Source organism: Streptomyces sp. NPDC046862 (genome assembly GCF_040704615.1).
Lineage (GTDB): Bacteria > Actinomycetota > Actinomycetes > Streptomycetales > Streptomycetaceae > Streptomyces.
In genome coordinates this window covers 1-53,456 of the sequence record NZ_JBEYXP010000072.1, presented here as the reverse complement: position 1 = coordinate 53,456, position 53,456 = coordinate 1, and the positions used below count along the sequence as shown (strand labels likewise).

Genomic DNA, 53,456 nt, shown 5'->3' with positions numbered 1-53,456 from the left:
GGTTGGGGGGGGCCGGCGGGGGGGTGGGGGTGGGGGGGGGGGGGGTGCAACACCCCCCCCCCCCCCCACCCCCCCCGCCCCGCCCCCGCAGCCCCGCGGCAGCGCCCCGCACCCCTCACCAACCCGGCCGGAACCGAAACGCAACACGGAACCCCATTGACCTCCGATGAATTCTGGTCCACCTTTTCATCAATCGGAGTCGAAGTTGGTGAATTGAACCAGCAACGAGTGCAGCAACCTGGCCGCAGGAGGGCAACAACAATGCGCGCAAGAAGACTCACCGGATCCCTGACCTGTCTGGTCGTCCTGTCACTGACGGCCGCGGGCTGCGGCCTGTCGGGCGGCGGCGGCTCCGGAGACGGGGACGCCACCGTCGGCAACTGCAAGGTCGACAAGGGCAACGTCGGCTCCGGCAAGCTCTCCGGCGACATCAAGGGCAAGATCACCTTCCAGACCACGAACCTGAAGAAAGACTTCGGGGGCTTCTTCAACGGAGTGATCAAGGACTTCGAGAAGGCCAACCCCGGCACCTCGGTCAAGTGGATCGACGACCCGGGCGACAACACGTTCACCCAGCGCAACGTCGCCGACGCCCAGGCCTGCACCCTCCCGGACGTGATCAACCTCAACGCCCCGACCGCGACACCCCTCACCAAGTCCGGCTTCCTCCTCAACCTGGGCGCCAAGGACCCCTCCGCAGCCAAGCCCTTCGTCAAGACGTTCTGGGATGCCAGCGCGATGAAGGACGCCAAGGGCGCGTCGGTGCACACCGTCTTCCCCTGGTACACCGGCGGCGTCCTGCTGACGTACAACACCAGCATGCTGAAGAAGGCCGGCATCGACCCCGCGAAGCCGCCGACAACCCTCTTCGGGCTGTTCGCCGACTACGAGAAGGTCGCCAAAGCGGGCAAGGGCAAGTTCTACGCGACGATGGCCAACCCAGTCTGGCGGATCCCGGCCGACTGGGACCAGATGAACATCAAGACGCTGTCCGCCGACGGCAAGACGGCCACCTTCGCCGACGACCCGAGGACCACCGAGTGGGTCGCCTGGATGGCGAAGCTGTACAAGGAAGGGGCCATGCCGAAGGACTCGCTGTCCTCCAACAACGACCCCTCCACGCCGTACAGCCAGGGCCAGGTCGCCTACGGCTCGACGAACCCGAGCTTCGTGCGCTTCGTGAAGCAGAACAGCCCCTCGGTCTATGCCAAGACCGGCGTCGGCCAGCAGCCCTACGACGCGCTCGGCCACGCCAGCACCGGTGCCCCGCAGTACATCGGGGTCGCCTCGACCAGCAAGAACGCCCCCACGGCGCTCGCGTTCGCCAAGTTCCTCACCAACGCCCAGAACCAGACGGCCTGGTGCAAGGACCCGAACGTCGTGATCTTCCCGACGACCTCGGCCTCGCTGAACGACCCGTTCTTCCAGAACGCCACCGGTGACGACCCGTTCGCGCAGTCCCGCAAGCTCGTCGCCGAGCAGCTCAAGACCGCCAATCCCAACCAGACCAACCTCTCCCCGGCGGTGCAGAACGCGATCGTCTCCCAGGTGCAGCTGGCCATGCAGGGCAAGAAGAGCCCCGAGCAGGCGGTGAAGGACGCCCAGGCCAAGGCGAACGAGCTGCTGAAGCAGGGCAGCTGACTGTGGTGACCGACACCGCGAAGCCGGTGTCCGTGCCCGGCGCGGGGCGCACAGCCTCCGCGCCGGGCACGGCCCCGTCCCGCATACGCCGACTCGGCCGGGCCCTGCGCCCCGGCCCCGCCCCCGGCGCCAACGGCGCCGCGCTGTACCGCCGCTGGTGGCTGCCCTGGCTGTGGACCGCGCCCGCCGTCGTCTGCGCGGCCGTGTTCGGCGTGTTCCCCTTCCTCAACACGCTCCTGCTGTCGTTCACCGACGCCAAGCCGCTCGGCGGCGCCGCGGGCTTCGTCGGCTGGTCGAACTACACGCGGATGCTGGACGACCCCGACTTCTGGCTGGCGACCCGCAACAGCCTGCTGTACGCGGTGATCGTGGTGCCGCTGATGGTGCTGCTGCCGCTGATGCTCGCCGTCCTGGTGGAGAAGAAGCTGCCCGGCATCGGGTTCTTCCGTTCGGCCTTCTACACCCCGGTGCTCGCCTCCAGCGTGGTCGTGGGTCTGAGCTGGCAGTGGCTGCTGGCCGACGAGGGCCTGATCAACACCTGGCTGGAGAAGGCCCATCTGATCAAGGACGCCATCCCGTTCCTGTCCGACTCGTGGCTGATCCTGTTCTCCGCGATGGGCCTGACGCTGTGGAAGGGGCTCGGCTGGTACATGATCTTCTACCTGGCCGCCCTGGGGAACGTCCCGCAGGAGCTGCACGAGGCGGCGTCCATGGACGGAGCCGGCGCGATCCGGCGCTTCTGGCACATCACGGTGCCGGGCGTGCGGCAGGCCATGATGCTGGTCGGCACGCTCACCGGCATCGGCTCCCTGCGGGTGTTCACCGAGATCTACATGCTCGGCAGCTACACCGGAGGCCCCGGCGGAGCCGACCGCACCCTGCCCTTCTACATCCGCGACGTCGGCCTTGACCCGATGACCGGCAACGCCGGTTACGGCTCGGCGGTCAGCGTGGCCCTGTTCCTGCTGACGCTGGGGCTGACCCTGCTGGCGCAGCGCCTGACGAAGGAGGACGAGTCATGACGACCGTCGCCATGACGAAGCGCCGGCGCCTGATGCCCCGCTGGCGGGACTACGGCCGCCCCCGGGAACTGGTCGTCCGCTACCTCCTGCTCCTCTTCGTGCTCGCCATCACCGTCGGCCCTCTGGTCTGGCAGTTCCTGGCGTCGCTGAAGGGCACCAACGAGGACGTGTTCGGGGCGAACGCCTCGCTCCTGCCCCACGACCCGACCCTGCGGGCCTACCGGGCCGTCTTCGAACAGGTGCCGGTGGCCACATACATCCGGAACAGCGTGATCGTGGTGATCCTGTCGGTCACCAGTCAGCTGCTGTTCTCCACGACGGCGGGCTACATGCTCTCCAAGCCGGCCTGGAAGGGCCGCAGGACGGTCTGGGTCCTGCTGGCCGCCTCCATGATGTTCCCCTTCGAGTCGATCATGGTGTCGCTGTTCCTGAGCATCCGTGACCTCGGCCTGGTCGACAACCTGGTGGGCGTGTGGCTGCCCGGGTTCGTCGGCGCCATCAACGTCCTGCTGATGCGCGGCGCGTTCCTCGCGGTGCCGCGCGAGATCGAGGACTCGGCGATGATCGACGGCGCGAACGAGTGGCAGCGCTTCCGCCACCTCTATCTGCCGTCCGCGTGGGGCGCGATCATGGTGGTGGTCATCAACACGTTCATCAGCGCCTGGGACGACTTCCTCTGGCCGCTGATCGTGCTGCGCTCCGAGAACCAGATGACGCTGACGCTGGGCCTCTCACGGCTGCAGAGCTCGTCGTTCGGCTACGACCAGCGGATCGTCATGGCCGGGTCGGTGATCTCCGTCGTACCGGTGCTGGTGCTGTTCGTCATCACGCAGCGCTGGTTCTACAAGGGTGTCTCCGCCGGTGCCGTGAAGTTCTGACCATCGGCCCTCAGCACCAGGGCTACGGCGGTCAGGGCCGCCCGCGACGACTCGGCGACCCGGATCTCCAGGGTCCCCGGCAGCACGGCCGTCTCCAGGCCGGCGCCGACCTGCGCGAGCTGGTCGGCGCCGAGGGGGAGGGCGACCGTACGGCACTCCCCCGGGGCCAGCTCGACACCGAGGAAGGCCCGCAGTTCGAGGACGCGCGGCCACACCGGCGTCAGCAGACGGCGTATGTAGAGCTGGGCGACGCTGCGGCCACGGCGCCGCCCCGTGTTGGTGATGTCGACCTCCACGGTCTGCCCGGCGAGGCGCGGCGGGCCGTACGCGAAGGCCGTGTACGTCAGCCCGTGACCGAAGGAGTAGAGCGGCTCGGCACTCTCGTCGACGTACCCCCGGTACTCGGTGTCCTTGTGGTTGTAGTGGACGGGCAGCTGGCTGACCGAGCGCGGCACGGAGACGGGGAGCCGTCCGCCGGGTTCCGCGTGCCCGAGCAGCACCTCGGCGATCGCGTCGCCGCCCCAGGGGCCGGGGTACCAGGCGGTGAGCAGGGCCGCCGCGCGGTCCGCCGCCTCGGGGACGGCGTGCGGGCGCCCCTGGACCAGGACGACCACGGTGGGCGTGCCGGTGGCGGTGACGGCGTCCAGCAGCGCGTGCTGGGCCCGTCCGAGCCGTAGCCGCGCGAGGTCCACGCCCTCTCCGCAGGTCATCTCGGAGACCGCCGAGCGCGCGGCCCCGTTGGCGGCGAAGTCCGTGTCCGGCGTACGGGCGCTGCTGCCGCCGAGCACGAGGACGGCCAGGTCGGCGGCGCTCGCCGCGGCGACGGCCTCGGGGATGCCCGAGAGATCGTCGCCGGTGAGGGCGCAGCCGCGGGCGTGACGGATCGCGAGGCCGGGCGGGGCGAGGCGGCGCAGTCCGTCGAGGACGCTGCTGCCCGTGCCGGGGCGCTGCGGGGCGGTGTAGTCCCCGAGTTGGTGGACGGTCGTGTCGGCGTGCGGGCCGAGCACGGCGATGCGCGCGACCTCGGGCCGAACCGGCAGCACCTGGCCGTCGTCGTGGAGGAGGGTGACCGCGCCGCGGGCGAGAGCGGTGCTCAGGGCGCGACCACGACCGGGAGAGGGCGCGGGCGCCGGCCGGTCGGCGGTGTACGGCCGGTCGAAGAGCCCGAGGCGGAACTTCAGGCTCAGCACGCGGGCGACGGCGGCGTCCAGGACGTCCTCGCCGACGAGACCGCACTCGACCGCCTCCTGAAGGCGGGTGAAGCCCTCGTCCCACAGGCTCAGGTCGACGCCCGCGGTCAGGGCGAGGGCACCGGCGGACACCGCGTCGCCCGTTATCCGCGCCAGCCGGTCCACGGCGAGCCCGTCGGCCATGACGAGGCCCTCGAACCCCCAGCGTTCGCGGAGCAGTCCGTGGAGCAGGGCGCGGTTGCCGGAGCAGGGCATGCCGTCGACCTCGTTGTACGCGGCCATGACGGCGGCGGCGCCGGCCCGGACTCCGGCGCGGGCGGCCGGGAGGTGGATCTCGTGCAGTTCCCGGAGTCCGAGTTCCGACTCGGCGGAGTTGCGGCCGCCGACCGTGGCGCCCTGTCCGGCGAAGTGCTTGAGCACGACGGGGGCCTTGTCGTCGGCGAAGAGGCCGTCCCGCGTGGCCCCGGCCTCCCCCTGCATGCCCCGCACCAGCGCCTCGGTGAGCCGGGCGGCCAGGTACGGGTCCTCCGCGAAGCACTCCTCGGTACGGCCCCAGCGGGGGTCGCGGGCGATGTCCAGCGCGGAGACGAGGGCCACGTGGCCGCCGCGGGCGCGCAGTTCGGCGGCGGCGTGGGCGGCGGCGCGCTCGTACAGCTCGGGGTCCCAGGTGGCGCCCACGGCCAGGTTGACGGGGAGGACGGTGCCGTCGAGGGCCATGTGTCCGTGCGGGACCTCCTCGACGAGCAGGGCCGGGATGCCGAGGCGGCTGGAGGCCACGACGTGACGCTGCACCAGGTCGGCGAGGGCCGGGCCGTGCGCCGCGCCCGCTCCGGTGGCGTGGTCGACTCCGGACCAGGCGTCGGCCCGGAAGAGCCCGTACAGGGCGCCGAGCCCCGCGAAGCGCTCGGTCTCCGCGTACAGGGCCTCGGTGAGCTCGAACTCGCCGTCGGGCGTGCGGCGGTAGGCGTCCCAGCCGTACATGCGCTGGTTGAGCTGGCCGGCCTTCTCGCGCAGGGTCATACGGGAGAGGAGGTCGCGGACGCGGGTGTCGACGGGAGCCGTGGGGTCGCGGTAGACCGGGCGAGCGGCCTGCTGGGGGTCGTGCCGGGTGTCGCTCATCAGCCGCGACCGCCGTGCGCGAGCCGGGCGAGGGCCACGGCCCCCCGGCAGCCGTCCGCCACCCGGTCGAGCGTCAGGCCGAGGGCCTGGAGCCTGCCGGTCAGGGGTGCCGTCAGAGGGCCGTCGGGGCCGAGCAGGCCGCCGGTGGCGACGATCCGTTCGCCGGGCCGGGGTTCCAGCGCGCGGACGGTTTCCGTCAGTCGCTCCGCCGCCCGGTCGAGGATGGCCCCTGCGACGGCGTCCTGGCGGCCGGCCGCTTCGGCCACCAGGGGCGCGAGCCCGGCCAGCCGGATCGGCGGTTGCGCCATCACGGTGGGCAGCAGGTGCATGCGGAAGGCCTCGCGCCGCTCTCGGGACCACTCGTGCGCGGCGGCGCCTTCCGTGTCGTACGACGCCTTCCCCGGCTCGTACGGCAGGACCTCCTCCGGCAGCCCCAGCGCGCGTCCGACAGCGGCGGCCAGCAGCGTGGGCCGGCCGCGTCCGTCCGCCATGCGCAGGGCGGCCCGTGCCGCGCCTCGGCCGATCCAGAAGCCGCTCCCGTCGTCGCCGAGGAGCCAGCCGTCGCCGTCGACGGTGGCGGCGCAGTGGCGACCGGCGATCCGGGCCGCGACCGCGCCCGTGCCCGCCACCAGGGCGAGGCCGTCGGCGGGGGCGCCGGGCGCGGAGGCGAACGCGGCCTCGATGTCGCTGCAGACCTCGACCGGCTCGGTGCCGATGCCCAGGCCGCCCAGCGCCGCGGTCAGGGCGGCCAGCGCGTTGAGCCGCCCGGGCTCGTCCGGGGAGGCTCCCGTGGCGCCCGCGAAGCCGCCGGCCACGGCCACGACCCTGCCGCGCGCCCCCTCCGGCACCGCCCGGCCGACGGCCTCGGCGAGGTGCTCGGTGAGTTGCGGCACGGGGACGGTCAGGGCGTTGCCCGGACCGGCCACGCCCTCGCCCAGCGGGCGTCCGTCCCCGGCGGTCGCCAGGACGGCGCGGGTGCGGGTGCCGCCCGCGTCCAGACCGACCACGAGATCCTGGTTCAATTCATTGTTCATCGGCGACTATGGTGGTTGATACATTCGCCGAGGACAAGACCCGATCACCCGTTCGGGGCACGCCATGCATACCGCGCATGCATCGAGGAGGACCCCATCAGTACTCCCCCCGCGCCCGCACCGTCCCCCGACCGGCCTCTCCGGTTCGGCGTCAACTACACCCCGCGCCGCGGCTGGTTCCACTCCTGGCAGGACTTCGACGAGGCGCACGCCCGCGAGGACCTGGCGCAGATAGCCGGGCTGGGCCTGGACCACGTCCGGGTGTTCCACCTCTGGCCGCTCCTGCAGCCCAACCGCACACTGATCCGCGCCGCGGCCGTCGACCAGCTGGTCCGGCTCGTCGATCTGGCGGGCGAGGCGGGCCTCGACGTCATGGTGGACGGCGTGCAGGGCCACCTGTCGAGCTTCGACTTCTATCCGGAGTGGACCCGCAGCTGGCACCACCGCAACGTGTTCACCGACCCCGACGCCGTCGAGGCCCAGGCACGGCTGCTGAAGGTGCTCGGCGGAGCCCTCGCCGGCCGCACCAACCTCATCGGCCTCCAGCTCGGCAACGAACTCAACAACCTGGTCGAGCACAACCCGGTGACGCCCGAGCAGGTGGACCACTACCTCGACACGCTCCTGGCCGCCGCCCGGGACGGTCTCGCCGGTGACGCGCCCGGGCGCCTGGTCACGCACTCCGCGTACGACGCGGCCTGGTACGGCGACGACCACCCGTTCACCCCGGAGGCCTCCGCCCGCAAGGGCGACCTGACCACGGTCCACCCCTGGGTCTTCTCCGCGAACTGCGCCGGCCGCTACGGGCCTCGTTCCCCGCAGGTCCACCACCTCGCCGAGTACGGCGTGGAGCTCGCCAAGGCGTACGCCGTGGACGTCGACCGGCCGGTCTGGGTCCAGGAGACGGGCGCGCCCGAGCCGCACATCCCCGCGGCCGACGCCCCGGAGTTCGCCCGCGCGACCGTGCTCAACGCGGCCGGGTGCACCGGACTGTGGGGCGTGACGTGGTGGTGCTCCCACGACGTGGACCGCTCCCTGGCCGACTACCCGGAACTGGAGTACACCCTCGGCCTGTTCGACTCCTCCGGCCGGACCAAGCCGATCGCCACGGCCCTCGCCGACACGGTCGCCGAACTGCGCGCCAAGGCGCCCGCTCCCGAGCCCCGCGCCATCGCCCTGGTCCTGGACTGCGCACCGGGTACGCGCTCCGTCTCGGGTCCGGGCGGCGCGTACTTCGAGACGTGGATGCGGCTGCGCACCGAGGGCACCCGCCCGGCCGTGGTCCTCGCCGAGCGCGCGGACGACTCCGGGTACCTCGCGGCCAGGGGGATCACGGAGCTCGTACGGATCGAAGGGGCCGCGGGAGGATGAAACCCCGGGAGCGGGAGGGTGGATACGGGAAGGGGAACGAGCGTGGGCGGGGGCGCACCGGGCGTTCTCACGCGCCCGTGAGCGCCTCCGCCACCGCCCGAAGGTTCACGCGCCCCCGCCCGTAGGAGCACAGGCCGACTGCCTCGCCTTCAGTGTCTCCCGGGTCCGGCAACCCCGTCGCCACCCGCACCGCGTCCGGCCGCCCGGCCAGCAGCGCGTCACGGAGCCGGAGCTGCCAGGGGTGCAGCCCGGCGTCGTACGTGGCGACCACCAGCGGCGATCCCTCGGCACCCCGCAGCACCTCGGCGATGAGTCCGGCCGGGTCCGCGGGATCCTCGGTGACGGCCGTTCCCGTGGCCGTGGGGTCCAGGGCGCGCACCTCGGTGAGCAGGTCCTCACCGCCCCAGTTGAGGGCGGGGTGCGGTGGCGGGAAGAGGTCGACGACATGGGCGCCCCGCATGGGCCCCGGCAGGCCCTGGCCGCTTACGGCCCGGCGTGCCGCCGCCAGCCCCGCGTCGGCGTCCCACGGGCCGGTTTCGGCAGGGGCGGTGTACCGCTCGGCCAGCCGCCGGACCCGGCCCGCGGCCTCCAGCACGCGTTCGGCCGGCAGTTCGCCGTCCCGCAACGCCTGGAGCACCGCGTCCCGGCAGGCGAGGGTGACGTCCAGGTCCGCGACCGCGACGATGACCTGGTCGGCCCCGGCGGCGAGGGCGAGTCGCGCTCCGGCCGCCTCGCCGTAGCGGTCGGAGATCGCCTTCATCTCCAGGGCGTCGCTGACAAGGACGCCGTCGAACCCGAGGTCCCCGCGGAGCAGTTCACCCAGGATGCGCGGGCTCAGGGTGGCGGGCCGTTCGGGGTCCAGCTCCGGGTAGACCACGTGGGCGCTCATGAGCATGGGCACGCCCGCGGCGACGGCCGCCCGGAACGGCTCGATGTCCTGGGCGAGTTCGTCGTACGGGCGCGGGTCGACGGCCATGTCGTGGTGGCTGTCGGTCTCGGTTCCGCCGTGCCCGGGGAAGTGCTTGGCGCAGGAGGCGATGCCGCGCGCCTCGGTGGCGGTGATCCAGGCGCGCAGCTGACGGGAGACGAGCGCGGGGTCGGCCCCGAAGGAGCGGGTGCGCACGATGGGGTTGCGCGACTGGTGCTGGAGGTCGGCGACGGGGGCGTACGAGGCGGTGATGCCGAGGGAGGCCAGGTGCCCGGCGAGCGCGTCGGCGCAGCGTGCGGTCAACTCGGTGTCGTCGACCACGCCGAGCGCGAAGTTGCCGGGGACGTCGGGTGCGCCGGCGCCGACCAGGTGCCCGATGCCGCCGCCCTCGTTGTCGATGGCCACGAGCAGGTCGGGGCGCAGTGCCCGCAGTCGCTCGGTGAGGCCGCGGAGCTGGTCGGCGTCGCGCACGTTGCGGGTGAAGAGGATGACTCCGCCGAGTCCGCGGTCGATGAGCCGCTTCAGGGGGTCGGGGACGGCCGTGGCGCCCCCGAACCCGGCGACCAGGCATCGGTGGGCGGCCTCGTCCAGGTCGGCCGGCAGGTCCGGACGGTCGTGCACGTGCTCGGGGTGGGCCACCTCAGGAGTCCTCTGGTCGCTGCGGCACTGAACTCGGATGATACGAGTCACCAATTACACCGCACAAGGTGAATCATTCAACCGAAACGAGAGTCCCCCCTTCCCCCTCTCTACCCTTTCCACCCTTGACTCCGCAGCACCCCCGACACGTCCGGCGCCCGATAGTGGTCTCCCTTGAGGACCTTGCCGTCCGCGCGGCGGGCGACGCTGCCGTCCGGGCCCAGCTTGGTCATGTTGGAGCGGTGGATCTCGGCGATCACCGCGTCGAGGTCGATCCCGTGGACGAGGGCGGTGCCGTACGCCACGTACACGACGTCCGCGAGTTCGTGCGCCAGCCGGTCGAGCGGGCCCGCCACGGCCACTTCGTCGACCTCGGCGGCCTCCTCGGCGAGCAACCGGCCCCGGTGGGCGGCGAGTTCCGGCGCCACCTCCGTCGGCTCGCTGCGGGTGTCGAGCCCGAAGGCGCGATGGAACTCACGGACGAGGTCGGCTGGAGAGCGGTGCATCCGGCGACCCTACCGGTGCGCGACCAGGGGCCCGCCCTGCGCGGATTTCCCAACTCACCAGTAGCAGGGGGTCGGTGTGTGGCAAGGTGACCCGCCCCCCTTACTCTCCCTTGAGTCTTCAAGCTCGGCCGGCGCGCATCCCCGGCCCGCTCCGCCCTGCCGTCACGGCCGGGCGATCGCCCGCGCCCGCCAGTCGTCCCCACGGCCAGGACAAGCACGACAAGAAACGTTGAGGACCCCACCGTGACAACTCCCCCCACTCCCGCCACTCCCCCCACCTCCCCATCGCACCGGGCGAAGTCCAAGGTGACCCGGCGCTCCATGATCGGCGCCGCGGGCGCGATCACGGCCGCGGCCGTGATCACACCGACCGTGATGGCCACGACCAACGACTCGGACGACGCCTCCATCGACACCGCCGACACCAAGGCCGGCACGACCTCGGAGACGTTCCCCAAGACCCGCGCCAAGTCGGCCACCGGCGAGGCCCCCGTCGAGGCGGCCTTCCCCATCGGCTACGTGGGCGTGCGCTGGGAAGGCACGTCCGACGCGTCCGGCGGCGGCATCCGGCTGACCGACGCGGACGGCGGCCAGGGCTCCTGGCAGAAGTTCGGCACCGGCGGCTGCTCGGAGACCAACGGCGGCGCCCTGCTGATCTCCACCGACAAGGCGTCCGGCTACGAGCTGAAGGCGCCGGACGGGTCCACCGAACTGCGCTCGCTGGCCCTCGACACCCAGGAGGGGCCGGGGCGCAAGGTCGCCGTTCCGTCCGACCCCACCCGCGTGCGCGGTGTCGCCTACCTGTCGCGGCCGGCCTGGGGCGCGGACGAGAAGCTGCGCTTCAAGGCGGACGGCACGGAGAACACACCGACCGCGTACTACCCGTTCCAGACCATCACGGTCCACCACACCGCCACGGTCAACGACGACCCGGACCCGGCGGCCACCGTGCGCGCGATCTACCAGCTCCACGCCATCACCAACGACTGGGGCGACATCGGCTACCACTTCCTCATCGACGAGGCCGGCAACATCTACGAGGGCCGGTACTCGGGCGACGACGGCATCCCCGCGCACGACAAGGACGGCAACCTGGTCACCGGTTTCCACGCCGTCGGCTACAACATCGGCAACCTCGGCATCGCCCTGCTCGGCACCCTGACGGACCAGGGCCCGACGGACGCGGCCCGCGAGTCGCTGACCCGGCTGATCCGCGTGCTGACGCGCTTCCACGGCGTCGACCCGAAGGCCACCGTCACGTACAAGAACCCGGTCAACGGCAACGTGAAGGAGGTCCCGGAGATCACCGGTCACCGGGACTGGTTCGACACGGAGTGCCCGGGCCAGACGATGTACGACGAGCTCGACCGACTCCGCGACGCGGCGGCGGCCCGCGGCTGACCCGAGGGTTCCTCGCGCTCCTAAGGGCGCGCCCCTTAGGGGCGCGGGGAACTGCGCGACCAGCCAGGACGCACCCGCAGGTTTCGCACGAGCCCTCAGCGACCCGCGTACGCACACGGCCCTTGGCCACCACGCGCCGACCTGGCAGGATCGCGCGCATGTTTCAGGCACTCCACCGCATCGGCGCCCACCGCGTGCTCCTGGCCTCGACGGCCGGGCTCGTGGTCCTCGGGCTGCTGGCGTGGTGGCTGTGGCCGCGCGAGGAGCCGCCCACCGGCACGATCTCGGTCAGCACCGGATCGTCCAGCGGCGTCTACCAGGACTACGGCAAGCGGCTGCGCAACGCCGTCTCCAAGGACATGCCGGGCCTGAAGGTCGAGCTGAAGACGAGCGACGGCTCCCAGCAGAACGTCGCACGTGTGGCCACCGGACAGGCCGACTTCGCCATCGCCGCGGCCGACGCGGTGGAGACGTACCGGTCGGTCGACCCCAAGGGTTTCGAGCGGCTGCGGGGACTGACCCGTCTGTACGACGACTACGTGCAGATCGTCGTCCCGCACGACTCGACCATCGAGAGGATCCAGGACCTCAAGGGCAAGCGGGTGGGCGTCGGGCCCAAGGACTCCGGCGTGCGGCTGATCGCCCAACGGGTGCTCCGTGCCTCCGGCCTGGACCTCGACAAGGACATCAAGCCGGAGAACGACACCATCGGGACGGCCCCGAAGCGGCTGCGGGAGGGGAAGATAAACGCCTTCTTCTGGTCGGGCGGCCTGCCGACCCAGGGGCTGGTCGACCTCGCCGAGGCGTACGACTTCCGGTTCATCCCGATCAGCAGCCGGACCGTCGCCGACCTGCACGCCCAGGGCGAGGCCTACCGCTACTACCGGTCCTCGGTGATGCCGGCCGACGCCTACCCGTCCGTCCAGAACGGCCGGCCGGTACAGACGCTCACCGTGGCGAACCTGCTCATCACGCGCGAGGACCTGGACCCCCGCCTCACCGAGTGGCTCACCCGCACCGTCATCAACAGCCGCGACAACATCGGCTCGCACGTCCACGCGGCCCAGCTCGTGGACCTGCGCACCGCCATCTACACGAACCCCCTGCCCCTGCACGAGGGCGCCCGCCGCTACTACCGCTCGGTCAAGCCGTAGGGGGCCCAAGGGGGCGGCCAGGAGCCTTCAGGGGGTCGGGCCCGTCCTCGGGACCGTGACGGTCACCCGCAGGCCGTGGGGCTCGTGGTGGGCGTACTCGATCGAGCCGCCGCTCGCGGCGAGGAGGGCACGGGTGATGGACAGGCCCAGTCCTGAGCCCTTGATGTTCTGGTGGCCCGGGCTGCGCCAGAAGCGGTCGCCGATGCGGGCCAGCTCCTCGTCACCGAGACCGGGCCCGCCGTCGGCGACGACGACCGAGGAGACCGTGCCGTTGGAGGCGACCCTCACCTCCACGCCCTTCCCCTCGGGCGTGAACTTCAGGGCGTTGTCGATCACCGCGTCCAGGGCGCTGGACAGGGCGACGGGGTCGGCCCAGGCGGTGGTGGGCGGGCAGGTCCCGGTCAGCGTGACGCCCTTGCTCTCGGCGACCGGCTCCCACGCGGCCACGCGCTCGGCGGTCAGCTCGCCGATGTCGGTGAGCCTGAGGTGCGCCTCGACGTGCTCGGCGAGCGCCAGGTCCAGCAGGTCGTCGAGGACCTGGGCGAGGCGCTTGCCCTCGGTGCGGACGGAGGCGATCTCCTCGTTGCCCTCGGGGAGTTCGAGCGCGAGCAGGTCGATGCGCAGCAGCAGCGCGGCGAGGGGGTTGCGCAACTGGTGCGAGGCGTCGGCGACGAAGGCGCGCTGCTGCTCCAGGACGTCCTCGACGTTGTCGGCCATCTCGTTGAACGAGCGGGCCAGCCGCCTGAGTTCCGGCGGGCCCCCGGCGACCGCGACCCGCGACTTCAGACGCCCGGACGCGATGGCGTGGGTGGTGGTGTCCAGGACGCGCACGGGCTTGAGGACCCAGCCGGACAGCCGCAGCGCGGCCCCGACGGCGAGGAGCATCGCGGCGACCAGGCCCGCGGCGATGACCAGCCAGCCGCGCAGGATCTCCGACCGCATCTTCCCGGTGGGCGAGTCGGTGACGACGACGGCCACGACGTCCCCGTCCCGGATGACCGGTGACGCCACGACGAGCCAGTGGCGCTGCCAAGGCCACACCTGCTCCGGGTCGTGGCTGCGGCGGCCCGCCCTGGCCTCGTCGAACGCGTCGCGGCCCTCGCCCCGGTTCGGCACGTACCAGTTGCGCGGCGCGTTCACCGTGGGCTGCGCGTAGCGGTCGAAGACGCCCGCCCGGATGCCGTACACCTTCTCGTAGCGGTCGATCTCCTTCTGCAGGGTCTCGTAGCGCTCGTCGGCGACGTCGATCCGTGAGCCCGAGGGGCGTTCGGTGACCCACTGAGCGAGCGCCGCGAACCGGGCGGTGTCGTCGATACGGTCGACGACCACCTTCTGCTGCTCCGCGGCGGCCAGGCTCACCCCCAGCGGGATGCCGAGTGCGAGCAGCACGGCGGCCATGAGGACGATGAGCAGCGGGAGAAGACGAGTGCGCACGCGGGCACGCTATGACGCGGGGGTGACGAGCCGGTACCCGACTCCGCGTACTGTCTCGATCAGTGCGGGCATGCGCAGTTTGGACCGCAGGGACGCCACGTGCACCTCCAGGGTGCGCCCGGTCCCCTCCCAACTGGTGCGCCACACCTCGCTGATGATCTGCTCCCTGCGGAAGACCACCCCGGGCCGCTGGGCGAGCAGGGCGAGCAGATCGAACTCCTTACGCGTCAACTGCACCACCGAGCCGTCCACGCTGACCTGACGGGTCGGCAACTCGATGCGCACGGACCCCAGATGGAGCGCGCTGTCGCCTGCCTCCGACGCGTCGTCAGGGACGCTGCGCCGGCTCACCGCGTGGATACGGGCGAGCAACTCCCCGGTGTCGTACGGCTTGACCACGTAGTCGTCGGCGCCGAGGTTCAGGCCGTGGATCCGGGACCGTACGTCGGAGCGGGCGGTGACCATGATCACCGGGGTGCCGGTGCGCTTGCGGATCTTGCCGCAGACCTCGTAACCGTCCTGGTCGGGCAGGCCGAGGTCCAGCAGCACGACGCCGAACCCGTCACTCTCGGGGACCAGCGCCTGGAGCGCCTCCTCGCCGCTGCGGGCGTGTGTGACGTCGAAGCCGTGCCGCGCCAGCACCGCGGACAAGGCGGCCGCGACGTGGTTGTCGTCCTCGACGAGGAGCAGTCTCATTCCGGCCCCCTCCTGTGCGTTCTCCTGGGCGTTCTTCTGGGCGTTCTTCTGTGCGTCGGGTCGTTCGTGCCCCATGGCAGTCACGCCGATGAGTCAGGACCGCGTCAAGTGTGGTGCCCCCGGCGTTACGCAGCCGGTACGCTGCATGACCCGGCCACTACGGTAAGTGTCGGTTCCGCTACCGGATCGTGATGCTCAATTCTCGCTCAGATGTAATGACGCTGGTCGCGGCCTGTCATTACTGTCCTCCGAAACCGAGGAGGACGGAGCCAGAAAGCGATGACCGAAGTATCGGTGGCCAAGGACGCCGTGGCCGAGACGAACGACCTGGTCGTCCTGAAGAGCGTCAACAAGCACTTCGGCGCGTTGCACGTGCTCCAGGACATCGATCTGACCATCGCCCGGGGCGAGGTCGTCGTGGTGATCGGGCCCTCGGGGTCCGGCAAGTCCACCCTGTGCCGCACCATCAACCGCCTGGAGAGCATCGACGACGGTGCGATCCTCATAGACGGCAAGCCGCTGCCCGCGGAGGGCAAGGAGCTCGCCCGGCTCCGCGCCGACGTCGGCATGGTGTTCCAGTCCTTCAACCTCTTCGCGCACAAGACGGTGCTCGAGAACGTGATGCTGGGACAGATCAAGGTCCGCAAGGCCGACAAGAAGAAGGCCGAGGAGAAGGCGCGCGCCCTGCTCGACCGCGTCGGTGTGGGCACGCAGGCCGACAAGTACCCGGCGCAGCTCTCGGGCGGCCAGCAGCAGCGCGTCGCGATCGCCCGTGCACTGGCGATGGACCCGAAGGTCATGCTCTTCGACGAGCCGACCTCGGCCCTCGACCCGGAGATGATCAACGAGGTCCTGGAAGTCATGCAGCAGCTCGCCCGCGACGGCATGACGATGGTGGTCGTCACCCACGAGATGGGCTTCGCCCGCTCGGCCGCCAACCGCGTGGTCTTCATGGCCGACGGCCGCATCGTCGAAGAGGCCGTGCCGGACCAGTTCTTCAGCAACCCCCGCAGCGACCGGGCCAAGGACTTCCTGTCGAAGATCCTTCACCACTGAGCCACCACTGAGCCACCCCTGGGCGCTGTTCCGGGGCCCGTGTTCCCCGGCCTCAACCGCCCGCGCCACCCGCATCCGACGGCCTGCGCCCCACTTTCCGCACCGACGGCCCGCATCTCTTCACCACACAAAGGATGTGCTCCATGAAGCTCCGCAAGGTCACCGCCGCCTCGGCCACCGTCCTCACCCTCGCCCTGGCCGCCACCGCGTGCGGCTCCGGTGACGGCGGCGACAGCGGCAACGGCGGTGGCAAGAAGATCACCGTCGGCATCAAGTACGACCAGCCGGGCATCGGTCTGAAGGAGCCCGACGGCTCGTTCTCGGGCTTCGACGTCGATGTCGCCACCTACGTGGCCAAGCAGCTCGGTTACGACGCGAAGAACATCGAGTTCAAGGAGACGCCGAGCGCCGACCGCGAGAACGCGCTCAAGCGCGGAGACGTCGACTTCATCGTCGCCTCCTACTCGATCAACGACGAGCGCAAGAAGCAGGTCGACTTCGCCGGCCCGTACCTTCTGGCCCACCAGGACCTGCTGGTCCGCGCCGACGAGAAGGGCATCAAGGAGGGCACGGACCTCAACGGCAAGAAGCTCTGTTCCGTCACCGGCTCGACCTCGGCGCAGAACATGAAGAACGAGATCGCCCCGAAGGCCAATCTGCAGCAGGTCGGCACGTACTCCGAGTGCGTCGACGGGCTCGCGAGCGGCGCCGTGGACGCGCTGACCACGGACGACTCGATCCTCGCCGGCTACGCGGCGCAGGACCAGTACAAGGGCAAGTTCAAGCTGGTCGGCCTGAAGCTGAGCAACGAGAACTACGGCATCGGTGTCAAGAAGGGCGACACCGAGATGGTCGACAAGATCAACAAGGCCCTGGAGAAGATGGTCAGCGACAAGTCCTGGGACAAGGCCGTCCAGGACAACTTCGGCTCGAGCTACAAGAACGAGCCCGCCCCGAAGATCGGCAACGTCGTCAAGTAAGGCAGGAATCGGCGGTGGGCCGCTCGGCGGACCGGCCCACCGCCGCCCTCGGCACACGCGGAAGCGCGGGAGATCGTGTTCGACTTTCTTGAAGGCTACGACGTCCTAGGGGCGTTCTGGACGACAGTGCAACTGACACTGCTCTCGGCCGTCGGGTCCCTGGTCTGGGGCACGGTCCTGGCCGGTATGCGCGTCAGCCCCGTACCCCTGATGCGCGGCTTCGGCGCCGCCTACGTCAACATCGTGCGGAACACCCCGCTGACCGTCATCATCGTGTTCACCTCGCTCGGCCTCGCCAACATCTTCGGCGTCACGATGGGAGCGGAGGACAACTTCGACACGAAGTTCTTCCGGCTCGCTGTCCTGGGTCTGACGGCGTACACCGCGGCCTTCGTGTGCGAGGCCCTGCGCTCCGGCATCAACACGGTGCCCGTCGGGCAGGCGGAGGCGGCGCGCGCCATCGGGCTGAGTTTCACCCAGGTGCTGACGCTCATCGTGCTTCCGCAGGCGTTCCGTACGGTGATCGGCCCGCTGGCCAACGTACTGATCGCGTTGACCAAGAACACGACGGTCGCGGCCGCCATCGGTGTGGCGGAGGCCGCGCTGTTGATGAAGGAAATGATCGAGAACGAGGCGCAGCTCCTCGCCATCACCGCGATCTTCGCGCTGGGCTTCGTGGTGCTGACGCTGCCGACCGGCCTCCTCCTCGGCTGGCTGAGCAAGCGACTGGCGGTGAAGCGATGAGTTCCGTTCTGTACGACACTCCGGGCCCCCGGGCCAAACGGCGCAACGTCCTCTACTCGGTGGTGTTCGCCGCCCTGCTGGTGCTCCTGCTCTGGTGGGCCTGGCAGACCATGTCCGACAAGGGCCAGCTCGACTGGGCCAAGTGGAAGCCGTTCACCGAGTCGCAGGCGTGGACGACGTATCTGCTGCCCGGCCTCGGCAACACGCTCAAGGCAGCGGCTCTGTCGATGGTCATAGCCCTGCCGCTGGGTGCGGTCTTCGGCATAGCGCGGCTGTCGGACCACAAGTGGGTGCGCGTCCCGGCCGGCGTGGTCGTCGAGTTCTTCCGCGCCATCCCGGTGCTGATCCTGATGGTCTTCGCCAACCAGTTCTACTCGGACTACTCGGACTTCAGCAGTGACGTCCGACCGCTGTACGCGGTGGTCACCGGCCTCGTCCTCTACAACGCCTCGGTGCTCGCCGAGATCGTCCGCGCGGGCATCCTGTCGCTGCCCAAGGGCCAGACGGAGGCCGCCCAGGCGATCGGTCTGCGCAAGACGCAGGTCATGACGTCGATCCTGCTGCCGCAGGCCGTCACCGTGATGCTGCCGGCGATCGTCAGCCAGCTCGTCGTGATCGTGAAGGACACCGCCCTCGGCGGCGTGATGCTGAACTTCACCGAGCTGCTCAACGCCCGCAAGACGCTGGCGGCGAACTTCGCGAACGTCATCCCCAGCTTCATCGTCGTGGCGGTCATCTTCATCGTCCTCAACTTCATCCTGACCAGCTTCGCCAGCTGGCTGGAGCGCAGGCTGCGCCGCAGCAAGAGGAGCACGGGCGCGGTCCTCGGAGCCGAGGACCTGGAGGGTCTCAACGCTCCCGGTGAGGTGGTCGGCGTGCACGGCATCGACCCGGGAACGACCGGCGGAGGCGGCACGGGGAAGACACCCTGAACGGCTCGAACATGCCGAACAACTGACGACATGGGGACATTCGGAGGCAGTGGCCCGCGCGCCGCTGCCTCCGTCACTTGACGCAAACACCAGCAGTGGGTTGCATACGTTCTGTGATCGTGCACCCCGCTCCATCTGGCTGTTCCCGAACGTTCCGCAGGACACCGCTCCAGGCTGGGGGCACCGCGCCGTGGATCCGGTGATCATCGTCGGGGCGGGGCCCGTCGGGCTCACGCTCGCCCTCGCGCTGGCACGCCAGGAGGTCCCGTCCGTGGTGCTCGACGAGGGCCCCGGCAAGGACGAACAGCGGCTGGCGCGCACGGTCGTCCTGCGCGAGGACACGACCGCGCTCCTGACACGGCTGACCGGGTTCCCGCTGGCCCGGGCCGGACTCCTCTGGAGCGGCTGGCGTTCCGTGCGCCGCCGGCAGGTGATGCGGAACGTCCGCTTCGACGACATGCCCGGCGAGGCTGCCGCCGGATCCGGGCGCGAGTCCGGGGCCGGATCCGGGCGCGGGTCCGGGCGCGGGTCCGGAGCCGGGGCCGGGGCCGGGGCCGGGGCCGGGGCCGGGGCCGGGGGCGATGCCCGGGGTTCCGCGGAGGGTCTTCCGGAAGCATCCGCGGGACCGGCCCCGCTGCACCTCGCCCAGCACGTGCTGACGGGCGCGCTGCGCGACGCCGTCGCGGAGGAGCGGCTGGTCAAGGTGGCCGTGGAGAGCCGCCTCGACGCCGTCGAGCAGGAGCCGTCGGGCGTCACGGCGCACACCCGCGGCCCCAAGGGCACCTGGTGGCGGGGCAGCTACCTCATCGGCTGCGACGGCCCCCGCTCGACGGTGCGCAAGCTCCAGGACATCCGCTTCCCCGGACGTACGGCGGTGGAACGGCACGCCGTGGCGGCGCTGCGGACGGAACTCCCTTGGCCGGGGGAAGCGTTGCTGCACCGGGCGCCGCCGTGGCGGACGTCCGGGCCCGCGGCCGGGGAGATCACCGCGCGTCCCCTCCCTGACGGCGTGTGGCGCCTGGACTGGCTGCTGCCGCCGGGCAAGGACCTGGTCACACCGGACGTGCTGGTGGCGCGCATCCGGGAGACCCTCGCGGGCTGGACCTCGGGCCCGACCCCTCCGTACGACCTGCTGGACACCGGAGTCCACACCGTCCACCACCGTCTCGCCCGTCGCTGGCGGGCCGGCCGGGTCTTCCTCGCCGGGGACGCCGCGCACCTGCTGGGCGCGCTCGGCACCCAAGGCCTCGACGAGGGCCTGCGGGACGCCGACAACCTCGCCTGGAAGCTGGCGCTCGCCTGGCACCACGGCCCCCACGAGGCGCTGCTCGACAGCTACCAGACGGAACGGCGAGGGATGGTCGCCGCCCGGCTGCGTGCCGCCGACCAGGCACTGCCCCTGCTGCGCGGCGGCAAGGGCCTGCGGTCGTACGTCCCCGGCTCGTCCCGCGGTCATGACGCGCTGCTCACGGACGGGCACTTGGGGCGCGGCCCGCTGGGCGCGCCCGGGGCGTACGCCGATTCACCGCTCGCGCCTCCACGCGCCGAGTCGGAGACCGCCGTCGAGACCTCCCCCGGTTCTCAGGTCGTCGACGTGCGGGTGACCGCCGAGGACGGCACCTTCGTGCGCCTGCGGGACCGGCTTGGGCGCGGAGCGCTGCTTGTCCTGCTGATCGCACCGGGTACGGGGGTCTGGGCCCGCAAGCACTGGGTCAGCGCCGGGATCATGCCACGACTGGCCGCCGCGGTGACCGCGCTGCCGCACCCCGCCGAACTGCTGGTCGCCGAGAGCTACCCGGGCGCGGCCGCGCACACGGTGCTGCTGATCCGGCCGGACGGCCACCTGGTCACCGCGCTCAGCGGGGTACGCCCGGCGGACCTGTACGCGGCGGCGGAGGCGACCCTGGGCGGCTCGGGCGGCTCGGGCGGCTCGGGCGGCTCTGGGAAGCCGAAGGCAGCCACGGGAACGGGAGCGGGGGCCGGAACGGGAGAGGAGGCCGGGACCGGTGCGGGGAACGGGACCGGCAAGGGTACGGCCGGCTGAGCCGGCGGGTCGAACTCACGGTCACCGTCAGGTCCACATAGTGACTGTGAGTTGACCCGTTTCCGCGACCATGGTGTACTCCGGATCGTGACCGACACCTGTGTGCGCCTGTGGCGGAGGGTCCATATGGACCTCGTCCGCTATGCGGGCTGCGTGTGTCGTCCGTCCTGCTGAATTCGCATCCCTTTTTCTTCTCCGCGCGCCCGTTCTCGGTCTGCGCGCCTCCACGCGAACGCTCATCAGCTCCTCAGGACGGTACCCGTGTCTGTTTCCCGCACCGCGCCCTCCGCTGCCCCCACGTCCACCGCCTCCGACTCCCCTTCCGCCGCGTCCGCCCCGACCCAGGCGGAACTGCTCGACTTCGCGCGCCGTGCCGCCGCAGACGCCGATTTGATCGCCGCTCTCCCCCTCGACCCCGAGGGCCGCACCTGGGTACGTCTCGACGGCCCCGGCGGCAGCGAGGCGTGGCTGATCGGCTGGCCGCCCGGCACCGGGACGGGCTGGCACGACCACGCCGACTCCGTGGGCGCCTTCGTCACCGCCTCCGGTGAGCTGACGGAGAACTCGCTCACCGCCCGGCTGCCCACCGACGGCTGGAAGACGCTGGAACTCGCCGAAGACGTGGACCGCGTACGGCAGTTGACGGCCGGCAAGGGCCGGGCGTTCGGCCGGCACCACGTGCACGAGGTCCTCAACGTGTCCACCGAGCAGCACGCGATCTCCGTCCACGCCTACTACCCGCCCCTCCCCCGGATCCGCCGCTACAGCCGTACGGGTCCGGTACTCCGTCTGGAGCAGGTCGAGCGCCCCGAGGACTGGCAGTGAGCACCACCGAGCGCGACCCGGCCGTCGAACGCCCCGTCGGTATCGACGAGTTGCTGGAGCGTGTCCGCGAGGGGCTCGAGCGGGTCGAACCGAAGGACGCGTACGACGCCGCCCGGACAGGCACGGCTCTCCTGGTCGACATCCGCTACGCCGCCCTGCGCGACCGCGACGGCCTCATCCCCGGCGCCCTGGTCGTCGAACGCAACGAGCTGGAGTGGCGGCTCGACCCGCAGGGCAGCCACCGCGCGCCCGAGGCCACGAGTCACGACCTCCACGTCGTGGTCGTCTGCAACGAGGGCTACGCCTCCAGCCTCGCCGCCGCGTCCTTGCGGCAACTGGGGCTGCACCGGGCGACCGACCTCGTGGGCGGCTTCCAGGCGTGGAGGGCTGCCGGGCTGCCGGTGGCGTCCTAGGAGCCGAGCCCTGAGGGAGCCCACTGCGGGCTCCCTCTTCTCCGTCCCTCTTCCGTCCTGCCCATCCTCTTCCGGCCGCCGGTCCAGCGGCCACATCCCGAGCCCCGGTCAGAACCCGTCGTCCCCCAATCCCTCCGTGTCCTCCCCCTCTTCCTCCAGTGCCTGCCGCACCACCCGAAGGGCCATGCCCTCGGAATAGCCCTTGCGGGCGAGCATGCCGGCCAGGCGCCGAAGCCGTTTGTCGCGGTCGAGGCCACGCGTGGAACGCAGCTTACGGGCGACGAGCTCGCGCGCCGTGGCCTCCTCCTGCTCGGAGTCGAGCTGGGCGACGGCCTCGTCGACGAGCGCCGAGTCCACCCCCTTGGTCCGCAGCTCCCGGGCGAGGGCCCGCCTGGCCAGCCCCCGGCCGTGGTGCCGGGACTCCACCCAGGCGTCCGCGAACGCGCTGTCGTTGATCAGGCCGACCTCCTCGAACCGTGACAGCACCTCGTCCGCCACGTCCTCGGGGATCTCCCGTTTGCGCAACGCGTCCGCGAGCTGCTTTCGCGTGCGCGGAGTCCCGGTGAGCAGGCGCAGGCAGATCGCCCGCGCCTGCTCAGCCGGGTCCCCTGGGGGCTCCCTCTTCTCGGCCCTCGACGAGAAAGGGGAGCCTCCGTCCTGTGGGCCCCCGGACGACTCGCCGGTGCCCCGTCCGCGGCGCCCACGGCCACGCCCGCCGCGCGGCCCGGCATCGCGGTCCGGTCGGCCATCGTGCCCGCTGACGCCTCCGTCTCCCCTGAGCCCCTCGTCCTCAGGGGGGAGCGGGTGGGTGTACTCCGTCCGTTCCGTTCGCCACGCTTGTGAGTCAGGCACTGTACGGGTCAGCTCTTGGCGGTCGAGGCCTTGGACTTGGGAGCCTTGGCAGCCGCAGCGGGTGCCGTCTTAGCGGCCTCGTCCGCGGCGGTGGCCGAGATCGCCGCGTCCGTGCCCGGCTCGGCGGCGGGCTCCTCGGGCCGGACCCCGACGCCCAGCTTCTCCTTGATCTTCTTCTCGATCTCGTTGGCGAGGTCGGGGTTGTCCTTCAGGAAGTTGCGCGCGTTCTCCTTGCCCTGGCCGAGCTGGTCGCCCTCGTACGTGTACCAGGCGCCGGCCTTGCGGACGAAGCCGTGCTCCACGCCCATGTCGATCAGGCCGCCCTCGCGGCTGATGCCCTGGCCGTAGAGGATGTCGAACTCGGCCTGCTTGAAGGGCGGCGCGACCTTGTTCTTGACGACCTTGCAGCGGGTGCGGTTGCCGACCGCGTCCGTGCCGTCCTTCAGGGTCTCGATGCGGCGGATGTCGATGCGCACCGAGGCGTAGAACTTGAGCGCCCGGCCACCGGTCGTGGTCTCCGGGGAGCCGAACATGACGCCGATCTTCTCGCGGAGCTGGTTGATGAAGATCGCGGTGGTCTTGGACTGGTTGAGCGCGCTGGTGATCTTCCGCAGGGCCTGGCTCATCAGACGGGCCTGCAGACCCACGTGCGAGTCGCCCATCTCGCCCTCGATCTCCGCGCGAGGGACGAGCGCGGCGACGGAGTCGATGACGATGAGGTCGAGCGCGCCGGAGCGGACGAGCATGTCCACGATTTCCAGCGCCTGCTCACCGTTGTCCGGCTGGGACAGGATCAGGTTGTCGATGTCGACGCCGAGCTTCTTCGCGTACTCGGGGTCGAGGGCGTGCTCCGCGTCCACGAAGGCGACCTGGCCGCCGGCCTTCTGCGCGTTCGCCACCGCGTGCAGGGTCAGGGTCGTCTTACCCGAGGACTCCGGGCCGTAGACCTCCACGACACGGCCGCGGGGCAGACCGCCCACACCGAGGGCCACGTCGAGGGCGGTCGACCCGGTCGGGATGACCTCGATGGGCTCCATCGTCCGGTCGCCCATGCGCATGACCGCGCCCTTGCCGAATTGCCGTTCAATCTGTGCGAGTGCGGCGTCGAGCGCCTTCTCGCGGTCGGTTCCTGCCATGGGTTCCACCCGATTTGCTTGAGTCGATCGCTTCACGTGAAAGACGCTAACGCCTGCCACTGACAATGGGCCCCGACGCCCGTCCCGCCTGTGGATAACTCGGGTACATCTCCGCGAAAATCGTGCTGAAATCCCCGCCGGGGCTCTCGCCGAGGTTCCCGCCGGAGCCTCCATAAGAACGGATGTTCGATTTTGGTGTCAAGCGCAGCCGCGCGAGCGCCGACGGCGCGTCACACACGCACCCCGGCCCCACGGGACCCGCGTCAGGAAGCGCCGCTCTCCGGCTGCTGCTCCAGTTCCCGCTCCGGCTCCCGCTCCGGCTCCCGCTCCGGCTCCCGCTTCGGCTCGAGCAGCCGGCGCGCGCGGGCGAGGACGCTGCCCGGAGTCCGCTTGCGGTGCCCGTGCACCCGGGGGTCGTCCGTGACGTCGTACCGCTTCACGTACGCCCCGAGGAACGCCTGCAGTGTGGCGACCGCCGGGATGGCGATCAGCGCGCCGACGGCGCCGAGGAGCGCGGTGCCCGCGATGACCGACCCGAAGGCGACCGCAGGATGGACGTCGACCGTCTTGGCGGTCAGCTTGGGCTGCAGCACGTAGTTCTCGAACTGCTGGTAGATCACGACGAAACCCAACACCCACAGCGCGTACCACGGGTTGACCGTGAAGGCGATCAGCATCGGCAGGGCACCCGCGAGGTAGGTGCCGATGGTGGGGATGAACTGGGAGACCAGGCCGACCCAGACGGCGAGGACAGGGGCGTAGTTCACCCCGAGGTACTCCAGCAGGATGTAGTGGGCCACCCCGGAGATCAGCGCCATCAGGCCGCGCGAGTACAGATAGCCACCGGTCTTGTCGACCGCGATCTCCCACGCGCGCAGCACCTCGGCCTGCTTCGCGGGCGGCAGCACGGAGCACAGGGCGCGCCGCAGCCGGGGGCCGTCGGCGGCGAAGTAGAACGAGAACAGCGCGATCGTCAGCAGCTGGAAGAGGCCACCGAGGACCTGCGCGGAGACGTCCAGGACACCGGTGGCGCTGTTCTGCACGTACTTCTGGAGCCAGTCGGAGCGGAGCAGGCCTTCCTGGATGTCCACCCGCTTCAGCTCGGTGTGGAACGTCGTGTTGACCCAGCTGATGACGGAGTCGAGGTACTCGGGGAAGCCCTCGATCATCTTGATGATCTGGCCCGCGAGCATCGAGCCGAGCAGTGTGACGAATCCGGCGGCCACGATCAGCGTGCCGAAGAAGACGAGGAAGGTGGCGAACCCTCTGCGCAGGCCCTTCGAAGCCATCCAGCTGACCGCGGGCTCTATGGCGAGCGCCAGGAAGAACGCGATGAGGATGTTGATCAGCAGCCCGATGAGCTGGTGGAACGCCCAGTTGCCCAGCTGGAACACGGCGACGAGCGCGAGCGCCAGCACCATGGCGCGCGGCAGCCAGCGCGGCATGCGCTCCCGCCCCGCGGCGTCACCTGACGGGGGGCGGGTGGTCGGCGTGGTGCCGACCGGGGATGCGTGCTGGTCGACCTGCGCGGTCTCGTCCGCGCGAGCCGCGGTCTCGTCTGTGGGAGCCACGGACCAAGTCTCACCCACGCCGCCGACAATCGGCCGCCGCCCCCGAATCTTCACGCCCGCGACCGCCGTCCCGCCCGATGCGTTCGGGCGGGTTCAGCGCCGTTCGTCCGGAACGTCCATGGACGCGCACACCACGCGCCACACGTCCCTGGCCTCCCAGCCGGAGTCGAGCGCCTCGTGCACGGTCCGTCCGCCGAGTTCGGACATCACGTGGTCGCGCGCGAAGGTGTCGGCGTACCCCGCGCCGAAGTGATCCGCCATCCGCTGCCAGAAGACCGTCAACCGCATGCCTCCAGTATCCCGCCCCAGGGGGTGGGCCGAGCCGGGACGGCTTGCCGAGACCGCTTTCCGCCCTACGGTCTGACGCATGGCCGAAACCGGAGCATCCCCACTCCCCCCGACGCCCCCGGCGCCCAGCCCGCTCGCCCGCGCCGAACAGTTCGTCTGGCTCACCGCGCGCGTGCTGGAGCAGCGCCGCTTCGCGTACCACTTCCTCGGCGGGAGCGCCGACGCGGTGGAGACCGCGCTGACCGCCTACCGCAACGAGGACGAGGGGTACGGCCACGCGCTCGAGCCCGATCTGCGCGGGCCGGTGAGCCAGCCGCTGCACACCGGGCACGCGCTGCGCGTCCTGGACTCGATCGGGCGCTGCGGCGGTCAGCGGGCGGAACGCGTGTGCCGCTATCTGACGTCCGTGTCGACCCCGGACGGTGCCCTCCCGGCGATCCATCCCGCTCAGCGGGGCTACCCCGCGGCACCCTTCATCAGCGTCGTCGACGACCCGCCCAGCGATCTCCTGGCCACCGGCCCCGTGGTGGGCATGCTGCACCGCAACGAGGTGTGGCACGCGTGGCTGTTCCGGGCCACCGACTTCTGCTGGCAGGCGGTCGAGTCCCTGGCGAAGTCACATCCGTACGAGATCGAGGCGGCCGTGGCCTTCCTGGACTCGGTTCCCGACCGCTCGCGCGCGGAGGCGGCCGCCGACCGGCTCGGCCGCCTGGTCCGCGAACACCGCCTCGCCGCGCTGGACCCCGACCATCTGGAGGCGTACCCGGTGTCGCCCGGGTACGCGCCGGGCGAGCACCACTTCCCGCACGACTTCGCCCGCACTCCCGGCTCCCTCGCGCGCGGGTGGTTCACCGACGAGGAGATGACCCGCTCGCTGGACTTCCTGGTGAGCGAGCAGCGGGAGGACGGCGGCTGGCCCATCCGGTGGCGCCAGTGGGCTCCGACCACCACCCTGGAGAGCCGCCCGATCGTCACCATCGAGGCCTTGCGCACACTCGACGCCTACGGACGGCCGCGCCCCTGAAAGACCCGGGCTCACCCGGCGCCACAGCCACTCGACACTCCGAGGGGGACGCGCCCCGAAAGGGGCGCGAGGAACCGCGCGACCAGCCGCACACAACCCCGCAGCCACCCCCGAACAGAACCCGGCAGAAGAGAACGCCCCGCCCAACCGCCAGAGGCACTGTCAGTGGTCGGGTGCACCATGGGCACATGGTCAGTTCCGCGCTCGACGCCTTCTCCCCCGCGACCCGCGGCTGGTTCACGGGGGCCTTTCCCGCGCCCACCGCGGCCCAGTCCGGCGCCTGGCGGGCGATCGCCGAGGGCTCGGACGTGCTGGTCGTCGCCCCCACCGGCTCCGGCAAGACCCTTGCCGCCTTCCTCGCCGCCCTCGACCAGCTGGCCTCCACCCCGCCCCCCGCCGATCCGAAGAAGCGCTGCCGCGTCCTTTACGTGTCCCCGCTCAAGGCCCTCGCCGTCGACGTGGAGCGCAACCTCCGCAGCCCGCTGACCGGCATCCGCCAGGAAGCCGTCCGACTGGGCCTGCCCGAGCCCGAGGTCAAGGTCGGCATCCGGTCAGGCGACACCCCCGCCGCCGAGCGCCGGGCCCTGTCCACCCGCCCCCCGGACATCCTGATCACCACCCCGGAATCACTGTTCCTGATGCTCACCTCGGCCACGCGCGAGGCGCTGACCGGCATCGACACGGTGATCCTCGACGAGGTGCACGCCGTGGCGGGCACCAAGCGCGGCGCGCACCTGGCGCTCTCGCTGGAGCGCCTGGACGAGCTCCTGCCGAGGCCGGCCCGCCGCATCGGCCTCTCCGCGACGGTCCGTCCGGTCGACGAGGTCGCCCGCTACCTGTCCCCCCGCCGCAAGGTGGAGATCGTCCAGCCGACGTCCGGCAAGGAGTTCGACCTCTCCGTGGTCGTCCCGGTCGAGGACCTGGGCGAGCTGGGAGGCTCCCCGGTCGCCGACGGCTCCGAGGGTGCCGAGCGCCCGTCGATCTGGCCGCACGTCGAGGAGCGGATCACCGACCTCGTCCAGGCCCACCGCTCGACGATCGTGTTCGCCAACTCCCGCCGCCTCGCGGAGCGCCTCTGCAACCGGCTCAACGAGATCGCGTACGAGCGCGCGACAGGCGAACCCCTCGACGAGCACCACGCCCCCGCCGAGCTCATGGGCGGCTCGGGCGCCGCCCAGGGCGCTCCCCCGGTGATCGCCCGTGCCCATCACGGCTCGGTCTCCAAGGAGCAGCGCTCCGTGGTCGAGGAGGACCTCAAGGCCGGGCGCCTCCCGGCGGTGGTCGCCACCTCCAGCCTGGAGCTCGGCATCGACATGGGGGCGGTGGACCTCGTGGTCCAGGTGGAGTCGCCGCCCTCCGTGGCCTCCGGCCTGCAGCGCGTGGGCCGCGCGGGCCATCAGGTGGGCGCGGTCTCCCGGGGCGTGGTCTTCCCCAAGTACCGCGGCGACCTCGTCCAGTCCGCCGTCGTCACCGAGCGGATGCGCACCGGCTCCATCGAGTCCCTGAAGATCCCCGCCAACCCCCTGGACGTGCTGGCGCAGCAGCTCGTCGCGATGACCGCCCTGGACACCTGGCAGGTCGACGACCTGCTGGCCATGGTCCGCCGCGCGGCCCCCTTCGCCTCGCTGCCCGAGTCGGCGTTCACCGCCGTGCTCGACATGCTCGCGGGCCGCTATCCGTCCGACGCCTTCGCCGAGTTGCGCCCGCGCGTGGTGTGGGACCGCGTCGCCGGCACGATCACCGGCCGCCCGGGAGCACAGCGCCTGGCCGTCACGTCGGGGGGCACGATCCCGGACCGCGGGCTCTTCGGGGTGTTCCTCGCGGGCGCCGACCCGAAGAAGGGCGGCGGCCGGGTCGGCGAGCTCGACGAGGAGATGGTGTACGAGTCCCGCGTCGGCGACGTCTTCACGCTGGGCACCAGCTCCTGGCGCATCGAGGACATCACACGCGACCGCGTCCTGGTCTCCCCGGCTCCCGGCGTCCCCGGGCGGCTGCCCTTCTGGAAGGGCGACCAACTCGGCCGCCCGCTGGAACTGGGCCGTGCGGTGGGCGCGTTCCTGCGCGAGGTCGGCTCCCTGCCTCAGGACGACGCCCGCCTGCGTCTGCTCGCCGCCGGCCTCGACGCCTGGGCCGCGGACAACGTCCTGTCGTACCTGGCGGAGCAGCGCGAGGCCGCCGGTCACGTCCCCGACGACCGCACGATCGTCGTCGAGCGCTTCCGCGACGAGCTGGGCGACTGGCGGGTCGTCGTGCACTCACCGTTCGGCGCCCAGGTCCACGCCCCCTGGGCCCTCGCCCTCGGCGCGCGCCTGTCCGAGCGGTACGGCATGGACGCCCAGGTGATGCACGCCGACGACGGCATCGTGCTGCGCCTCCCCGACGCCGGGCTGATGGACCTGGACCTGCTCGACCAGGAGCCCAGGCTGCATTCTCCCGGGGGACAACCCCCGGACCCCCGGCCGGGAAAGCGTGGCACGGAGTACGACGCCGAGCGGGCGCCCGTGAGCGCCGCGGACGTCGTGTTCGACAAGGGCGAGGTCGACCAGATCGTCACCGACCAGGTCGGCGGCTCGGCGCTGTTCGCGTCCCGGTTCCGCGAGTGCGCCGCCCGTGCGCTGCTGCTGCCCCGGCGCAACCCCGGCAAGCGCACCCCGCTGTGGCAGCAGCGCCAGCGGGCGGCCCAACTGCTGGAGGTGGCTAGCGAGTTCGGCTCGTTCCCGATTGTCCTCGAGGCGGTCCGCGAATGCCTCCAGGACGTCTTCGACGTACCCGGCCTCACCGAGCTGATGGGTGACATCGAGTCCCGCAAGGTGCGGCTCGTCGAGGTCACCACACCGGAGCCGTCGCCCTTCGCCCGCTCCCTGCTCTTCGGGTACGTCGCCCAGTTCCTGTACGAGGGCGACTCCCCGCTGGCCGAGCGGCGGGCCGCCGCCCTGTCGCTGGACTCGCGGCTGCTGGCCGAGTTGCTGGGCCAGGCGGAGCTGCGGGAGCTGCTGGACGCCGAGGTCCTTTCCGAGCTGGAGCGCGAGCTCCAGTGGCTCACGGAGGACCGCCGCGTCAAGGACCCCGAGGGCGTCGCGGACGTGCTGCGGCTGCTGGGCCCGCTCACGGACGCGGAGTTGACGGAGCGCGGCGCCGAGCCGCAGTGGGCCCGGGAGCTGGCGGGGGCGCGCCGCGTCATCCGGGTGCGCGTCGCCGGCGCCGACCACTGGGCGGCGATCGAGGACGCGGGCCGCCTGCGCGACGCGTTGGGCACGGCTCTGCCCGTGGGCGTCCCCGAGGCGTTCACCGAGCCGGTCAAGGACCCGCTCGGCGACCTCCTCGCCCGGTACGCGCGCACCCACGGCCCCTTCACCTCGGCCACGGCGGCGGCCCGCTTCGGTCTCGGGGTGGCCGTCACGGAGGGCGCGCTGCAGCGGCTCGCCGCGGGCGGACGCATCGTCCAGGGAGAGTTCCACCCGGCGGGCATCGGACAGGAGTGGTGCGACGCGGCCGTGCTGCGCCGTTTGCGCCGCCGCTCCCTCGCCGCGCTGCGGCACGAGCTGGAGCCGGTGCCGCCCGCCGCGCTCGCCCAGTTCCTGCCCCAGTGGCAGCATGTGGGCAACGGCCATGGACTGCGGGGCATCGACGGACTGGTGCGTGCCGTCGAACAGCTCCAGGGCGCCTCCGTCCCCGCCTCCGCCCTGGAGAAACTGGTCCTGCCGTCCCGGGTGGCGGGCTACACCGCTTCGATGCTCGACGAGCTCACGTCGGCCGGAGAGATCGTGTGGGCCGGTGCGGGAGCCCTTCCCGGCAAGGACGGCTGGGTCTCCCTCTTCATGGCGGACGCGGCCCCGCTCCTCCTGCCCTCCCCGCACCCCCTGGAGCTGACCGCGCTCCACCAGTCGGTGCTGGACAGCCTCTCCGGGGGCTACGGCCTGTTCTTCCGCCAGATCGCCGACCAGGTCCGCGCCACCACCCACCCCGACGCCACCGACCCCCAACTCGCCGACGCCATCTGGGACCTGACCTGGTCCGGCCGGCTCACGAACGACACACTGGCCCCGATGCGAGCCGTCCTCGGCTCGGGCCGCACCGCCGGCTCCACCGCCCACCGCGCCAAACGCACGATCCCGCGCGGCCGTTACGGCTCGCTGACGGCCGCCGCGCGCCCCCAGTCCCGTACCGGACCTCCCACGGTCGCGGGCCGCTGGTCGCTGCTCCCCGCGCATGAGCCCGACCCCACCGTGCGCGCCCACGCGCTCGCCCGCACCCTCCTCGACCGGCACGGCGTGGTGACCCGGGGCGCCGTGGCCGCCGAGGGGGTCGAGGGCGGCTTCTCGGCGACGTACCGCGTGCTGTCCGTCTTCGAGGAGAGCGGCCAGGCCCGGCGCGGGTACGTGGTGGAGGGGCTCGGCGCGGCCCAGTTCGCGATGGACGGCGCGGTGGACCGCCTGCGCGCGACGGCGAGCGCCCGGGACCGCGGCGAATCCGCGCCCGAGCCGGCCTTCGGCCCACCGGACTTCCCCGCGAACCGCGGGGACTGGGCCGACTTCCCCGCGGGCCACGACGCCGGGACCGGCCTCCCAGCGGGCCGCGCCACCGGAACCGACCTCCCCTCAGGCCCTGATGGCGGTGCCGACTTCCCCGACAGCTACGGCTACACACCGCCGCCCCGCCTCCCCGTCAGCCGTACGCGTCGCAACGGCACCACCCGATCCGTGGTCCTGGCCGCCGCCGACCCCGCCAACGCCTATGGCGCCGCCCTCCCCTGGCCCGAGCCCCCCACCGGTGCCGGTCACAAACCAGGCCGCAAGGCCGGCTCCCTGGTCGTGCTGGTCGACGGAGAGCTGACCCTGTACATGGAGCGCGGCGGCAAGACGCTGCTCGCCTGGCCCTCGGACCCGGACGGCACGGCCACCGAGGATCCACGGCTCCTGGCCGCCGCCGAAGCGCTCTCCTCGTCCGCGCGCGCGGGCTCCCTGGGCACCGTCACGGTGGAGCGCGTCAACGGAGCCTCCGCCCTCACGTCCCCCTACGGCACCCTCCTGGAAGGAGCGGGCTTCATAGCGACCCCACGGGGGCTGCGGCTCCGCGCCTGACCCCGGCGGCCGGGCACCCCGGCGGAACCCCACCCGCCCACCACACCGCCCACCGGCGTGCCACCCTGGACCCATGCCCGAAGGAGACACCGTCTGGCAGGCCGCGAGACGGCTGCACAGCGCCCTCGCGGGCCACGTGCTGACCCGCTTCGACCTCCGGGTGCCGAGGAACGCGACAGCCGATCTCACCGGCCGCACCGTCCTGGACGTCACACCGCGCGGCAAGCACCTCCTCACCCGCGTCGAGGGCGGCCTGACCCTGCACTCGCATCTGCGGATGGACGGCTCGTGGAAGGTGTACGCGACCGGCCGGCGCTGGACCGGCGGTCCCGCACACCAGATCCGGGCCGTCCTCGGCACGGCCGGCCACACGGCCGTCGGCTACCGCCTCCCCGTGCTGGAACTGCTCCGCACCTCGGAGGAGGACCGGGCCGTCGGCCACCTCGGCCCCGACCTCCTCGGCCCGGACTGGGACCCCGACCGGGCTCTCGCCAACCTCCTGGGCGACCCGGCCCGCCCCCTCGGCGAGACCCTCCTCGACCAGCGCAACCTCGCCGGTATCGGCAACGTGTACAAGAGCGAGCTCTGCTTCCTGCTCGGGGCGACCCCGTGGCTCCCCGTCGGCGAGCTCCCCGAGGACCGCGCGGCCAAGCTCCCCGCACTCGCCCAGAAGCTCCTGGAGGTCAACCGCGACCGCCCGGTCCGCGTCACCACGGGCCGCCGCGACCAGAGCCACTTCGTGTACGGCCGCGCTCCCCGCCCCTGCCTGCGCTGCCGCACTCCCGTCCGTTCGGCGAACCAGGGCGACGGCTCCCGCGAGCGCCCCACCTACTGGTGCCCCGCCTGCCAGACGGGCCCGGCCCCGGCTCCGGGCACCCGCGCGGCCGGACCGACCCGGCGCCGTACAGCCCGTTGACGGCCCGGCCAAGCGCGAAGCGGCCAAGCACGGACTGGGCAAGCGCGGATCGGCCACCAAGTGCGGACCCATCAATTGACGGGCCGTCAGAATTCCTCGTACGGTCGTCTCATGCCCGTCACGGCGTACGACCTCACCGGACGCACCGCATTCGTCACCGGCGCCGGCAGCGGTATCGGGCGCGCCTGCGCCGTGCTGCTCGCCGAGGCGGGCGCGACCGTGCACTGCGCGGACCGCGACGCCCAAGGGCTGCACGAGACCGCCACCGTCATCAAGGGCGCGGGCGGCACCGCGCACACCCACCACCTCGACGTCACCGACCGCGAACAGCTCCGCCGGGCCGTGGCGGGCTGTGAGCGGCTCGACGTGATGGCGGCGGTCGCCGGGATCATGCACAGCAGCCCGGTCCTGGAGACCCGCGACGAGGACCTCGACCGGGTGTGGGGCGTCAACTTCAAGGGCGTGCTGTACGCCTGCCAGGAGGCGGCCCGCCTCATGATCGAGGGCGGGACCCGGGGAAGCATCGTCACCATGGCCTCGGGCGCCGTCGACACCGGCGGCCCCGGCCTGCTCTGTTACGGCGTGGCGAAGGCGGCGGTCGTCCAGCTGACGAAGACCCTGGCGACCGAGGTCGGCCCGCACGGCATCCGCGTCAACGCGGTGGCACCGGGCTGGATCAGGACGCCCATGACGGACCGCCACGACGACGAGGCGCAGGCGCGCACGGAAAAGGTCATGGCGCGGCTCTCGCCCCTGGACCGGGTCGGCGAACCGGACGAGATCGCGCACGCCGTCCTGCACCTGGCCTCCGACGCGTCGTCGTTCACGACGGGCCAGATACTCCGGCCGAACGGCGGGGTGGCGATGCCCTGGTGACGTCGGAGACGGACGCGTGCGGCGGTTGGGGCGGCTGGGGCGGAGGCAGACGATGCCGGTTCCCGGAGTTCGCCCGCGCCGGTCCCCAACCGATCGCGGGCCACCGGGCCTCACGTCATCGCCGCTCCGCCCCAGCCGTCTCCCCCACCCCCGTCGGCCCTGGCTCCCCTGTCGGGGCCGACGCCCCCTCCTGCGGCCCGCTCTCCCCCTTCTCGGGCCCGCTCGCCTCCTCCTTGGGCCTTCTCGCCCCCTTCGGCACACAGTGCACCGGCAGCAGGCTCAGCCCCCACCCCCCGGCCGCTATGGCCGCCTCCACCGGACCCGCGTCCGGCGCCAGGGCGAGCCGCAGCACGCCCCACCACCACAGCGCCCCGAGCCCCAGTGCCGCCCCCCAGCGCCACCCGCGCCCCCAGCGCACTGTCCGCATGGCCGCCACCTCCAGGCCGCCCCGGCAACCCGGGGCCGTTCCACGCCCCCCGGCCCGACGCTAGACGCTAGGCCGCCGGCCGCACCGCTCGGCAGGGCGCACCCCCGGCACAGGGGCGCACCGCACTCGCATGGACAACGCCCAGCCCCCGGACCCGGCGCACTCCCCTCGCTGTGACACGGCGCTCGCACCACACGGGGCGCACACCACCCGCGCACGCACGCACACGCCACCTCGAGCGCGCCCCGCCCACCGAGGCCGCCCGAGACCGCCTCCGGCCCTCCCCTGTCACCCGTGCTCCGCCTGGAACATCCAGTGGTGCTTCTCGAGATCCGCGGTGATCCCGATGAAGATGTCCTGGCTCACCGGGTCGGGGTCCGCGGTGGACTTCACCCGTTCCCGCATCCGTGTGATGACCGCGCCCAGCGCGTCCACGAGCGTTCCCACCGCGTCCGTGTCCTTGACCCAGCCGTCGGGGGCCTTGCCGATGCCGCTGGTGCCGGAGACCGTGCCGGCCCGCCCGTCGGGAGAGACGCCCAGGGTCGCGGCCCGTTCCGCCACCGTGTCGGAATGCGTCCGGGCGGTGGCCACGACGTCGTCGAGCTGGAGGTGGATGGAGCGGAAACGCGGCCCGATCACGTTCCAGTGGATCTGCTTGGCCACCAGGGAGAGGTCGACCAGATCGACCAGGGCACCCTGCAGCGCCTCGGACACGGTCTTGAGGTCGGCCTCCGGCAGCGGGCTCTTCACGACGTACATGGGCATGCTCCGAATCCCTCCGTCGCGAACCCGCGCGCGGAGAATCGTCCGTACGGCCCCGAGCCCCCGCCTCCTCCACGATGACCGCCCCGCCCGGCACCGGCAAACGGGGAGACACCGGGAACGCGGGGAGACACGAGAGCCCAGACGTGAAAGACGAAACACGAGAGCCCCGGCCGACGCTCCTCCAGGTCTTCCTGGAGGAGCCGACCGGGGCTCTCGCCCACATCACCTCACGACGGGCCTCGGCCCGGTACGTGAGTCACGTGCGTCACACCGCGCGCACGCTCACGCGGCGACGACGTCCACCGCCTCGGCGGGCGCCTTGATCGTGACCCGTTCCGGTGGCACGCCGGTCACCGACACGGAATTGAGCATGGGTCGACGCACTGGTGCGGGCACCGGCTCGGCGGCCGCTGCCGACTGGGCCAGCTCGGCGAGTGCGAGCTCGTCGCTCACTTCCCGCATGAGCTCGGACATCCGTACGTCAAGCGCGTCGCAAATGGCGGAGAGCAGCTCGGAGGAAGCCTCCTTCTGCCCCCGCTCCACCTCGGAGAGATAGCCGAGTGAGACTCGGGCGGACGAGGAGACTTCGCGCAGAGTACGGCCCTGGCGCTGGCGCTGCCGACGCAGCACGTCACCCAGCAGGCGACGGAGCAGAATCATCGGTGGCTCCCTCCTCGGACCGCGTAGCCGCATCCTTCACGCCCCACCGTACCGCCTTGCGCCGCGGCCGTGCGGGGAGCGCTGTCGTGTTCACTCAGGGCTGCAAACATCAAGTCCCCCCGTTCTGTTCCGTATCCTGTGCCCGCTCATTCCCGGTCTGTTCGCCCGCAACCTCCTTCAGGAGGAGTGCGAGTACGCTCCGTACACTCTCCATACGGATTTCCGCCCGGTCGCCGTTCAACCGCAGCGCAGCCACTTTCCCGCCAACTGGACAGTCGGAATCCGCGCCGAACGGCCCGTCGACGGCAACGAAAACCGTGCCCACCGGCTGGCCGTCCTGGGGTTCGGGGCCCGCGACACCGGTGGTCGCGACGCCCCAGTCCGCGCCGAGCGCCTTGCGCACTCCGGCCGCCATCTGGGCCGCAACCTGCGGATTCACCGCTCCGTGCGCCGCGAGCAGGTGGGCGTCCACGCCGAGCACCTCGTGCTTGAGCTCGGTGGCGTAGGCGGTCACCGAGCCGCGGAAGACCTTGGAGGCTCCGGGCGCCGCTGTGATTTCCGCCGCAACCAGACCACCGGTCAGCGACTCGGCGACAGCAAGGGTCTCTCCCCTCACTCCGAGTAGTCGCAGCACGTCGGCGGCCACGGAATTCACCGTTCCGCCTCCTTCGCCGCAGCCTTGCGCGCGGCGATTCCCTGCCCGCGCAGCACAATGGCCTGTTTCACGTAGTCGAGCCCGGTCACGACGGTCAGAACGACCGCCACAGCCATCATCCAGAACCGCAGTGTCGCCAGGGGCCCCGTCAGTGCCAGTACGTACATCCCGACGGCCGTGCCCTGCGCGAGCGTCTTCATCTTCCCGCCGCGGCTCGCGGGGATCACTCCGTAACGGATGACCAGGAAACGCAGCAGGGTGATCCCGAGTTCCCTGCCGAGGATGACGCCCGTCACCCACCACGGCAGATCGCCCAGGCCGGACAGGCAGATCAGCGCCGCTCCCATGATCGCCTTGTCGGCGATGGGGTCGGCGATCTTCCCGAAGTCGGTGACGAGGTCGTACGTGCGCGCCAGATGACCGTCGAAGACATCGGTGATCATGGCGACGGCGAACGCGGCCCAGGCCCAGGCACGCCACACCGGGTCGTACCCGCCGTCCATGAGCATCAGCGCGACGAAGCCCGGCACGAGGACCAGGCGGAGCATGGTCAGGATGTTCGCGATGTTCCAGATGCTGGCCTGGTTGACGGCAGCAGTGCCCAGCTTCCCGCCACGCGCCGGCTTGGCGCCGCTCTGGGCGCCCGGGGCGCCGGCGGAACCGCCCGCCGCGGATGCCGGGACTCCCGTCATCTGGCCGCCTCCTCACCACACCCGAGCGGGCCCAGGAGCGGCTCCGCCACCAGGTCGACGCCCTCCGTGCCGACCACCTTCGCCTCGACCATAAGGCCGACACTCAAACCCTCGCCGGTCGTGAACAGCACTTGGCCGTCCGTCTCGGGAGCCTGGTGCGCACCGCGGCCGTACGCGCCGTCCTCGTCGTCGACCGACTCGACCAGCACCTGGACCGTCTCGCCGACCCGGTCCTCGGCGCGCTGCGAGACCAGCTCCTCGGCCAGCCGGGACACCCGGGCGAGCCGCTCGGCGACCACGTCCTCGTCCAGCTTGTTCTCGTACGTCGCGGCCTCGGTGCCCTCCTCGTCGGAGTACCCGAAGACGCCGATCGCGTCCAGCCGCGCACCGCTCAGGAACCGCTCCAGCTCCTCCAGGTCGTCCTCGGTCTCGCCGGGGAAGCCCACGATGAAGTTGGACCGCACACCGGCCTGCGGGGCCTTGGCGCGGATCGTGTCGAGCAGCTCCAGGAACTGGTCGGTGCTCCCGAAGCGCCGCATCGCGCGCAGCACACCGGGCGCGGAGTGCTGGAAGGACAGGTCGAAGTAGGGCGCCACCTTCGGTGTGGACGTCAGCACGTCGATGAGCCCGGGCCGCATCTCGGCCGGCTGGAGGTAGCTGACGCGCACCCGCTCGATGCCGTCGACCTCGGCGAGCTCGGGCAGCAGGGTCTCCAGGAGACGGATGTCACCCAGGTCCTTGCCGTAGGAGGTGTTGTTCTCGGAGACCAGCATGATCTCCTTCACACCCTGCTCGGCGAGCCACCGGGTCTCGCCGAGGACGTCGCTCGGCCGCCGCGAGATGAACGAGCCGCGGAACGACGGGATGGCGCAGAAGGAGCAGCGCCGGTCACAGCCGGAGGCGAGCTTCACCGAGGCGACGGGCGAGCCGTCGAGGCGGCGGCGCAGGGGCGCACGGGGGCCCGAGGCCGGAGCGAGACCTTCCGGAAGGTCGACGGGCGCGTGCCCGGGGAGCGCTACGTCCGCGCCCGCGCCCTGCCGCTCGGCGGGGCTGATGGGCAGCAGCTTGCGCCGGTCGCGCGGGGTGTGCGCGGCGTGGATGCCGCCGGACAGGATGGTCTGCAGGCGGTCGGAGATGTCCGCGTAGTCGTCGAAGCCGAGCACGCCGTCGGCCTCGGGCAGGGCCTCCGCCAGCTCCTTGCCGTACCGCTCGGCCATGCAGCCGACCGCCACGACGGCCTGGGTTCTGCCGTGGTCCTTGAGGTCGTTGGCCTCCAGGAGCGCGTCGACCGAGTCCTTCTTGGCGGCCTCGACGAAGCCACAGGTGTTGACCACGGCGACGTCGGCGTCCCCGGCGTCCTCGACGAGCTCCCAGCCGTCCGCCTCCAGGCGGCCTGCGAGCTCCTCCGAGTCCACCTCGTTACGGGCGCAGCCGAGAGTGACGAGTGCGACGGTACGGCGTTCAGGCATGCGCTCAAGACTACTTCGTCCCGCTGACACCCCACGTCGACGGGGTTGGCCGATCCCGGCCAACCCCGTGTTCTGTCGTCCCTGTCGGCTCGCCCCTGCGAACCGAGGCGCATCGGCTATCCGGCCTCGGGGTCGCCCTTCGTGTACGTCAGGCGTTCGACCGCGCCGGGCCGCCACTCGTCCTCGATCTTCTTGCCGTTCACGTACAGCTGGATCGCGCCCGCGTCACCGAGGACGAGGTCGACCTTCTCCTTGTCCTGGAAGGTCTTGGACTCGCCCTGCTGCAGGAGCCCGTCGAAGAGCAGCCGGCCGTTGTGGTCCTTGGCCGAGATCCAGCTGCGGCCGTCGTCGGCCCTGACCTGGACGGTCACCTTGTCCTGGGGCGCGGCCGCGATGGCGCTGTCCGACGCGTCGGGCTTCGGGTCGCCGTCGGACTTGTCGTTCTTGGGCGTGGGCGATCCGGGCTTGCTCGTCGTCGGCGTGGAACCCTCGGCGACCGCCGTCTTGTCGCCGTCGTCTCCGCCGTTGAACAGCGTGAAGCCGACGAAGCCGATCACCGCGACGATCGCGGCGACCATGGCCGCGGTCCAGTTGGGCCCGCGCCGCTCCGGACGGATGCGCTCCGCCTCGAACAGCGGGGCGGCAGGGGTGGGGGCGGGGCGCCCGCCGTGGTCGGCCTCGAACTGCGCGAGCAGCGGCGCGGGATCCATGCGCACCGCGCGCGCGAGCGTGCGGATGTGCCCGCGCGCGTAGACGTCACCGCCACAGGGAGCGAAGTCGTCCTGCTCGATGGCGTGCACGATGGAGATACGCACCCGGGTGGCGTTGCTGACGTCGTCGACGGTCAGCCCGGCGTCGATGCGCGCCTGTTGGAGGGCACGGCCGATCGAGATGCGTTCCGCCTCACGTTCGTCGCGGTCTTCTTCGAACAGACGCTCGTCTTCGGGGACGTTTCCGTCAGGGGAATTGCCGATGGACACGGGGGCGCCTTTCGAGCGTGTAGCCACCTGTGCTGGACGTTCAGTCTAGGGGGGGTACGAAAGGGTGGGGCAACCGGGCGGTAGGACTTTGTACGCCATCGGAATGGCCGGACATCCTGAGGGTGAGGCACATAGCTGTCGCCTCCCTCAACTTGACGTACGCCGACGGGAAACGGTTGCTCGCCATTTCCTTACGGGTGAGTCACGTTCGATTACCTCGTTTGCAGTGCATCACTCGTGAACAGTCTTCCCGGCGACCGGTCTCCCTAGCCGTCGGACTCCCCACGAATCACCGCGAGCACCCCGTCCAACTCGTCGGCCTTCACCAGGACGTCACGCGCCTTGGAGCCCTCGCTCGGGCCCACGATGTTGCGCGACTCCATGAGGTCCATCAGCCGCCCGGCCTTGGCGAAGCCCACGCGCAGTTTGCGCTGGAGCATCGAGGTCGACCCGAACTGCGTGGTGACGACCAGTTCGGCCGCCTGGCACAGCAGGTCGAGGTCGTCGCCGATGTCCTCGTCGATCTCCTTCTTCTGCTTGGTGCCCACGGTGACGTCGTCCCGGAAGACGGGCGTCATCTGGTCCTTGCAGTGCTGGACGACGGCCGCGACCTCGTCCTCGGTCACGAACGCGCCCTGCATACGGGTCGGCTTGCTCGCCCCCATCGGCAGGAAGAGCCCGTCGCCCTTGCCGATGAGTTTCTCGGCGCCCGGCTGGTCGAGGATGACGCGCGAGTCGGCGAGCGAGGAGGTGGCGAACGCGAGCCGCGAGGGCACGTTCGCCTTGATCAGGCCCGTCACGACGTCGACCGAGGGCCGCTGCGTGGCGAGCACCAGGTGGATGCCGGCCGCGCGCGCGAGCTGGGTGATGCGCACGATGGCGTCCTCGACGTCCCGTGGCGCCACCATCATCAGGTCGGCCAGCTCGTCGACGATGACCAGCAGGTACGGGTACGCCTGGAGCTCGCGCTCGCTGCCTTCGGGCGTCTTGAGTTTGCCACTGCGCACGGCCTGGTTGAAGTCGTCGATGTGCCGGTAGCCGTACGCGGCGAGGTCGTCGTACCTGAGGTCCATCTCCCGTACGACCCACTGGAGCGCCTCGGCGGCCCGCTTGGGGTTCGTGATGATCGGCGTGATCAGGTGCGGGATGCCCTCGTAGGCGGTCAGTTCGACGCGCTTGGGGTCGACGAGGACCATACGGACGTCCTCGGGAGTGGCGCGCACCATGACGGACGTGATGAGGCAGTTGATGCAGGACGACTTGCCGGAACCGGTGGCACCGGCGACGAGGACGTGCGGCATCTTCGCCAGGTTGGCCATCACGTAGCCGCCCTCGACGTCCTTGCCGAGCGCGACCAGCATCGGATGGTCGTCCTCGGCCGCGTCCGCCAGGCGCAGCACGTCACCGAGATTGACCATCTCCCGGTCGGTGTTGGGAATCTCGATGCCGACCGCGGACTTGCCGGGGATCGGCGAGATGATCCGCACGTCGGGGCTGGCGACGGCGTACGCGATGTTCTTCGTCAGCGCGGTGATCCGCTCGACCTTCACGGCGGGGCCGAGCTCGACCTCGTAGCGCGTGACCGTCGGCCCGCGCGTGAAGCCGGTGACGCCGGCGTCGACCTTGAACTCGGTGAACACGGTGGTCAGGGACTCGACTATGGCGTCGTTGGCCGCGCTGCGGGCCTTTCCGGGGCCCCCGCGCTCCAGGAGGTCGAGTGAGGGCAGGGAGTAGGTGATGTCGCCGGACAGCTGGAGCTGTTCGGCACGCGGCGGAAGGTCGCGGGTCTCGGCGGGCGGCGCCTTGGTGAGGTCGGCGACCTCCGCCTTCAGCTTCTCCTGCTTGGGCGGCTTGGCGGCCTGCTTGGACGCCTCCTTGGACCCCTTGGAGCGCGAGGCCGGAATGGGCGTCGTCTCCTCGTAGCCGTCGCGTTCGACGGTGACGCCCTGGGTGAGGTCGGCGACGAGCGGCGAGGGCGGCATGCCGTGCAGGACGGCACCGTCGAGCGCTGCCGCGGCGGCCGCGGCGACGTCCACGGCGTCCAGGGGCCGGTCGGGCTCGGGCTGGGGCGTGGCGGACCGCCGGGGGCGCCCACGGCGCTGCGAGAGGGCCTCCTGCTCGGCGTCGTCCGGGTCGTACGCCTCAGGGGCGGACCTGCGGCCGCGGGAGCGCGGCGGCAGCGACTCGCGCCACTGGTCGTCGTAGCGCTGGTCGTCCTCGGGGAATTCCTCGACGGCGCGGTCCTGGACGATGCCCAGCTTCCGGCCGAGCAGCCGAAGCCGCTGGGGGATGGCGTTGACCGGCGTCGCCGTGACGACGAGCAGGCCGAAGATCGTGAGCAGCACGAGGAGCGGTACGGCGAGGACCTCGCCCATCGTGTACGTGAGGGGTGTGGCCGCGCCCCAGCCGATGAGCCCGCCGGCGTCCCTGATCGCCTGCATGCCGTCGCTGCGCGCGGGCGCCCCGCACGCGAGGTGGACCTGGCCGAGCACGCCGATGAGGAGCGCGGACAGGCCGATGACGATGCGGCCGTTGGCCTCCGGCTTCTCGGGGTGCCGGATGAATCGGACGGCGATCGCCGCGAGCACGAGCGGCACGATCAGGTCGAGCCGCCCGAAGGCACCGGTGACGAGCATCTCCACGAGGTCGCCGACCGGGCCCCGCAGGTTGGACCAGGTGCCGGCGGCGACGATCAGGGCCAGGGCGAGCAGCAGCAGCGCGATCCCGTCCTTCCTGTGCGCCGGGTCGAGATTCCGCGCGCCCTGCCCTATGCCTCGGAACACGGCGCCGACCGCGTGCGCGGCACCGAGCCAGACGGCGCGCACAAGCCTGTACACGCCTCCGGTCGGGCTGGGCGCGGGCTTCGGAGGGGCCGCCTTCTTCGTCGCGGCCTTCTTGGCGGGCGCCCTCTTCGCCGCGGTCTTCTTCGCAGGGGCCTTCTTCGCCGCAGCCTTCGACGGAGCAGCCGCCTTCTTGGCGGGCTTCTTGGCTGCGGGCTGACGTGGGGCCATGAGTGTGAGGTTACCGGTGGAGACCACAGCGGACACGTGTGGTTTGTGCTTCACCCGTTCGTGTCGCCCTCGCAGGGGCGTCAAACTGACGTGGCCGGGGAGAAGGCTGACGGCTCCTCACGACTGTTGGGCCGCCTGGCAGACCTGGCCAGGCACATCCAGCCCGTCCGGCGCTTACGGACGAGGCCCACATCGGTCTGGGGGCGGAGCCCCCAGGGACGGGACGGGTAGGGACGGCGGGGGCGAGAACCTCAGGCCCCAGCCCCGACCCCGCCCGAGCAAAGAGTCACCGAACCCACACAGGCCCCGCTCAGTTCTGCGACGGCAACGAGGCCGCCCCGCTCCCCGCCCCGGGCTCCAACGCGTCCAGCGCCCTGCGCAGTCCCGTCAGTTTGCGTTCGAGATGAGCCGCGGTCGCCACCGCCGCGGCATCCGCCGACTCGTCGTCGAGCTGCTTCGACAACGCCTCGGCCTGCTCCTCGACCGCCGCGAGCCGCGCGGAGAGCTCCGCGAGGAGCCCGACCGGCTCCTTGCCCTCTCCGACCGCCGACTTGCCGCCACCCTCCAACTGCAGCCGCAACAGGGCCGCTTGCTCCCGGAGCTGGCAGTTCTTCATGTACAGCTCGACGAACACGGACACCTTCGCCCGCAGCACCCACGGGTCGAACGGCTTGGAGATGTAGTCCACCGCACCCGCCGCGTACCCGCGGAAGGTGTGATGCGGACCGTGGTTGATGGCGGTGAGGAAGATGATCGGGATGTCCCGGGTCCGTTCTCGCCGCTTGATGTGCGCAGCGGTTTCGAATCCGTCCATACCCGGCATCTGGACGTCCAGCAGAATGACCGCGAAGTCGTCCGTCAGCAGCGCTTTGAGCGCTTCCTCCCCGGACGATGCCCGCACCAGCGTCTGATCGAGCGCAGAGAGAATGGCCTCCAGCGCCAGCAGATTCTCCGGCCGGTCATCGACCAGGAGGATCTTGGCCTTCTGCACCATGGCCCGCCCTCCTCGCCCCGGCGTGGGGCCTCCCCTGTCCTCAGGACTTGGGACGACACCGCCGGGCGTCGCCCCAGGGGACGACTCCCTTGCGCCGTCCGTCCTTGTGCCGGTCATGGTAGCCGCACCCCGCCCGTCGCCACACCCTGTCACCGCGATGTCACTGTGCACGTAGCAGAAACGTAGCGGGAGACCAGAAGGTTCCCCGAATCCCGATCCTCTACACGACCACCGCCACGGTCAGTTATGCGATTTCGGGTATACGAAGAGGCACACGGAGGCGGCGACTCACCACCCCCGGCGCGCCGGTCACCGGCGCGCACCCACAGCATCCGGACACTCACTCGGCACGCATCCACTCATCCATGACCGCGAGCAGGTGATCGGGGTCGACGGGCTTCGTGACGTAGTCCGAGGCACCCGACTCGATGGCCTTCTCGCGGTCTCCCTTCATCGCCTTGGCGGTCAGCGCGATGATCGGCAGGCCGGCGAACTGGGGCATCCGGCGGATCGCCGTCGTCGTCGCGTACCCGTCCATCTCCGGCATCATGATGTCCATCAGGACCACCGCCACGTCGTCGTGCTGCTCCAGGACCTCGATGCCCTCGCGGCCGTTCTCGGCGTACAGCACCGACAGGCCGTGCTGCTCCAGGACGCTGGTCAGCGCGAACACGTTGCGGATGTCGTCGTCGACGATCAGTACCTTCTCGCTGGCGAACCGGATGCTCTCCCGCGGGTGCGCGGCGGCCTCCTGTCCGTTGGCCGTCCACTGCTCCTGTCCCGGGGCCGCGTGCAGGGGCCGCGGTTCGGCCGCCGGCAGCGCCCTGCGGCGCCGCCTGAAGAGCGCCGCGGGCCCGTTCTGGGTCGCGTGGTACGACCTCACCTCGGCCGGCGTCTCGATGTTCGGCACGGACAGCTCCTCCGTCGCGGACGCCACCAGGTCGCCGGGATCGATCATCGCGGCCGCGGGCTGCGTGTACCCCTGCGGCGGCAGTTCACTCGGGTGCAGCGGCAAATACAGCGTGAAGGTGGAGCCGCGTCCGGGCTCGCTCTGGGCGTGGATCTCACCGCCCAGCAGGCGCGCGATCTCCCGCGAGATGGACAGCCCCAGACCCGTACCGCCGTACTTGCGGCTCGTGGTCCCGTCGGCCTGCTTGAAGGCGTCGAAGATCACCCGCATCTTGCTGGCCGCGATACCGATGCCGGTGTCGGTCACGGAGAACGCGATCAGGTCGGCGTCCGCGTCCCGCAGCGAGCCGGCCTCCAGCAACTGCTCCCGGATGGCCACCGGGACGTCCGCGCTCGCGGGCCGGATGACCAGCTCGACCGCCCCCGTGTCGGTGAACTTGACCGCGTTGGACAGCAGGTTGCGCAGCACCTGAAGGAGCCGCTGCTCGTCGGTGTGCAGCGTGGCGGGCAGCTCCGGCGACACCCGTACGGAGAAGTCGATGCCCTTCTCCGCGGTGAGCGGTCGGAAGGTGGCCTCCACGTAGTCGACGAGCTGGACGAGCGCGATGCGTGTCGGGGAGACGTCCATCTTGCCCGCCTCGACCTTGGACAGGTCGAGGATGTCGTTGATCAGCTGGAGCAGGTCCGAGCCGGCGCCGTGGATCGTCTCGGCGAACTCGACCTGCTTCGGCGTGAGGTTCGACTCGGCGTTGTCGGCGAGGAGCTTGGCGAGGATCAGCAGCGAGTTGAGCGGGGTGCGCAGCTCGTGCGACATGTTCGCCAGGAACTCGCTCTTGTAGCGCATGGAGACGGCGAGTTGTTCGGCGCGCTCCTCCAGGACCTGCCGCGCCTCCTCGATCTCGGTGTTCTTGACCTCGATGTCGCGGTTCTGCCGGGCCAGCAGCGCCGCCTTGTCCTCCAGCTCGGCGTTGGACGCCTGCAGGGCCTTCTGCCGCTGCTCCAGCTCCTCCGAGCGCAGCCGCAGCTGCTCGGTCAGCTCCTGCGACTGCTTCAGCAGCACCTCGGTCTTGGTGTTGACCGAGATCGTGTTGACGCTCGTCGCGATCATCTCGGCGATCTGGTTGAGGAAGTCCTTCTGGATCTGCGTGAACGGCGTGAAGGACGCCAGCTCGATGACTCCGAGGACGGTCCCCTCGAAGAGCACCGGAAGCACGATGACCTGAGCCGGGGGCGCCTCGCCGAGCCCGGAGGAGATCTTCAGGTAGCCGCTCGGCGCGTTCTCCACCAGGATCGTGCGCCGCTCCGTCGCGGCCGTCCCGATGAGCGCCTCACCGGGCCGGAACGACGTCGGCATGGAGCCCATGGAGTAGCCGTACGACCCGAGCATGCGCAGCTCGTACGCCTCGTCGTCGTCCGTGCCCCGGTCCCTGCTGTCGACCATCGGCATGGAGAGGAAGAACGCGCCGTGCTGCGCGGAGACGACGGGCGTGAGCTCGCTCATGATCAGCGAGGCCACGTCCGCGAGATCGCGGCGGCCCTGCATGAGGGCGGAGATACGGGCGAGGTTGCCCTTGAGCCAGTCCTGCTCCTTGTTGGCGATCGTGGTGTCGCGCAGGTTGGCGATCATCTTGTTGATGTAGTCCTGAAGCTCCTGGATCTCGCCGGAGGCGTCCACGTCGATCTTCAGGTTGAGGTCGCCGCGGGTCACCGCGGTGGCCACACGCGCGATGGCGCGCACCTGCCGGGTCAGGTTCCCGGCCATCTCGTTCACCGACTCGGTGAGGTCGCGCCAGGTGCCGTCGACGTCCCGCACGCGCGCCTGGCCGCCCAGCTGCCCCTCGGTGCCCACCTCGCGGGCGACTCGGGTGACCTCCTCGGCGAAGGACGACAGCTGGTCGACCATCGTGTTGATCGTGGTCTTGAGCTCCAGGATCTCGCCACGCGCGTCGATGTCGATCTTCTTGGTCAGGTCACCCTTGGCGATGGCCGTCGTGACCATGGCGATGTTGCGCACCTGGCCGGTCAGGTTGGACGCCATGCCGTTCACGGACTCGGTGAGGTCCTTCCACGTACCCGAGACGCCCGGTACGCGCGCCTGGCCGCCGAGGATGCCGTCGGTGCCCACCTCGCGTGCCACCCGGGTCACCTGGTCGGCGAACGAGCTCAGGGTCTTCACCATCGTGTTGACGGTGTCGGCGAGCTGGGCGACCTCGCCGCTCGCCTCGACGGTGACCTTCTTGGTGAGGTCACCGTTGGCGACCGCCGTGGCGACCTGGGAGATGTTGCGCACCTGGCCGGTCAGGTTGTTGGCCATGACGTTGACGTTGTCCGTCAGGTCCTTCCAGATGCCCGAGACGCCGGGCACCCGGGCCTGACCGCCCAGCTGGCCTTCCGTGCCCACCTCACGGGCCACGCGGGTCACCTGCTCGGCGAAGTTCGACAGCTGGTCGACCATGGTGTTGACCGTCGTGACGAGTTCGAGGATCTCGCCCTTCGCGTCGACCGTGATCTTCTTCGACAGGTCACCGTTGGCCACCGCCGTCGTGACCTCGGCGATGTTGCGCACCTGCATGGTCAGGTTGTTGGCCATGCCGTTCACGGACTGCGTGAGGTCCTTCCAGGTGCCGGAGACACCCTGGACCTCGGCCTGCCCGCCGAGGATGCCCTCCGTACCCACCTCGCGGGACACCCGCGTGACCTGCTCGGCGAAGTTCGACAGCTGGTCCACCATCGTGTTGAGGGTGTTCTTCAGCTCCAGGATCTCCCCGCGCGCGTCCACGTCGATCTTCTGCGACAGGTCACCCCGGGCCACCGCGGTCGCGACCTGCGCGATGTTGCGCACCTGGCCGGTCAGGTTGCCCGCCATGCCGTTCACGGACTCGGTGAGGTCCCGCCACACACCGGCGACCCCGGGCACCTGCGCCTGACCGCCCAGCCGGCCCTCCGTACCCACCTCGCGGGCCACCCGGGTCACCTGGTCGGCGAACGCGGAGAGCTGGTCCACCATCGTGTTGAGGGTGTTCTTCAGCTCCAGGATCTCCCCGCGCGCGTCCACGTCGATCTTCTGCGACAGGTCACCCCGGGCCACCGCGGTCGTCACCTGGGCGATCTGCCGCACCTGCGAGGTGAGGTTGCCCGCCATGAAGTTGACGGAGTCCGTGAGCTCCTTCCAGGTGCCGGAGACACCCTCCACGCGGGCCTGACCGCCCAGCCGGCCCTCGGTGCCCACGTCACGGGCCACGCGCGTGACCTCGGCACCGAAGGCGGAGAGCTGGTCCACCATCGTGTTCACGGTGTTCTTCAGCTGGAGCATCTCGCCGGACACGTCGACCGTGACCTTCTGCGAGAGGTCGCCGTTGGCCACCGCCGTCGTCACCTGGGCGATGTTCCTCACCTGACCGGTGAGGTTGCGGAACGCCGTGTTGACGGAGTCCGTCAGGTCCTTCCACGTACCGGCCGCACCGGGCACCTGCGCCTGGCCGCCCAGCTCACCCTCGACGCCGATCTCCCGGGCCACGCGGGTGACCTCGGCACCGAACGCCGACAGCTGGTCCACCATCGTGTTGACGGTGTTCTTCAGCTCCAGCATCTCGCCGGCGACGTCGACGGTGACCTTCTGCGACAGGTCACCGTTCGCCACGGCCGTCGTCACGGCCGCGATGTCCCTCACCTGAGTGGTGAGGTTCCGGAACACGGTGTTGACGGAGTCCGTCAGGTCCTTCCACGTACCGGCCGCGCCCGGCACATTGGCCTGCCCGCCGAGCCGTCCCTCGGCACCGACCTCGTTGGCGACGCGCGTCACCTCGTCCGCGAACGTCCGCAGCGTCTCCGTCATCTGATTGATGGTCTCGGCGAGCTGCGCGACCTCGCCGCGTGCGCTCACCGTCACCTTCTGCGACAGATCGCCGTTGGCGACGGCTGTGGTCACCTGTGCGATTCCTCGCACCTGGGCCGTCAGATTGCCGGCCATAAGATTCACCGAATCGGTGAGGTCCTTCCACACCCCCGACACGCCGGGCACCTGCGCCTGGCCGCCGAGCTCCCCCTCGGTACCCACCTCGCGGGCCACCCGGGTCACCTCGGAGGAGAAGGAGGCGAGCTGATCCACCATCGTGTTGACGGTGTTCTTGAGCTCCAGCATCTCACCGGCTACATGAACCGTGACCTTCCGGGACAAGTCGCCCTTGGCCACCGCCGTCGTCACGAGCGCGATGTCCCGCACCTGCGCGGTCAGCCGGTACGCCATCGTGTTGACCGAGTCGGTGAGATCCTTCCATGAACCGGACATTCCACGCACGCGCGCCTGGCCGCCCAGCTTGCCCTCGGTACCGACCTCGCTGGCCACTCGGGTGACCTCGTCGGTGAACGTCGACAGCTGGTCCACCAGGTTGTTGACCGTGCGTCCGACCTTGAGGAACTCTCCTCGCAGGGGATGCCCGTTCCCGTCGGCGCCTTGCGATCGCAGCTCCATACGGGGCGACAGATCTCCGTCGGCCACCGCGGACAGCACCCGGCTGACCTCGGAAACGGGCCGTACGAGGTCGTCGACCAGCGCGTTGGAGTTGTCGATGGCGGCCGCCCACGAGCCCTCGCAGGCGCCCGTCTCCAGCCGCTCGGTGAGCTTGCCCTCACGCCCCACCACGCGCCGTACGCGCGCCAACTCCCCCGTCAGCTGCAGGTTTCGGTCGGCGACTTCGTTGAAGACGGCGGCGATCTCCGCCATGACGTCGTCACCGGTGACCGTCAGCCGTTTGCGGAAGTTCCCGTCACGCATCGACTGCAGGGCCGACAGCAGCTTGTGCAAGGACGCCGTGTCCACCGCTGTGGTACCGCCGTTGCGCGACGAGCGCTGCTTACTCGGGGACTGTCCGCCTTTCGCGCGCGTCTTAGTGCCCCGCGTCGCTGCGCCAGACTCCACTGTGTCCCTCCCGCAGGGGTCGACCGTTACTGCTCTGCGTGCTCGGGTACCACCCGGACTTCGAGGTACCGCTGCCTGCCCGATATACCAGGGACGGCTGGGTGCTGCTGCCCGGTGTGCACCGAGGCACCCCACCTGCCCTGACCCTCCTTAGAAGCCTGCCCAGTGTTTCACCATGGCTGAACCAGGCCATAACAGTTCGGCAGCTTCGCACACGGTCCGCACACACTCTCCGGACGGAAACACAGCCGACCGGCATCCGCATGGACGGCGAAGGTAAGTAACCTTGCATGCGGCTGTCCAGCCATGCCGGCACATCCGGCCTGGGCGGTGGCACGAACACGAGCGGGCAGGCATCGGAGGGGCGGCCGCACCATGACCACCGGACTGCATCCCGGGGGCCCACCCCAGGATCCTCGGCCGACGGGGAACCAGCATCTGCCACGGCAGGAGCGGGTCGGCCGCAGGTTCTCGCATGTCTCCCCGCAGGTCCACCCGCACGTCGAGAACCGGACAAGGAGTTCTGTGATCACCGCGCGCGCGGCCGCCAGCTTCGAGCCCGTCGGGCGGTCGGTCGCGACCGCCCGGTCCTTCGTCCGAGACACCCTCCAGGGCTGGGGTTTCGCCGACATCGTCGACGACGCCGTGGTCCTGACCAGCGAGTTGGTCACCAACGCGGTGGTGCACGCGGGCACATCGGCGGACGTCCTGTGCCTGCGCAGCGACGACGGCGTACGCATCGAGGTCGCCGACAGATATCCCGAGCGCGAGATCCCTCTCCAGACCACACCCATCAACATGGGCAGCCCCGACCGCGAGGGCGGACGCGGCCTTCAGCTGTGCGCGGCACTGGCGGGGCGCTGGGGCGTCGAGTACACACCCACGCACAAGCAGGTGTGGTTCCAACTCGACCTGCCCGAACGCCCGGTGGGCACCCGCGCGGCCGGCCCCTCGCTCCCCGCCGACCTCCTCCCGCTCGCCGACGGCCGGGTCCGCGTCGCCGTGGTCCAGATCGACCGCACGGGCTCGATCGGCGCCTGGAACGAGGACGCCGAGGAACTCTTCGGGTACGCGGCCGAGCAGGTCATCGGCAAGCCCCTCACCGACCTCGCGGCCTGGCCGCACACCCCCGGCACCAGCACCGGCATCGCCGAGGCCCTCCAGCTGTCCCGCTGGGAGGGCAGTTACGGCATTCGCGGCGCCAGCGGCCGCGTGACCCCGGTCTACGCCTCGCACCTCCGCGTCCGCGACACCGACGGCGACCCCTCGACCGTCTGCCTTCTCGTACGTGACCACGAACGCGCCGTCCTCCAGACCCCCGTGCGCCTGTCGGCCTCCGACACGGCCACGTCGTCCGACGGACAGCCCACGGACCCCTTCGAAGTCTTCATCGGCTCCCCGGCCCCCGACGACCTGGACGGCCTCCTCCAGCGCACGGTCGAACGCGCACGCGACATGCTCGACGGCGACTCCGCCTTCCTGCTCCTCGCGACCGACGACGAAACGGAGTTGGAGGTCCGCGCCTCCACCGGCCTCCCCTCCGCCCGCCAGCGCTTCGCCCGCGTACCCGTCGAGGCGGGCCCCGGCCGCTACGGCTCGGCCCGCATGCCGGCGGTCCACGACGACCTCACGGCGGTCCCCGGCGCCGTACCGCTGCTCAGCGGCACCGGCATGCGCTCGGTCGTCACGGTCCCGCTCAAGGTCGAGGGCCGCCTCACCGGCTCCCTCGGCGTGGCGGCCGAGGGACCGGGCCGCTACTCCAACGAGGAGGCCCTGCGCCTCCAGTTCGCCGCCGACCGCATCGCCCTCGCCGTCGAGTCCGCCCGCCTGGGCGAACTGGAGCGCCTGCGCCGCGGCTCACTCAGCTTCCTCGTCGAGGCCTCGGACCTCCTCGCGGGCACCCTGGACCGCGACCAGACCCTGGCTCTGATGGCCCAGATGACGATCCCGACCCTCGCCACCTGGTGCGCGGTCTACACGATCGCCGACCAGGCCTCCGACCCCTATCTGTCCTACGTCCTCCACGAGGACGAGGAGCGCATCGACGGCATCAAGGCCCTCCTCTCCAAGATCTCCCCGCCGGACCCGATCCCCACCCCGGGCGCCCGCATCTGGTCCGCCCCCGCCGAGGCGGCCCACCAGGCGGCTCTGCGCACGTCGATGCGCAGCCTGGGCCTGGGCGAGCCCGCGACGGTGAGCTCGGGCATCGGCACGACACTCGCGACGGCCGCGGCGGTGGGCGGCGAGACCGTGGTCCTCCCGCTGGTGGCCCGCAACCGCGTGATCGGCATGCTGACGCTGGGCAAGCCGACGGACGAACACTTCCGCCAGGAGATCCTGGAACTGGCCGAGGACCTGTCCCGCCGGGCCGCCCTGGCCCTGGACAACGCCCGCCTGTACTCGGAGCGCACGGCCATCAGCCAGTCCCTCCAGCGCAGTCTCCTGCCCCCCGAGCTGCCGGAGGTGGACGGCGTCGAGGTCGAGGTCATCTACCGCGCGGCCGGCGAGGGCAACGAGGTCGGTGGTGACTTCTACGACCTCTTCCCGATCCGTGACGGCGCGTACGGCTTCGCCATCGGCGACGTCTGCGGTACGGGCCCTGAGGCGGCCGCGGTCACCGGCCTGGCCCGGCACGCCCTGCGCCTGCTGGCCAGGGAGGGCTTCGGCGGCCCCGCGGTCCTGGAGCGCCTGAACTCCGCCATCATCGACGAGGGCGCCCGCAGCCGCTTCCTGACGCTCCTGTACGGCGAGTTGTGGCCCCAGGAGGACGGCAGCGCCGTCCTGAAGGTCGTCTGCGCCGGGCATCCGCTCCCCCTCCGCCTGCGCCAGGACGGCTCGGTCGAACCGGCCGCCGAACCCCAGCCGCTGCTCGGCGTCATGGAGGACCTGGAGCTGTACGAGCAGACCGTCACCCTCGACCCCGGCGATGTCCTCCTTTGTGTGACGGACGGCGTCACCGAACGCCGCGAGGGCACGCGCATGTTGGGCGACGACGGCCTCACCGACGTCCTGACGACCTGCACGGGCCTGACGGCGGGCGCGGTGGCGGCCCGCATCATGCGCGCGGTCGAACGCTTCGCCTCCGACGCCCCGTCCGACGACATGGCGATCCTCGCGATGCGGGTGCCGGGCCTCCACAGGGACTGACCCACGAAAAAGGCCTCGTCCGTCAGGACGAGGCCTTTTGTCAGAGCTCAGAGCCCCCAAACGGAATCGAACCGTTGACCTTCTCCTTACCATGGAGACGCTCTACCGACTGAGCTATAGGGGCCTGTCGCCTTTTCGAGGTCTCCCTCGCGGCAACGCAATAGATCATACCCCGAACTGGTGAGTGCTCCGAACCAGCAGCCTCACCGGAAAGCGGGCTGCAGCAGCCCACCCAGCGCGTTGCAGGCGGAGACGACGCGCTGCACCTGGCGCTTGGTCAGCGAGCCGTCCACGGGCAGCGTCAACGTCTCGTCCGAGGCGATTTCGGTCTCCGGAAGGCAGACGTCCCGCCGGAACCCGGGCATGCGGTGCACCGGCGTCTTCACCGGCACCCTGCACTCGACTCCGCGACCCCGCAGGGCGCGTGCGAAGGCGTCACGGTCAGGCCGGCCATTACCGGGCACACGCACGACGTACTGCTGGAAGGTGTGCTCACCGCCACCGTCGGGGGTACGCACCCCGCGCAGCCGGCCGCTGAGATAGGCAGCGTGGGCCCTGCGCTGAGCGACCTCGTCGTACGGCCTCTCGGACTCGCCCTGTTCGAGCACCAACAGCCCGCGACGCTGGCCGACTTCGTGCAGCCGTCCGATGTCCGCGGACCGGCCGAAGCGGTGCACGACGATCACGGCCGCGGTGCGCTCGCTGACGGCAGCGTCGACGGCAGTGACGTCCAGGCAGTACGTACCCGGGTCTATGTCGGCGAACACCGGCATCGCACCGGCCAGTTGCACGGCCTCGGCGACCTCCACGTTCCCGAACGCCGGCACGATGACCTCGTCACCTACACCGATGCCTGCGGCTCTGAGCATTGCGGCTGTACCCATACTGCGGATGCTGGTGGCGCAACGTGAACACGAAGTAACGCGAAACAAAAAAGAGTCGGTCCCCGAACCGAAGTTCGGGGACCGACTCTTTCACAATTTGTTCGGCGGCGTCCTACTCTCCCACAGGGTCCCCCCTGCAGTACCATCGGCGCTGTAAGGCTTAGCTTCCGGGTTCGGAATGTAACCGGGCGTTT

At 71.0% G+C, this 53,456-nt stretch carries 40 protein-coding genes, 1 tRNA gene and 1 rRNA gene; 19 read left to right on the top strand and 23 right to left on the bottom strand.

Features of this window, described 5'->3' with window-relative positions; translation table 11 throughout:
- Nucleotides 1-261 precede the first annotated feature (261 nt).
- From AB0959_RS47310 to AB0959_RS47300, 3 genes are read left to right on the top strand one after another with little or no spacing between them, the layout of a single operon-like run.
- Nucleotides 262-1,641 (top strand): extracellular solute-binding protein, encoded by a 1,380-nt coding sequence (locus tag AB0959_RS47310; protein WP_366833132.1) that lies wholly within the window; start codon nucleotides 262-264, stop codon nucleotides 1,639-1,641.
- A 26-nt stretch (nucleotides 1,642-1,667) separates the two neighbouring features.
- The gene (locus tag AB0959_RS47305) at nucleotides 1,668-2,663 is read left to right on the top strand and encodes a sugar ABC transporter permease (protein WP_366833138.1); all 996 of its coding nucleotides are present in this window, start codon (nucleotides 1,668-1,670) and stop codon (nucleotides 2,661-2,663) included.
- The gene (locus AB0959_RS47300) at nucleotides 2,660-3,541 is read left to right on the top strand and encodes a carbohydrate ABC transporter permease (protein ID WP_366833131.1); all 882 of its coding nucleotides are present in this window, start codon (nucleotides 2,660-2,662) and stop codon (nucleotides 3,539-3,541) included. The genes AB0959_RS47305 and AB0959_RS47300 overlap by 4 nt, the downstream gene beginning before the upstream one ends.
- Here AB0959_RS47300 and AB0959_RS47295 read toward each other — a convergent pair.
- Both AB0959_RS47295 and AB0959_RS47290 read right to left on the bottom strand, forming a co-directional pair.
- The gene (locus AB0959_RS47295; RefSeq protein ID WP_366833130.1) at nucleotides 3,505-5,850 is read right to left on the bottom strand and encodes a glycoside hydrolase family 3 N-terminal domain-containing protein; all 2,346 of its coding nucleotides are present in this window, start codon (nucleotides 5,848-5,850) and stop codon (nucleotides 3,505-3,507) included. The two genes, AB0959_RS47300 and AB0959_RS47295, sit on opposite strands and share 37 nt — an antisense overlap.
- On the bottom strand, nucleotides 5,850-6,884 hold the full coding sequence (locus AB0959_RS47290; protein WP_366833129.1) for a BadF/BadG/BcrA/BcrD ATPase family protein: 1,035 nt from the start codon (nucleotides 6,882-6,884) through the stop codon (nucleotides 5,850-5,852). Before AB0959_RS47290 ends, AB0959_RS47295 begins: the two co-directional genes overlap by 1 nt.
- 81 nt (nucleotides 6,885-6,965) lie before the next feature.
- On the opposite strand from AB0959_RS47290, the gene AB0959_RS47285 reads away from it, so the two are divergent.
- The gene (locus AB0959_RS47285; RefSeq protein ID WP_366833137.1) at nucleotides 6,966-8,255 is read left to right on the top strand and encodes a glycosyl hydrolase; all 1,290 of its coding nucleotides are present in this window, start codon (nucleotides 6,966-6,968) and stop codon (nucleotides 8,253-8,255) included.
- Nucleotides 8,256-8,322: 67 nt separating this feature from the next.
- On the opposite strand, the gene nagZ is transcribed toward AB0959_RS47285, so the two are convergent.
- Nucleotides 8,323-9,822 (bottom strand): beta-N-acetylhexosaminidase, encoded by a 1,500-nt coding sequence (gene nagZ, locus AB0959_RS47280; protein ID WP_366833128.1) that lies wholly within the window; start codon nucleotides 9,820-9,822, stop codon nucleotides 8,323-8,325.
- Between the two features lie 110 nt (nucleotides 9,823-9,932).
- Complete coding sequence (locus tag AB0959_RS47275) at nucleotides 9,933-10,328, bottom strand: hypothetical protein (RefSeq protein WP_366833127.1); 396 nt, start codon at nucleotides 10,326-10,328, stop codon at nucleotides 9,933-9,935.
- Between the two features lie 243 nt (nucleotides 10,329-10,571).
- Between AB0959_RS47275 and AB0959_RS47270 the strand changes: the two genes are divergently transcribed.
- Nucleotides 10,572-11,729: a peptidoglycan recognition family protein gene (locus tag AB0959_RS47270; protein WP_366833126.1), complete on the top strand. Its 1,158-nt coding sequence runs from the start codon at nucleotides 10,572-10,574 to the stop codon at nucleotides 11,727-11,729.
- Nucleotides 11,730-11,887: 158 nt separating this feature from the next.
- Nucleotides 11,888-12,883: a TAXI family TRAP transporter solute-binding subunit gene (locus AB0959_RS47265; RefSeq protein ID WP_366833125.1), complete on the top strand. Its 996-nt coding sequence runs from the start codon at nucleotides 11,888-11,890 to the stop codon at nucleotides 12,881-12,883.
- A gap of 27 nt (nucleotides 12,884-12,910) precedes the next feature.
- Here AB0959_RS47265 and AB0959_RS47260 read toward each other — a convergent pair whose 3' ends face one another.
- Nucleotides 12,911-14,317 carry a HAMP domain-containing sensor histidine kinase gene (locus AB0959_RS47260; protein WP_366833124.1) on the bottom strand — a complete coding sequence of 469 codons (1,407 nt, stop codon included), beginning with the start codon at nucleotides 14,315-14,317 and terminating at the stop codon, nucleotides 12,911-12,913.
- A gap of 9 nt (nucleotides 14,318-14,326) precedes the next feature.
- The gene (locus AB0959_RS47255; protein WP_366833136.1) at nucleotides 14,327-15,013 is read right to left on the bottom strand and encodes a response regulator transcription factor; all 687 of its coding nucleotides are present in this window, start codon (nucleotides 15,011-15,013) and stop codon (nucleotides 14,327-14,329) included.
- Between the two features lie 279 nt (nucleotides 15,014-15,292).
- On the opposite strand from AB0959_RS47255, the gene AB0959_RS47250 reads away from it, so the two are divergent.
- The 8 genes from AB0959_RS47250 (at nucleotide 15,293) to AB0959_RS47215 (ending at nucleotide 22,007) form a co-directional block, all read left to right on the top strand.
- The gene (locus tag AB0959_RS47250) at nucleotides 15,293-16,069 is read left to right on the top strand and encodes an amino acid ABC transporter ATP-binding protein (RefSeq protein WP_366833123.1); all 777 of its coding nucleotides are present in this window, start codon (nucleotides 15,293-15,295) and stop codon (nucleotides 16,067-16,069) included.
- 143 nt (nucleotides 16,070-16,212) lie between these two features.
- Nucleotides 16,213-17,049, top strand: coding sequence for a glutamate ABC transporter substrate-binding protein (locus tag AB0959_RS47245; RefSeq protein ID WP_366833122.1), 837 nt, complete (start codon nucleotides 16,213-16,215; stop codon nucleotides 17,047-17,049).
- Nucleotides 17,050-17,124: 75 nt separating this feature from the next.
- Nucleotides 17,125-17,793, top strand: a complete 669-nt coding sequence (locus tag AB0959_RS47240) for an amino acid ABC transporter permease (RefSeq protein WP_366833121.1) — start codon at nucleotides 17,125-17,127, stop codon at nucleotides 17,791-17,793.
- Nucleotides 17,790-18,725, top strand: coding sequence for an amino acid ABC transporter permease (locus tag AB0959_RS47235; RefSeq protein ID WP_366833120.1), 936 nt, complete (start codon nucleotides 17,790-17,792; stop codon nucleotides 18,723-18,725). Before AB0959_RS47240 ends, AB0959_RS47235 begins: the two co-directional genes overlap by 4 nt.
- 190 nt (nucleotides 18,726-18,915) lie before the next feature.
- Nucleotides 18,916-20,769: an FAD-dependent monooxygenase gene (locus AB0959_RS47230; RefSeq protein ID WP_366833119.1), complete on the top strand. Its 1,854-nt coding sequence runs from the start codon at nucleotides 18,916-18,918 to the stop codon at nucleotides 20,767-20,769.
- A gap of 87 nt (nucleotides 20,770-20,856) precedes the next feature.
- Nucleotides 20,857-20,943 (top strand): putative leader peptide, encoded by an 87-nt coding sequence (locus AB0959_RS47225; protein ID WP_313960178.1) that lies wholly within the window; start codon nucleotides 20,857-20,859, stop codon nucleotides 20,941-20,943.
- 87 nt (nucleotides 20,944-21,030) lie between these two features.
- Entirely contained in the window at nucleotides 21,031-21,594 is a 564-nt protein-coding gene (locus tag AB0959_RS47220; RefSeq protein ID WP_366833118.1) for a cysteine dioxygenase, read from the top strand.
- Entirely contained in the window at nucleotides 21,591-22,007 is a 417-nt protein-coding gene (locus tag AB0959_RS47215; protein WP_366833117.1) for a rhodanese-like domain-containing protein, read from the top strand. Before AB0959_RS47220 ends, AB0959_RS47215 begins: the two co-directional genes overlap by 4 nt.
- A gap of 108 nt (nucleotides 22,008-22,115) precedes the next feature.
- Here the strand turns inward: AB0959_RS47215 and recX are convergent, their stop codons facing one another.
- The 4 genes from recX to AB0959_RS47195 all read right to left on the bottom strand — a co-directional run bounded on the left by recX (nucleotide 22,116) and on the right by AB0959_RS47195 (nucleotide 25,854).
- Entirely contained in the window at nucleotides 22,116-22,859 is a 744-nt protein-coding gene (gene recX, locus AB0959_RS47210; protein ID WP_366833116.1) for a recombination regulator RecX, read from the bottom strand.
- A gap of 8 nt (nucleotides 22,860-22,867) precedes the next feature.
- Complete coding sequence (gene recA, locus AB0959_RS47205) at nucleotides 22,868-23,995, bottom strand: recombinase RecA (protein ID WP_366833115.1); 1,128 nt, start codon at nucleotides 23,993-23,995, stop codon at nucleotides 22,868-22,870.
- Nucleotides 23,996-24,258: 263 nt separating this feature from the next.
- Nucleotides 24,259-25,440, bottom strand: coding sequence for an AI-2E family transporter (locus AB0959_RS47200; RefSeq protein ID WP_366833135.1), 1,182 nt, complete (start codon nucleotides 25,438-25,440; stop codon nucleotides 24,259-24,261).
- 219 nt (nucleotides 25,441-25,659) lie between these two features.
- Nucleotides 25,660-25,854 (bottom strand): DUF3046 domain-containing protein, encoded by a 195-nt coding sequence (locus AB0959_RS47195; RefSeq protein ID WP_366833114.1) that lies wholly within the window; start codon nucleotides 25,852-25,854, stop codon nucleotides 25,660-25,662.
- Between the two features lie 79 nt (nucleotides 25,855-25,933).
- On the opposite strand from AB0959_RS47195, the gene AB0959_RS47190 reads away from it, so the two are divergent.
- The 4 genes from AB0959_RS47190 (at nucleotide 25,934) to AB0959_RS47175 (ending at nucleotide 33,751) form a co-directional block, all read left to right on the top strand.
- The gene (locus AB0959_RS47190; protein WP_366833113.1) at nucleotides 25,934-26,878 is read left to right on the top strand and encodes a hypothetical protein; all 945 of its coding nucleotides are present in this window, start codon (nucleotides 25,934-25,936) and stop codon (nucleotides 26,876-26,878) included.
- A gap of 188 nt (nucleotides 26,879-27,066) precedes the next feature.
- Entirely contained in the window at nucleotides 27,067-31,959 is a 4,893-nt protein-coding gene (locus AB0959_RS47185) for a DEAD/DEAH box helicase (RefSeq protein WP_366833112.1), read from the top strand.
- A gap of 73 nt (nucleotides 31,960-32,032) precedes the next feature.
- Nucleotides 32,033-32,875 (top strand): DNA-formamidopyrimidine glycosylase family protein, encoded by an 843-nt coding sequence (locus AB0959_RS47180; protein ID WP_366833111.1) that lies wholly within the window; start codon nucleotides 32,033-32,035, stop codon nucleotides 32,873-32,875.
- Between the two features lie 111 nt (nucleotides 32,876-32,986).
- Complete coding sequence (locus tag AB0959_RS47175; RefSeq protein WP_366833110.1) at nucleotides 32,987-33,751, top strand: SDR family NAD(P)-dependent oxidoreductase; 765 nt, start codon at nucleotides 32,987-32,989, stop codon at nucleotides 33,749-33,751.
- A gap of 115 nt (nucleotides 33,752-33,866) precedes the next feature.
- On the opposite strand, the gene AB0959_RS47170 is transcribed toward AB0959_RS47175, so the two are convergent.
- The 10 genes from AB0959_RS47170 to AB0959_RS47125 all read right to left on the bottom strand — a co-directional run bounded on the left by AB0959_RS47170 (nucleotide 33,867) and on the right by AB0959_RS47125 (nucleotide 49,231).
- Entirely contained in the window at nucleotides 33,867-34,178 is a 312-nt protein-coding gene (locus AB0959_RS47170; RefSeq protein WP_366833109.1) for a hypothetical protein, read from the bottom strand.
- Nucleotides 34,179-34,466: 288 nt separating this feature from the next.
- Complete coding sequence (locus AB0959_RS47165; protein WP_366833134.1) at nucleotides 34,467-34,937, bottom strand: DNA starvation/stationary phase protection protein; 471 nt, start codon at nucleotides 34,935-34,937, stop codon at nucleotides 34,467-34,469.
- Between the two features lie 288 nt (nucleotides 34,938-35,225).
- Entirely contained in the window at nucleotides 35,226-35,603 is a 378-nt protein-coding gene (locus tag AB0959_RS47160; RefSeq protein ID WP_131568294.1) for a helix-turn-helix transcriptional regulator, read from the bottom strand.
- A gap of 109 nt (nucleotides 35,604-35,712) precedes the next feature.
- A complete protein-coding gene (locus tag AB0959_RS47155; protein ID WP_366833108.1) occupies nucleotides 35,713-36,258 on the bottom strand; it encodes a CinA family protein in 546 nt (181 codons plus the stop codon).
- Entirely contained in the window at nucleotides 36,255-36,950 is a 696-nt protein-coding gene (gene pgsA / locus AB0959_RS47150; RefSeq protein WP_366833107.1) for a CDP-diacylglycerol--glycerol-3-phosphate 3-phosphatidyltransferase, read from the bottom strand. Before pgsA ends, AB0959_RS47155 begins: the two co-directional genes overlap by 4 nt.
- The gene (gene rimO / locus AB0959_RS47145) at nucleotides 36,947-38,419 is read right to left on the bottom strand and encodes a 30S ribosomal protein S12 methylthiotransferase RimO (protein ID WP_366833106.1); all 1,473 of its coding nucleotides are present in this window, start codon (nucleotides 38,417-38,419) and stop codon (nucleotides 36,947-36,949) included. The genes pgsA and rimO overlap by 4 nt, the downstream gene beginning before the upstream one ends.
- A gap of 116 nt (nucleotides 38,420-38,535) precedes the next feature.
- Complete coding sequence (locus tag AB0959_RS47140) at nucleotides 38,536-39,399, bottom strand: helix-turn-helix domain-containing protein (RefSeq protein WP_366833105.1); 864 nt, start codon at nucleotides 39,397-39,399, stop codon at nucleotides 38,536-38,538.
- A 266-nt stretch (nucleotides 39,400-39,665) separates the two neighbouring features.
- Entirely contained in the window at nucleotides 39,666-42,410 is a 2,745-nt protein-coding gene (locus AB0959_RS47135; protein ID WP_366833104.1) for a DNA translocase FtsK, read from the bottom strand.
- Nucleotides 42,411-42,720: 310 nt separating this feature from the next.
- Nucleotides 42,721-43,404, bottom strand: coding sequence for a response regulator (locus AB0959_RS47130; protein ID WP_366833103.1), 684 nt, complete (start codon nucleotides 43,402-43,404; stop codon nucleotides 42,721-42,723).
- A gap of 340 nt (nucleotides 43,405-43,744) precedes the next feature.
- Nucleotides 43,745-49,231, bottom strand: coding sequence for a HAMP domain-containing protein (locus AB0959_RS47125; RefSeq protein WP_366833102.1), 5,487 nt, complete (start codon nucleotides 49,229-49,231; stop codon nucleotides 43,745-43,747).
- A gap of 375 nt (nucleotides 49,232-49,606) precedes the next feature.
- Between AB0959_RS47125 and AB0959_RS47120 the strand changes: the two genes are divergently transcribed.
- Nucleotides 49,607-52,378, top strand: a complete 2,772-nt coding sequence (locus AB0959_RS47120; RefSeq protein WP_366833101.1) for a SpoIIE family protein phosphatase — start codon at nucleotides 49,607-49,609, stop codon at nucleotides 52,376-52,378.
- A 51-nt stretch (nucleotides 52,379-52,429) separates the two neighbouring features.
- Here AB0959_RS47120 and AB0959_RS47115 read toward each other — a convergent pair.
- The 3 genes from AB0959_RS47115 to rrf form a co-directional block, all read right to left on the bottom strand.
- Nucleotides 52,430-52,502: transfer RNA gene (locus AB0959_RS47115), tRNA-Thr, on the bottom strand.
- Between the two features lie 79 nt (nucleotides 52,503-52,581).
- Nucleotides 52,582-53,247 (bottom strand): DegT/DnrJ/EryC1/StrS family aminotransferase, encoded by a 666-nt coding sequence (locus AB0959_RS47110; RefSeq protein WP_366833133.1) that lies wholly within the window; start codon nucleotides 53,245-53,247, stop codon nucleotides 52,582-52,584.
- A gap of 114 nt (nucleotides 53,248-53,361) precedes the next feature.
- A 5S ribosomal RNA gene (gene rrf, locus AB0959_RS47105) occupies nucleotides 53,362-53,456 on the bottom strand; the annotation flags it as partial.

What these genes read in the sequence shown, in the direction of transcription:
- AB0959_RS47310 (WP_366833132.1), top strand. Translation starts at nt 262, where the DNA reads ATGCGCGCAAGAAGACTCACCGGATCCCTGACCTGTCTGGTCGTCCTG.
- AB0959_RS47300 (WP_366833131.1), top strand. Translation starts at nt 2,660, where the DNA reads ATGACGACCGTCGCCATGACGAAGCGCCGGCGCCTGATGCCCCGCTGG.
- AB0959_RS47295 (WP_366833130.1), bottom strand. Translation starts at nt 5,850, where the DNA reads ATGAGCGACACCCGGCACGACCCCCAGCAGGCCGCTCGCCCGGTCTAC.
- AB0959_RS47290 (WP_366833129.1), bottom strand. Translation starts at nt 6,884, where the DNA reads ATGAACAATGAATTGAACCAGGATCTCGTGGTCGGTCTGGACGCGGGC.
- AB0959_RS47275 (WP_366833127.1), bottom strand. Translation starts at nt 10,328, where the DNA reads ATGCACCGCTCTCCAGCCGACCTCGTCCGTGAGTTCCATCGCGCCTTC.
- AB0959_RS47265 (WP_366833125.1), top strand. Translation starts at nt 11,888, where the DNA reads ATGTTTCAGGCACTCCACCGCATCGGCGCCCACCGCGTGCTCCTGGCC.
- AB0959_RS47255 (WP_366833136.1), bottom strand. Translation starts at nt 15,013, where the DNA reads ATGAGACTGCTCCTCGTCGAGGACGACAACCACGTCGCGGCCGCCTTG.
- AB0959_RS47250 (WP_366833123.1), top strand. Translation starts at nt 15,293, where the DNA reads ATGACCGAAGTATCGGTGGCCAAGGACGCCGTGGCCGAGACGAACGAC.
- AB0959_RS47245 (WP_366833122.1), top strand. Translation starts at nt 16,213, where the DNA reads ATGAAGCTCCGCAAGGTCACCGCCGCCTCGGCCACCGTCCTCACCCTC.
- AB0959_RS47235 (WP_366833120.1), top strand. Translation starts at nt 17,790, where the DNA reads ATGAGTTCCGTTCTGTACGACACTCCGGGCCCCCGGGCCAAACGGCGC.
- recA (WP_366833115.1), bottom strand. Translation starts at nt 23,995, where the DNA reads ATGGCAGGAACCGACCGCGAGAAGGCGCTCGACGCCGCACTCGCACAG.
- AB0959_RS47200 (WP_366833135.1), bottom strand. Translation starts at nt 25,440, where the DNA reads ATGCCGCGCTGGCTGCCGCGCGCCATGGTGCTGGCGCTCGCGCTCGTC.
- AB0959_RS47195 (WP_366833114.1), bottom strand. Translation starts at nt 25,854, where the DNA reads ATGCGGTTGACGGTCTTCTGGCAGCGGATGGCGGATCACTTCGGCGCG.
- AB0959_RS47190 (WP_366833113.1), top strand. Translation starts at nt 25,934, where the DNA reads ATGGCCGAAACCGGAGCATCCCCACTCCCCCCGACGCCCCCGGCGCCC.
- AB0959_RS47185 (WP_366833112.1), top strand. Translation starts at nt 27,067, where the DNA reads ATGGTCAGTTCCGCGCTCGACGCCTTCTCCCCCGCGACCCGCGGCTGG.
- AB0959_RS47180 (WP_366833111.1), top strand. Translation starts at nt 32,033, where the DNA reads ATGCCCGAAGGAGACACCGTCTGGCAGGCCGCGAGACGGCTGCACAGC.
- AB0959_RS47175 (WP_366833110.1), top strand. Translation starts at nt 32,987, where the DNA reads ATGCCCGTCACGGCGTACGACCTCACCGGACGCACCGCATTCGTCACC.
- AB0959_RS47170 (WP_366833109.1), bottom strand. Translation starts at nt 34,178, where the DNA reads ATGCGGACAGTGCGCTGGGGGCGCGGGTGGCGCTGGGGGGCGGCACTG.
- AB0959_RS47165 (WP_366833134.1), bottom strand. Translation starts at nt 34,937, where the DNA reads ATGTACGTCGTGAAGAGCCCGCTGCCGGAGGCCGACCTCAAGACCGTG.
- AB0959_RS47160 (WP_131568294.1), bottom strand. Translation starts at nt 35,603, where the DNA reads ATGATTCTGCTCCGTCGCCTGCTGGGTGACGTGCTGCGTCGGCAGCGC.
- pgsA (WP_366833107.1), bottom strand. Translation starts at nt 36,950, where the DNA reads ATGACGGGAGTCCCGGCATCCGCGGCGGGCGGTTCCGCCGGCGCCCCG.
- rimO (WP_366833106.1), bottom strand. Translation starts at nt 38,419, where the DNA reads ATGCCTGAACGCCGTACCGTCGCACTCGTCACTCTCGGCTGCGCCCGT.
- AB0959_RS47135 (WP_366833104.1), bottom strand. Translation starts at nt 42,410, where the DNA reads ATGGCCCCACGTCAGCCCGCAGCCAAGAAGCCCGCCAAGAAGGCGGCT.
- AB0959_RS47130 (WP_366833103.1), bottom strand. Translation starts at nt 43,404, where the DNA reads ATGGTGCAGAAGGCCAAGATCCTCCTGGTCGATGACCGGCCGGAGAAT.
- AB0959_RS47120 (WP_366833101.1), top strand. Translation starts at nt 49,607, where the DNA reads ATGACCACCGGACTGCATCCCGGGGGCCCACCCCAGGATCCTCGGCCG.
- AB0959_RS47110 (WP_366833133.1), bottom strand. Translation starts at nt 53,247, where the DNA reads ATGCTCAGAGCCGCAGGCATCGGTGTAGGTGACGAGGTCATCGTGCCG.